This is a genomic window from Fibrobacter sp. UWH4, from assembly GCF_900142475.1.
Classification (GTDB): domain Bacteria; phylum Fibrobacterota; class Fibrobacteria; order Fibrobacterales; family Fibrobacteraceae; genus Fibrobacter.
In genome coordinates, this window is record NZ_FRAY01000003.1 from 461,371 (window position 1) to 517,524 (window position 56,154).

The following is a 56,154-nucleotide window of genomic DNA, read 5'->3' on the forward strand; positions in this document are numbered from 1 at the left end:
GGTGTACAGGCGACCGTAAACAGAACAATCGCCTTCCGTTGCTTCACTTCCGCCACCACACCAGCTGTTCTCCGTTTTGTAGTTCAGGTTCTCGGCCATCCAGGTCTCGCTGTAATCCGTTCCTTCCGGAGCGATAGTCACCATCTTGTAAAGCTGTTCCGTTTTCGCATCGTCATTGAACTTGGCACAGAACTGAGTTTCAGTGTCGTACTTTTCGCCATTGCACAGGTCATACAAATTTTCCTTAAAGCAGAACTTGTCCGCCGGATCAAACGGATCAGCACCGCACATGGCCTTATAGAGTTTTGTGGTCTTGGCATTTTCGCCTTCGCCGCATTGAATCGTAACGACTCCGCCCTCGTCGCTTACGATATCGCAGCTCGTGCCATCTTCACCATCTTTTCCGTTCGTGATGGTTCCCACGGTCTTGCCGCCGCACATCACCTCAATGCCGGAACCGTCCTGGAGCGCGGTCGCCGTGCACGATTCCCCGTTATCACCCTTCAGCGAGGCGAGCCATTCTTCCAGCGTCTTGTCCGTTCCCGAAAGCTCGTAAGCGCTCTTGCCGTTTTCTCCCTTGTCGCCGTTCGTAATTACAACCGGTTCAGCCCCCGGGCAGCTCACTTCAATACCGTTTTCAACAGGCTTTGTCGTGCAGGACTCGCCATCCTTACCATCCTCACCGTCTTTTCCATTCGTTCCGTTAGTTCCATCGGCGCCCTTAGCACCGTCCGTTCCGTTTTTGATAGTGCCGACGACCTTGCCGTCGCACTTTACCTCAATGCCGGAACCGTCCTCGAGTGCCGTCGCCGTGCAGGACGCACCGTCCTTACCGTCATCGCCATCTTTACCGTTTGTTCCGTTAGTACCGTTGGTGCCGTTTTCACCGGCCTTGCCATCGTCTCCCTTGGCGCCCGTGTCGCCCTTTTCTCCCTTGAGCGAACCCCAGCCGTCCGAAGTACAGGCATATACTTGCGAAGAATCGGCTGCATAAACCAAGGAGCCGTAAATGGACTCTTCGCACTCCGGCAGTTCCTTGTATTTTTCGACAATGTCGAGAGAAGCCTTCTCGTCCACGTTGGTCACTTCGGTTACCTCGTCGCCGCATGCCGTAAGCATCGCGACAACAGCGGCTCCAGCCGCAAAAGAATATTTCATAGCGCTCATATCTCACTCCTAAGTAGGACTTTTATGTTCCGTGCGCTAATTTAGTAAAAAACGTATTCAAGTTCACAAACTGGTTGAAGTAGAAATAAACGAAGCCAGTAAAAAAGCACATCGTGGAGACAAATTGTTGACAAGATGAGAATTTCTTTAGGATAAAAAATATTTTTTGAAAAACTCGAAAAAATCTATCCACAACTCGCGAGAATTACCTATCTTTTAGGCCATGGGACACATCTTCTTTATAGCCCCGTCTTCTCCCGGCAGTCTGGACCGGTTGAGCCAATGGACTTTCCGTTGGCTGTTGGAGCACGGAGACCTGGCAGAAGATTCCACGATGTACAGCTGCAATTCCATCGAAGACGCCACAAATCTTCTGGAATCGGCCCTGATTATCGGTCAGTCCCCCGCCTTGATTATTTTGGACCATTCCGACAAGCCGTGCGAGCAGAACCTCAAGTTCAGCAAGCTCCTGCACGACGGAATCCCCGAATCGTGGATCGTGGAACTCGTTCCCGACAACATGCCACTTCCGGAAAGCGACGAAAACTACTACTGGGTCCGCAAACCGGTACGCGAAGAGGAATGGTACTGCACCCTGGAACAGGTGCTGCTCAAGAGCGGATCTCCCCAATGGGCAAATAACTAATTCAGATTTCAGAATTCTGATTTCGGAATTATTAATCAAAAATTCCTAAAAAGATTGTTTTAAAAAAAACAACTCTGAAATCCGAACTCCGAATTCCTAACTTTTCAATATGATTAAAGGCGTAAGTTATTTTGGTGTGCGCTCGCCTAAGCATGTTCTTGCCGATATGCAGGACGTCAAGGCAGCGGGTTTTAACGCAGTGCTCCATACCTGGAGCGAAGAAGACCAACAGTATTACTACGGCACCATGAAGGAAATCGTGGACAAGTCCGCAGACTTGGGTCTGACGGTCTACGTAAACCCGTGGGGTGTGGGCCGCGTATTTGGCGGCGAAGCGTATTCGGAACTCACCGCTCGCAACCACGACTTATGCCAGGTGGCACTCGACGGCAAGCCGAAGGTGGCCGCCTGCCCGAACCACCCTGAATTCCGAGCCTATATGCACAAGTGGATTGAATCCGTTTGCGCCACGAAGGTGAGCACTATCTTCTGGGACGAGCCGCATTTTTATTTTGAGAAAGGCGGGCTACAGAACTGGAGTTGCCGCTGCGAAAAATGCCGCGAGTTGTTCCGCGCTCGTTTCGGCTACGAGATGCCCGCCGAACTTACCAACGACGTGAAAAATTTCCGCGAGGACAGCCTGATTGATTTTCTGAAAGAAATGACCGAAGATGTTCACGCCCGCGGCAAGCGCAACTGCGTGTGCATGCTTCCGCCGTGGTTTCCCGCGGGGCTCGACGACTGGAGCCGCGTTGCAGGCCTTGAAAGCGTAGACGAAGTGGCCAGCGACCCGTACTGGGAACGCGGCGCCACCGAGGAATGGGTCCGCGAAAAATACGCCGAGACCGCCAAGAAGCTCGTGGATGTCGCCACCAAGTACGGCAAGGCCGTGCAGATGTGGATCAAGGCGTACCAGATCGAGGCCGGCCGCGAGAACGACCTCGCCATCGCCGTCGAGGAAAGTCGCGCCGCAGGTATCGACAACATTTTCGCGTGGAGCTACCGCGGCACCGAGACGCTCAGCTGGCTAAAAAGCGACAACCCAGAAGAAGTCGCCCGGGTGTTCAGGAACGCTCTAAACAACTAGGGAGGGGTTCACCCTCCCTAAAATCCTCCCGACACTTAATAAACCGCATTGCCCAAATCTTGTTCCTCGGGGTTGTGCGGTTTATTTGCGTGGGCACACCTTCGGTGTGCTTGGCGGTAATTATTTTATCTGTATCGTCGTGGAGCCTGTGCGGGATTTTGCGATGAACGTGCCGCCGTTTTTCACGAGGACTTTCGCACTGGCGCGGAGTTCCTGCTTTCCAGAGGCCCGCACCGTTCCCAGATAGTTGCCGTTCATGTCGAAAATGCGGTAGTTTTCAGCTCCGGTCGCATGCGATAGCGCGGGCTTTACAAAGGCTGTGCATTCATCAACGCAAACGACTTCATCCTCTCCGAACTGGAAGTAATCCACGTCCATCCAGGAACCGGTTACCGTAAAGCGCAATATGTGTTCGCCCGCAGGGAGGTTCACCGTCGCCCGCACCTTGTTGTAGTCGTCGTAGTTGTCCTCGCCTTCATTTTTCGGGACAGAGATCACGTCGGTGATGTTCTTGCCGTCAAGCGACATCTGGAAGCCCGAAGTCTCGTTTGCGGATGCGACCGACGCGTAAAAGGAATATTCGCCCGTTTCCTTGACGTTCACGGTGTATTCGAGCCATTCGCCTTCCTGGTTGTAGCCCACGATGTAGCCCGTCGCCTTCTTGTAAATGTCAACGCCCGTCCCTTCGCGGTAATTGGTGCCGCCGTGGTCCTCGGAATCGTTTTCGCTGTAGGAATCGTTGCCCGAGCCGACACCCGGAACATCGAAGTCTTCCGCCTCGATTTTGCCCGGAATTTCAAACGGCTTACCCTTGAAGGGCTTTTGCGGTTCGGGAACCACCGGAGCGCGGTTTATTGCCTTGAGCATCTGTTCGGCATAGCGCTTGCCGAATTCCACGTAGGCATCATGGTTGAAATGGTAGCGGTCAACACCGTTGCCGCCGAGATTCTCGGACGACGCGTAGTAAGTATTGTCCATCGTATTCGGGAGTTTCGACACGCGGTCGGAATAGCAGCAACCTTCACGCAGGAGCTCGCCCGCCACGAAGGGAACTGTATCGGAACTCATGTCAAGCGCCTTGAGGATATCGTCGCGGGTCTTCTTCACGATTTTCGGCCAGTCCGGGTAGCCGCCGTCCGTTTCGCCCTGATGGAAGATGAACCCCTTGATGACGCCCACCTGTTGAGCCTTCTTCGCGATATCGATAATCGTCTTGGTGACGTTGCCGTCGCTCGCGTATTCCTTCGCGTAGTTCTTCAGCCAATCCTCCGCCGTAGAGAGGTAGCTTGCGTACTGGTCCTGGTCGAAGAGCTTGATGCTCGCACCGCCCACCGCGACCGGGATAATCCCGATGGTCACGTCAGGCATGCTGTCGGCCATCGTACGCCCGAACCAGTCGGCAATGGAAATCGTGTTGCCGCAGTTGAAGAGCGAAGGTACCGCTGGGTAAACCTCACCGATGGTGTTGCGGCCCTTGCCGCTGCACTTTTGCGTCGCAAAAATCTTGAAACGCGGGTTTTCAGCCTTATCGGCGCTCTGGGCATCGGCAGTGCCGCCCATGTTGGACTGGCCGTACGCGATATAGATGTGGAAATTCGGGTCCGGAGCGGCATTCGCCTGAATTGCTCCAAACGACAACAAACCCGCAGCAATACATGCAGCAGGCACGAAACCAGAGAATTTGTTTAAAAATCTCATGACAACCCTTCTTTTTCAAACATCCATCTTAAAATTATCCTGAAAAAAACACAAAAGGCGCCCCCGGCGCCCTTATTCTATAGACAGATTGTCAATGAAGACAAAACAAAAAGCCCCGTCGCAGGGGCGCATGACAAAGTGAAAATTACCGTGAGCGAAAAACGCCTGGTATTAACCAGGCGTGTTCGCGAGAGAACCGGCTCCAGAGTAAGGATTCTGGAGTGTTTAGCCGGTTCGGTCTTATTACTTCGCGCGTTCGAGGTAAGAACCGTCGCGGGTATCCACGCGGATCTTGGTGTTGTTTTCGATGAACAGCGGAATCATCACCTTGGCGCCGGTTTCGACGGTGCATTCACGCATCACGTTACCGCTGGTGTTGCCCTGGACTGCCGGAGGAGCGTCGATGATCATGAGGTCAACGAAGGTAGGCGGAATCACTTCGATCGGAAGCGTAGCCTGAGTCTTCGGGTCCTTCCACCAAGTGACTTCGACAGTAGCGCCATCGAGGAGCCAAACTTCGCAGCCATTGAGAGCTTCCTTGGAGATTTCTTCAGTTTCCTGAGTTTCGTTGTTCAAGAAATACCAAGTAGAACCGTCATTGTAGAGGTAAGTCATTTCGGTGAAGGTCACGTCGGCTTCTTCAACCGTATCGCCACTCTTCCAGGTGCGTTCGAGGGTGCGGCCGGTCACCAAGTTCTTGATGCGAACGCGGTTAAAGGCCTGGCCCTTACCCGGCTTCACGAACTGGTTTTCGATGATTTCGTACGGCTGACCATCAACCATGATTTTAAGTTTCTTGCGGAATTCGTTGGTGCTTACAGTACCCATATTATCCTCTTGTTGATTTTGATTCTAAATTTAGCAATATAATGGACGCAGCAGTTAAAGTTTTCACACAAATTCCTGACTTTTTGGAGTATTTAGGTACCGATCTGGCGACCACCATCGCCAAGACGACAGCCCTGGCAAACCTCGACCTGAACCCCAAGTTTCCGTTCCTTTGTTCTAGGCATTATGCCGACCTCATAAAAAAGGCTAACGACCCAGCGGCCCTGTTGCGCGAAATTTTACCGACCAAGGACGAACTTAACAAAGTCGAGGGTTTTGTAGACGACCCCGTGGGCGACCTGCCTGCCGGAAAATCCGACTGTGTCATCCAGAAATACGACCAGCGCGCCCTGATTGTCTCGACCGCCACCTGCGGTGCCCGTTGCCGATTCTGTTTCCGCAAGAACTACCCTTTCCAGAACATTCCCGACGTGGCGCGCCAGGTGAGCCACTGGCTCGATACCCACAGCGACGTCTGGGAAGTAATCCTTTCGGGTGGCGACCCGCTGACGCTTGGTCCCGGCGCCTTCCGCGAGCTGATCGAGGCGATTGCCATGCACGCCTCGGTAACGACGCTCAGAATCCATACGCGCCTCCCCGTGATGCGGCCGGACCTGGTAATGCAGCATTTTGAACTGCTGCGTGAATTGCCCGCCAGATTTAGCTGCGTATTGGTGTCACATGTGGACCACGCCGACGAACTCGACGAGGAATCGGCAACTGTTTTTGCTCAGTTGCGTTTTAGCGGCTGGACGCTCTTGAACCAAAGCGTGCTATTGCGAGGAATTAGCGACGATGCAGACAAACTAAACAACCTCTGCCGCAAGCTTTTTGAACAAGGTGTACTCCCCTATTACTTGCACCAGCTGGACCACGCCAACGGTGTCGCACACTTCGAAGTTGGCGATGACGAAGCTCGCAAGCTGATTGCAGAAATCCGCACCAAGTTACCCGGTTACCTTGTACCAAAACTCGTCCGCGAAATCGCCGGCGAAAAAAGCAAAACACCCGTTTGAAAACAGACCCGCCAAAAGTTTCATCTAATTTAAGCAAAAAAATCCCTCGGCGTAAACCGAGGGATTTTTTAGCAAATTGAGATTGCCACGCTTCGCTCGCAATGACAAGGGAGCAGAGAGCGAGCGTTACACTCTATTACCTATTACGTATGTGCGTCGACCCATTCGGCGTTCTTCTTGCAAGCCTCGACGGACTTTTCGAAGGCGGCCTTTTCTTCGTCGCTCATCTTGACTTCGAGAATCTTCTCGACACCGTTTGCACCGACCACGACCGGCACGCCGCAGTAGAGGCCCTTCACGCCGTATTCACCGTTCAGCTTGGCAGCGCAAGAGAACACGCTCTTCTTGTCGAGGAGGTAGGCTTCGGCCATGTGGATGGCGGAGGTTGCCGGGCTGTAGAAGGCAGAGCCGCGGCCGAGGAGGTTCACGATTTCGCCACCGGCACCGGCGGTACGCTTGGCGAGTTCGGCGAACTTTTCCTTGCTCATGAGCTGAGAAACCGGGATACCGCCAACAGACACGCATTCCATGATGGAAACCATGGTGTCGCCGTGGCCGCCCATCACGAGGGCCTTCACGTCTTCGACGGAAACGCCGAGTTCGTCTGCGACGAAGCAAGCGAGACGGGCAGAGTCAAGCACGCCAGCCATACCGATGACCTTGTTGGCCGGGAGACCGGACTGCTTCTGCATGTTGTAGACCATGGCGTCCAGCGGGTTGGTGATCACGATGACGAATGCATCCGGAGCGTTTTCCTTGATGGCTTCGGCAACGGTCTTGATCACGCCGCAGTTCTTGTCCAGGAGGTCGTCACGGCTCATGCCCGGCATACGCGGGAAACCGGCGGTCACGATCACGACGTCTGCGCCCTTGATGGCGGAGTAGTCGGTAGAACCCTGAAGATCCACGGAAGAGTTGATGACAGAGCGGCCTTCCATGATATCGAGAGCCTTGCCCTTCGGCATGCCCTGAGTCTGCGGAATGTCGATGAGAACGACGTCGCCAAGATTCTTCTGAGCGAGCACGAGAGCCATTGTACCACCGATTTGACCAGCACCAACAAGTGCAATCTTCTTTCTAGCCATGATTTAACCTTCCTTTTAAGGTAATTAGATTTTTACGCATCAAATATAGCACTTTTTCGTGTTTCAGACAATGAAAAAACGCCCCAAAAAGCCGAAAAACGGAAAAAATAAGCTACACTACTTCCCTTTTAACAACCAACCGCGGTAGTAAGTCAACGAAGAAAACCTGTATTTGGGTGGCAAAGGCTCTTTTTTCAAGCCCTCTATAAAATCATCAATATACTTTTGAAATTTTTCCACAATAAATATATAGCGCTTCATGATTTCCGTATGTTCTCGTGAATCGATATGCGCAGGCATTCCAATTTCATCATCATTAAAAATAATGACACTTTTACTAAAATCTAGCCCAGACGATGTCCTTTTGGAATTTTCACTTTCAAATTTATATGCATGTGTATGCTGGATATTCGACCTAAATGGAATAGCAAATCTAAAGGAACGGTATTCCACTAGCAACACCAAATAAGGGCGGTTTTCCTTCACAAGAATTTCGGTATTATCTGCATAACGCTCGTAAAACAACGGCGATAGCAGCATAACCTTGGGTATGTTTTCTTTTTTCATGTTTTCCTTTTTTGACAAAAAAAGAAGCCGCTTTTATATGGATATATAAAAACGACTTCATCTAATGAGCTTTCTTTTTTTCTCAGGTGGTCGCTCTACCACCCTGTCATCATTTCGAGCTTTCTTTTTTTCTCAGGTGGATGCTCTGCCACCCTGTCTATTATAAATATACATTATTCTTCGACAAAAAGCAAGCTTTTTCCAAGTTAGCGCTCGAATATATTTAAAATAGCAGGGGAAAGCTTCCGCCTTAAAGCGAACTGTTTTGCCACTAATTTGTCATGCCCGACTTGATCGGGCATCTCCTTTTCCATCTGGAAAAGGTGCGTTTAGCAAACAGCGCTCCAAGTAAAATCAGGTGGCGCTTATGCAGCTACTTTTTGATTTTCTGTTCCCCATATATGTCGGACCAAAAGAGAATGGATTTAGGCATAATTAATACTTCTTTAACAGTGACTTCTAAAAAAAATTCTTTACTTCTTGACTAGGATTGCTTATACGATCTAAATTAAAACCATTTGCTACAAGTAAATTTGAATACTCCGTTGCTTGTGCTACCGAAGTTTGAACCATTGCTTGGCAGCCGCCACCAAAGGCATCTTCGTAAGCAATAACAGGATATGCTGGCAAATATTTATTTGCCAAGGCACAATTAACAAGCCAAAAACCCTTCAAAAAGATTACTTTTCGTTTCGGGTTCTTAAGGGCAGAGTCCTATTGACATATCATAATTATGATATTATATTATCATAATAAAGGAGGCTATCATGCCGAATATCCGTCCAATTTCAGACTTGCGCAACAACTTCACGAGCGTCGCGGAAACCGTACACAAGTACGACGAGCCCATGTATTTGACCAAGAATGGCGTGGGCGACATGGTCGTGATGTCCATCGAATGCTACGAAAAGCAGATGGCCCAGCTGGAACTTTATTCAAAACTTGCCGAAGCCATTTCCGAAGTGGAACGCGGTGCGGAATGCGCCGATGCCGAAAAATTCTTGAAGGATTTAATGAATGGCTAAAAAGTACGAAGTCGTTATCACGCCTTCGGCGCAAAAAGACCTCAACGAAATCAAATCATATTTTACAAACGTTCTCAAGACTTCATCAAATTCAATCTTCGAGAAGTTTCTTGAACAGGTCAGGCTGTTGAAAGCGCATCCGTTCACCTATCCCGTCCACCAAGATCCGCTGCTGAAACTCGTCGGCTACAGGGTCATTCCCATTGACAACTACCTGATGTTTTACATGGTCAGGGGCAATGTCGTTCAAATCCATCGATTCCTTTACGGCAAACGGAACTACCTACAGTTACTAGGCATGGACACGTGATATCTTTGTCCGCCTGCTCAAAACAAGTCCAGCGAACTGTCGAGGTAGATTTCTTCGCGGACTTGGAGCTGGTGTTCCGGCTTGGTCATGTAATAGAGCAGAAATTCCAGGATGACGGCGCTGCCGAGGCTGCGGCCTTCGATTTTAAAGTGGCGGAATCCTTGCGGGGCGTACACGTTCTGAAAGTCACTGATTCCGATGAATCCGGGATTTTTCATGGCATCGGAGAATCGGTAACCCCTTTGGACGTTCGGAGAGGCGCAAACGTGGTCCTCGCAGTTTTCGCCGAGGTTTTTCAGGCTCACGTTCTCGTAGCACTTTTTGCGGTCTTGGCAGCCGAACCAGCAGCATTCATTGCACAGGAACTCGACTTTCGGCTTTTGTGCGGGCGTTAGCGCGTTGAGTTTGGCGAATTGCTTATTGAGTCTGAAATCCGGCACCACGTAACTAAATTCGTCGCGGTTCAGTTCACCCTCGAATTGGGTGAAATCCGCCAACACCTTCGTCGTGGACGACACGAAATAGAATCCCGGATACTTCGCCTTAATGTAATCGAGCAACAAATCCGAATGAATGATGACGCCGCTCGGGGCCGACCCATTTTTCTCGAACAGGGCACACAAGGCGTTGCATTTCTTGTCGGCAAGATGTTCTTCGCGAAGCAAGGAATTGCTGAAGGTCAGGCGCGCCGAAATGCCGTATTCCTTGGTGAGAGCGACAACGGCCTCGGGCTCCGCATCGCCAAAACCGACGCGGCCACCACCCCAAAGGCAATCGCTGGGCGCACCATAAATGGAACCGATTTCGCACCACTCGTAAAAGTATTCCCGATGCTCGCGGAACAGCGGCAAGAATGCCTTATACAAGTCGTAAAATTCGAACAGTCCGGGAAGGTGGTAGTAAACGCTCATTGCATCAAATATACCTATTTCTATTTCGCCCACCTACCCTATTTTAACTATATTGCAATCATCTCCGAGCTCCGAATTCCGAATTCTGAATTATCCTATGCGCACTCTAGTTCTTTCTGATATCCACGGTTCTGCGTTCGCCTGCAAGATGGCGCTTTCTTACCTCGACAAGCTCAAATGCGACCGCATTTTCCTATTGGGCGACCTTCTTTATCACGGGCCGCGGAACCCGCTGCCGGGCGGGCACAATCCGCAAGGAGTTGTCGAACTCTTGAGCCCGCTCAAGGAGAAAATTACCGCGGTGCGCGGCAACTGCGACGCCGAAGTGGACCAGATGGTGCTGGGATTCCCGTGCCTTGCCGACTATGCCGAAATCGAAGAAGGCGGCCTAAAACTCTTCTTGAGCCACGGTCACCTCTACGACCCGTACCTGTTCAGTCACTACAAGGCCGACGTCTATTTTTCGGGCCACACGCACATTTTTACCGCCGAAAAAAACGCCGACGGAGTCTACTGCCTGAACCCGGGCTCCACGAGCCTACCCAAGGGCGGAAACCCGCCGACCTTCGGAATTTACGAGACCTCCGGCGAAGGCTCCACCACTCCCCCGCGATTCAGCGTACACCACCTGGAAACCGGCAAGGAACTTGCGGCTGTCAAGATTGTGCGAGAGTAAATAGAATTATCACTTGCATTACCCCCAACGAAAGACTATATTTAATACCGAATTCAGTCTTACGCGAGGTTTTATGCCGACCTATAAAAATATCAAGCCGATTTCTTACATTAAGGCAAACGCTGCAAAAGTGCTAGACCATGTAAATGACACTCGTGCACCCTACATCGTCACGCAAAACGGTGAAGCTCGCGGCGTAATCCTCGATACCGAGACATTCCAAATGATGCAGGACGGCTTAAAGTTGTTTAAGCTTTTCGCTCAAAGCGAAGCCGAATTTTCAAAAGGAAAAACAATCAATCAAAAAGACCTCTTTGATTCCTTGGAGAAAGAACTAAATGCCCTCTAAGAAAATCATTGTAGAATGGTCCGAATCGGCATCTCTCGACTTGAAGTCCATCATCTTGCATATTGCAACAAGTAGCCCCAAAAACGCAAAAGACTCGCTTGCTAGAATAAAAAAGGAATGCCAAGTCCTTGAAAAGTTTCCAGATTTGGGCAAAATTCCTGCGGAATTAGAATATTTGCAAATCAACGGATTCCGGGAACTCGTTGTAAGCCCCTGGAGAATTTTTTATCGCAAAGAAGAAAACCGCGTCAAAGTCTTGGCTGTTGTCGATTCAAGACGCGATCTAGATGACGCCCTCTGGACACGTATGATGTTCCCGATTGTATAGCCCTATTTCTTCAGTGCCGAGAGGAATTCCTTGAGGCGGGCGTCTTTCGGATTGTCGAAGATTTCTTCGGGGGAGCCATCTTCCTTGACGTAGCCGTCGGCAAAGAACAGCACGCGGTTAGCGACCTCGCGGGCAAAGCTCATTTCGTGCGTCACCACGACCATCGTCATGCCAGATTTGGCCAGGTCCTTCATGATCTTGAGGACTTCGCCGACCATTTCAGGGTCCAGGGCACTGGTGGGTTCGTCGAACAGGATTACCTCGGGCTGCATGGCCATGGCGCGGGCAATCGCCACACGCTGCTGCTGGCCGCCGGAGAGCTGCGCCGGATAATGATCTGCCCTATCCAAGAGACCGATACGGTCCAAGAGTTCCTTCGCTCGTTTTTCCGCCTCGGCCTTAGTCATGAGCCCCAATTTCATCGGAGCGAACATGATGTTCTTGAGGGCAGTCATATTCTTGAACAAGTTAAACTGCTGGAACACCATGCCCACGCGCTTGCGAACGTCAGGCTTCGAAAAGCCCTTCACTAAGATGCTCTTGCCGTCCAACAAAATGTCGCCGCTAGTCGGAGTTTCAAGCAAATTTAGCTGGCGGAGGAATGTAGACTTGCCGCAACCCGAAGGCCCGATAACCGCAATCACGTCGCCGCGATAAATGTCAAGCGAAATTCCCTTGAGAATCTGCTTGTCGCCGTAAGATTTGCAAAGGTCCTTGACCTGGATTAAAGTTTCTGCATTAGCGTTCATTTTTCTTCAACCTCTTTTCAAGCTTTGCAACACAGGCCGAAAGCCCGGCAACAATGACAAAGTAAATGGCAGCCACGGCAAGGAGCGGGAGCATCGCCTCGTAGGTCATGCTACGGATAATGTCTCCGCCGCGCGTCAAGTCCATCAGGCCAATGTAGCCGCAAATGGACGTTTCCTTGATAAGCGTAATAAATTCGTTGGTAAGCGCAGGGAGCGAGTTCTTGAACGCCTGCGGGTAGACGATGCTGTAAAGAATCGTGCGGAACTTGAGTCCGAGACTGCGCCCCGCCTCAATTTGGCCAGGGTCTACGCCCTTGATGCCGCTACGGATAATTTCGGAAACGTACGCCCCCGAATTCACGCCGAATGCGACAATCGCCACGAGAATCTTGTTCACGTTCACCGACGAGAATACGATGTAATAGATGATGAGCAGCTGGATCATCATCGGCGTTCCGCGAATCACGGCGAGGTAGACTTTAGCAAGCGCGTTCAGCACCTTGTAGCGACCGTTGAATTCGTTGCCGGTGCGGATCTGCGCCACGATAAAGCCAATCAGAATGCCGAGCAGCGCAGCAAAGAGCGAAATGATGAGCGTGTTGCGGAGGCCAAGAGCAATAAACTTCCAACGTGAATCCTTCACGAAGTTCTTGCGGAAATGTTCGGCAAAGCTCTCGTCGTTTTCCACCGCCTCGTCGCCGCGGACAATCACGACAATCTTCGAGAGCGTATACGGGGTCGTGAAGTTGATGGACTTCTTGCGTTCTTCGGTCACGGTAAAGCCCGCGAAGCCGACATCCGCCTTGCCCGAAGAAACCGCATTGATTATCGCGTCAAATTCGATGTCCTGGATTTCGACGGTACGGTTCAGGTAGTCGGCAATGTAGTTCACGATTTCGATATCGAGGCCGACAATTTTTGCATTTTCGTAGTATTCGTACGGCGGGAACTGGGCATTGGTCGAAAGCACGAGTTTCGGGCCTTCGGTCACCTTCTTTTGATAATGGTAGTTGCCGGTGCGGTAGATGTAGGTATTAAAGAGAGAATCGTAGACGCCGTCCTGTTTCATGGCAGCGAGCGCCTGGTTCACGGAATCGAGCAAAGCCTCTTTGCCCTTCGCGACAACCCCCGCGTACATTTCTTCGACAAAGACTTCGTCCAGAATGCGAAGCGACGGATTTTCTCGCACGAACGCCTTGGCGGGCTGATCGTCACTCAAGACCGCGTCGATTTTCCCCTGCTTGAGCGCCTGGATGGCATCGGCAAGTTTCGTGTAACGGTCCACGTCGATTTTCGCAGTATCACCGCCGAAATCAGACGCATAAATGTCGGCGGTGTTGCCGATTTGCACGCCCACTTTCTTGTGGCCGAGATCGTTAATGCTGTGGACTTTATTGGGGATTATCGCCTGCTTGCTTTCGCAAGAAACCAGGGCGAGCGCGTAAAACGCGATAAGGATTGGGAGGAGGAATTTTCGCATCATTTTCACCTTGGATTCTAATTTAGAAAAACATCGCCAGTCCGCAACGCCCCGGCCTGCCGTTTACTATCTTTTGCTTATGCATTACACTCCGTACCGCGATTTGCTACTGAAGATTTTCCCGAATTACCTGAAGGTGCGCAAGCTCCCGCTGAACGGCGGCATGAGTTGTCCGAACCTGGACGGCACCAAGAGTTTTTCGGGTTGCAGCTACTGCAATAACAGGAGTTTCAGTCCAGTATTTGACCAGGCGAAGGTTTCGATTCAGGAGCAGCTCGACAAGTTCGTGCCGAGACTCCGCGAAAAATACCCGAACGCAGGTATTTTGGCCTACTTGCAGCCGTACACGAACACGCACGCCCCGCTCGAACACCTAAAGGGAATCATCGACCCGATTATCAAGCATAAAGAAATTGCAGGCCTTGCCATCGGCACGCGCCCGGACTGCCTCGAAGACGACAAGGTCGCTTACCTAGCCGAACTCAATCGCAAAAAGCCGATTATCGTGGAAATCGGCCTGCAAACCGCAAACGACTTGACGCTCGCCGCCATCAACCGCAGGCATACCCTCGCCGAATTCGAAGAAGCCGTCAAGCGCTGCCAGGCAGCGGGACTTACCGTCACCACGCACGTGATCGTGGGGCTGCCCGGCGAGACCATGGAAGATTTCAAGCATACCGCCCAAGTGGTTCGCGACTTGAAACTCGCCGCGGTCAAGATCCACCCGCTGCACATTGTAGCGGGCACCGTGATGGCGCAGGATTACGCCAACGGTGAAATCAAGCTCCTAAATTTTGAAGAGTACTGCGAAGCGGTCGCCGAGATGATCAAGATTATCGGTTTTGAAACCGCTATCGAACGCTTTAGCGGAGAAAGTCCGAGCGATATGCTCATCGCCCCCGACTGGTGCGGCGAAAGGGACAAGATAATTGCGACTGTGGAAGGAATTTTAAGTAGGCTGTAGACAGTTGGAAATAGGACGCCATTATGAAACGAATTGAAGACTATATTATTTCTGTTCCAGATTTTCCGAAGCCGGGGATCCTTTTTCGCGATGTCACGGGAATTCTTGGCGACGCCGACGGTCTAAGGCTCACACTCAATGCGTTCTACAAGATGCTTGAAAACGTCGATTTTGACGTGGTTGTCGGGCTTGAGGCTCGCGGATTTCTCTTCGGAGTCTCCATTGCAGAACATTTTCACAAGCCGTTTGTGCCGGAACGTAAAAAAGGAAAACTCCCCCGCGAAACCGTCAGTGTGGAATATGACCTGGAATACGGGAAAGCTTGCATGGAGATTCACAAGGACTCCATAAAGCCGGGTGCGCGAGTCCTTGTTGTTGATGACCTGCTAGCGACCGGAGGGACAGCCAAAGCAGCCGCGACTCTCATTGAAAAATTAGGGGGAAAAGTGGAATTCTTCGCATTTGTAATTGAGCTTTTGGACTTACACGGGCGCGAAGCACTCAAGGGTTACCGGGTAGAATCGCTCACCAAGTTCCCGGGACACTAGTAAGTTTAGAATTTCCTATTTCGGAACTCGGTTTTTTGAATTCGACCTTAGGCATTTTATATACAAACGAAAACGCTCCGAGATTTCTCCCGGAGCATTTTTCAATTTAAACCTAAGCAGGAATTACACGCGCTTGAAAATGAGCGACGTATTAATTCCGCCGAAAGCGAAGTTATTGGACATGATGTATTCTACGTCCATTTCGCGTCCGGAGCCCGTAATGTAGTCCAGCGGAGCACATTCGGGGTCCACGTTTCTCAAATTGAGGTTCGGGCTGAACCAGCCTCGGTTCATCATATTGATGGCAAGCCAGGCCTCGATTCCACCGCAAGCTCCAAGCGTATGACCGACATAGCTCTTGAGGCTGGAAAGGGGAACCGCACGCTGCTTAAGCGCATTGTATGTAGCCCAGCTTTCGGCAATATCGCCGTGGTGGGTTGCCGTACCGTGACCATTCACGTAACCGACTGCATCGGCTGAAAGTCCCGAATCTTCAATCGCCAATTCGAGAGCCTGCTGCATGGTTTCTTTCTTGGGCTGCGTGATGTGTTCACCGTCAGTATTGGAACCGAAACCGACCAATTCTGCATAGATTTTTGCACCACGGGCCTTGGCATGTTCATATTCTTCGAGAACCAGGGCTCCCGCACCTTCGCCAATCACCAGACCGTCGCGGTCCTTGTCGTAGGCAGCAGGAGAAAGTTCCGGATGGTCATTCTTGGTGCTTGTCGCAAACAAAGTATCGAACACAGCGGATTCAGTCGGATCCAGTTCATCGGCACCGCCTGCAATCATCACATCCTGCTTGCCGTACTTGATGAGTTCGTAGGCCTGACCGATAGCGAGGCTTCCGCTGGAGCACGCCGTATTCGTCGTGACCAGGCGACCCGTAAGGCCAAGAACCACGCTGATATTCACGGCACAGGTCTGCGGCATGGCGCGGATGTATGTCGTCGCGGTAATCTTGGAACAGTCGTAGGTCTTGAGCATCGAGAAGAACTCGAGCAACGGGTCGATACTACCCATCGAGGAGCCGAAAGCGACACCCATGCGACCGGACTTCATCAAAGCGGTCTCGTTCGTTAAACCGGCCACTTCAATAGCCTTGTCCGCAGAAGCCAAGCCCATCACGGCCACGCGACCCGCACCACGAATCTTTTTACGCGGATACGGCGGCAGAGGCTCCAGAATAGGGGCGGCAAGACGGGTATTCATCTGCTTATAGATATCCCAGGCGTCCATACGAACGACTCGGTTCTTAAGGCCCTTCAGACTTTCAATAGCAGTTTCAGCATCAAAACCAAGCGAAGATATACAGGATCCACCCGTAACAACAACACGACGCATTAAGCAAGTCCCCCATTAACAGAAATCACCTGACGGGTGATGTAGGCAGCCCCTTCCGAAAGCAGGAACACGACCGTGGCAGCCACTTCTTCGGGCTTACCCACGCGCTTCATCGGAATGGCGGGCAAAATCATATCGAGCGGAGCATCCTTGATCATCTCGGTTTCGATGACGCCCGGAGCAACGCTGTTTACCGTAATTCCACGGCTTGCAAGTTCGGTCGCCAAAGCCTTGGTCGCACCGATAAGGCCAGCCTTGGAAGCACTGTAGTTCACCTGGCCACGGTTGCCGATAACGCCAGAAACAGACGAAATCGTCACGATGCGGCCACGACGCTTGCGGCACATGGGCATCACAATCGGGTGAAGCACATTGTAAAAGCCGTTCAAGTTCGTATCGATAACCTTGTCCCAGTATTCGTCGGTCATGGCCGGGAAAGCAGTATCGGCACAGACGCCTGCATTGGTTACGACACCAAAATAGACACCGTTTTCTTCGATATCCTTCTCGAGCACAGCCTTGCACTGTTCACGGTCACGGATATTGAACTGGAGCAGACGAATAGAACCACCCTGTTCACGAATTTCGTTTGCGAGCTGTTCGACCGGAGCCGCATTCCTATTGTAATGCGCCACCACTTCGTAACCCGCCAATGCGACAGCCTTTGCAATGGCAGCACCAATGCCACCGCTTGCACCTGTAATCAAAACACACTTCTTATTTTCCATACGCGCCCAAATATAGTAAAAGAATCCTAGTTCATCTTCAAAATTGACATTGGGTCGTCCACTTCGACCGTACAGAGTGACGCCGATACAGCCAAATTATCGCCCACGAAAACCTTGCCTTCGAAGGTCACGGCCATATCGACACGCATCGTCTGGTGGACCCGGATGCGCACCACATCGCCGGCCTTGAAAACGGGAACCGCCATCTTGCAGTTGGATACGCTCATGATAAAGCCTTCCTTGGGCTTTTGACCGAGCGAACGCCCATAAATTCCAGACAAAGCAGAAATGCTCTGGGCCATGTACTCAAACGCCACATACGAAGGGACTCCCTGCAGGTCCTCTTTAAAGAACATACAGTCCTTGTGGATATCCACTTCGGTTTCAATCGTAATCTCGTCCAGGTCATGGGAATTGACACGGTCGAGCAAAAGCATTTTGTCTTTGTGCGGAACCAGTTCGGAAACCAATTCTCTTGTCGGAAATTCAGGCGTACCCATTATTCTATTCCTTCGCTATAACTAGAGAAACATTGCAACCGCCAAAGGCAAAGGAGTTGCTGATACAATACTCGAGAGGTGCCGAGGCCTGTTCGCCCGGTTTGACCAAGTGTACCTTCGGGAGTTTCGGGTCTTCGCAACCGTCGAACAGATGCGCCGGGAGAACTCCCCCGTTCTGGAGCGCAAGGCAGCAGAAAGAGGCTTCGAGAGCGCCTGCCGCTCCGAGCGTATGCCCCGTAAGCGCCTTCGTGGAACTAGCCGGAGTTGTTTCGCCAAACAGGCGATTCACGGCGATCGATTCCATCGAGTCGTTCAGACGCGTTCCCGTTCCATGCAAATTAACATAGCCGATAGAAGAAGCATCCAGTTCCGCATCGGACAGCGCCGCCTTCATCGCGAGATAGGCGCCTTCGCCATCGGCGCGAGGTGCCGTAATATGGTCGGCATCGGCACTTTCACCAAAGCCCACCACCGAAAGACCGTTACAGGAATCAGTGGCAAGATCCGGCAGATTTTCGCGGGTTACCAGGAAGAACGCGGCCGCGTCACCGAGAGTAAGTCCCGTACGATTCGCGCTGAACGGATTCGTCGGCTTGTCGGACATGGCCTCGAGGGAAGCGAAGCCCAGGATGACGGACTGGGAAGCGATATCGACACCGCCCACGATAGCCGCATCGCAGTTACCGGCATAGATGTTATTGCGTGCAGAAACAAAGGCACTCGCACTGGAGGCACACGCCGTCGAATGCACCGAGAGCATCCCCGTAATGCCGTAACGCTTGGCGATATACTGCGCCGGGAAATCAGCGGCCTGGTAATCCAGCACATAACCTTCGGGGAACGCCCCCGTTTCCTTGAAGCTCCTGAGCGCATTCATCGAAGCTTCGGAACCGTTGTCGCAGGAACCGATAAAAATTCCGATGCGGTCTGCACCGAACTTTTCGACCGCCTTGCGGATAGAAGCATCCATCTGGGAAAGCGCAGCCTGCGAAAGTCTGTTCACGCGGTTGTCGAACTTGGAGTCCTCTACAGGAGCCAAAGACGACGGATCGATGGTCGCCGCGGGGCGCATGACACCCGCTACATCGTAGGTGGTGAATTCGCCGCGAACTCCATTCTTTAACTTATCAAAAACGCTGTCCTTGCTGCCACCCAAAATACAGTGGAACGCAAAGTCGTTAATAAACAAAGGCCTACTCAATTTGCCTCCCCTAACGTAATATGGTAACTGTAACCGCGCAAATCATTGACAAGCCTGATTTCGGCGCCGGTCTTTTTCGCCGTTAAAATCGTCTTTTCATTTTCAGAAAGCGTACGGACAAAATCGGTGTTGTCGGCACCGGAACGGGTCTCAGAAAATACAAACCCGGCCTGCTCAAAATTCTTCTGCAACGGTTCAAACGGATAAAAACAAATCTGGAAATCCGCGAGCAGATACTCCGCCTTCATCTTTTCGACATCCATCAGGGAACTTTCCACTTTCACGGAATCGCGGAAGTAGCTGATTTCGCCGATAGTCGTCCCGAATCCAGAAAATAGCACCACCGAAAGAACGGAATCATTTGCACGCACCCAAGAATCCGCCTCGAAGGAATCTGTCGAACCGTCCGGCTTATGGAATTCCCCCACGATATGTTGCGGCATATCGAGCTTTTCGGTCATCGAGGCTGTCGGCAGGAGCGATACGGAGCGCTCATCGGAATAATAGACGGGTGCAGTCCCCGGAACCTGGCGCGCATTGTGGCAGGCGACTAAAAGGAGCAACAAAAATGCGAGTATAGATTGTTTTGTCATTACATTCCTCGCAATGACATAAAAGGTTCAATCATATACAATCCACTCAAAATCGACATTTTTGCGCCACAAATTTAGAAATTTTTACCTTCTGCTGAATGGCGACAGGGCGAAGCAGCACAAAATACCGAGCAACACCGAGAAGCCGAACGTCGCAACCGGAACAAAGCTGCTAAAAGAAAGGCTTCCGAAAGAAATCAGCGTCGTCATGGCCGAAAGCATCACGGCAAGGGCCGTCGTCAGGTTACGCGCCCCCCCTTCCTTGAAGAAAAGAGCATAGTCGATGCCGATACCGAGAGTCAAAATGACACCCACAATCGCAAAGAAGTTGAACGGAATGCCACAATAACCGAACACGGCCGCAATAAAAAAGCAGGAAATGACTGGGGCGCGAATGACCTTGAGCGCCTGGACAAAACCGTAAACCAGGACCAGCACGACAAAAACGACAAGGTAGGCCAGGGCCACGAGCAACAGGGCGACCCGCGAAAGGTCCGTCAAGGTCGCATTCACGTTATCCATCTTGTTCACCGCGTAAACAAAGGGCATACCTTCGGCAAATTGAGATACGGCAAAATCCGCGGCCACGTGGAGCGGGAAAACGGCGCTGAAAAATTTACCGTTGACCTCGCCTATCCAGAGCATCGAAAGGATACTCCTGAACGAAGCCGGAATTTCCGATTGCGGAGTCAGGTAATGGGGCGAAGCATCCGGCACTCGCACCGAATCAGAGGAAAGGTTCAAGTCTCGGAGAAGTTCGCCGAAAACGGGAGACGCATAAAGCCGACGGATACCTTCGAAGGTTTCTTCCTGTACCTTTAAAGATGGAATGTAGGCCGAAGTCGCCAGGTAACCGCCCAGCACCGGTTTCACCGAACTGGAAACTGAATCATGGGTCAAATCGAGGACAGAATCGAGTCGACGGACGAGCGATTCTTCGTTCTGCAAAAGTTCCTGCTCCGAGGAGCCTTCCACGATAAAGTAGTTCGCCGAAATTCCCAAGTTGTTCAGTCGCGCATTCAACGCCTCGGAACGCTTGAGATTTTCGCTCATCGCATACAGGGCGCGCATATCCGTATGGATATTCTGCTTCAGTACCCCCGGAACAAGGGCCAGGAGCAAGACGATTCCCGCAACGACAACCGTACGAGGAGCGAAGCGATCGTAGATATCCAAGATAAAAGCCGGAATTCTTGTCGGAGCCATAGATTTGGCACGAGCGTCCCCCTGCGGAATGGGCAGATTCGGGAACAGCAACAAGATGGTCGCAAAGGAACTCGCCAGACCGACAATCGAAAAGACGGCCATCTGGCGAAGGAGCGGAAAATCGGCAAAGGTAAGCGCAATGTAGCTGAGTTCGGTCGTCATGAAACCGAGCAGGAGCCCCTTGAAAATGTGGCGGCGGATATCGAGACCTTTTTTTGAGGTTCCGTGTTTCCAGTCGGTAAAGAAGTGGATTGCGTAATCGATACTCACGCCAATCACGCTCGTCCCGAACACAAAGGTAAACACATGAATGCTCCCGAACAGGGCCCACGTTCCTAAAAGCGCTGCACAGATAGCAACGCCGATTGCCACGAGCGTACACACGATCGGAACCGGCGTGCGGAAAGCCCATAAGAGGAGCAGAAGAATCAAGACAATCGACACGCCCGAAATCCACGCCACTTCGGACTGCGCGTTCCTGGAGCTTTCGTAGCTGTGGAAAGGCACGCCGGACTTTTCGATGCGGAGCCCCACATGAACAAGGCAAAGCGAATCCAGCACACGGTCTAGGCGAGCGAGCACATGGCCGTCGGAGGCCATCGTCGAAACCGTCGGCGAAAGCGCAGCGCTCCACATCACATACGATACCGAAGAATCTTCGGCGGCGAGCACACCGTCGCGCAGGGTGAAGCGCCCCCCCATCAGCTGCGAATGGAGTGTAAAGTAGTCGAAAGATTCTGCTCCGAGCAGAAAGGGGTCATCTTCCAGGTGACTCAAGTCGGCAATCGTGAAAGCCCCGTAGACCTTCTGCCGCGCCATATCGGCAATCGCCGAGAAGGCCGAGGAATCGCCCGCCTTAAGTCCCGCCTTAAGTAAATCGCGGACGGGTTTCCCCTGCAGCACGTTGCGGTACTCGAAGAAAAAGTCGCTCATCCGCTGCATCGCGGAATCGTCGACGTACAGGCGCGTTTCGGCGAAGGCACTATCGGAGGCAAAAGAGGCTTCCAGTGCCTCCGCCGCCGATTTCGCCACCGCGAAATCGCGATGCCCAACGAGCACCGTGAAGTTGCGCATCGAACGCGCACTCAGCGCCTTTTCAGCCTCGCTGACATTCTTGAATTCGCTTGAATCCGGAAGCACCGAATATAAATCCGATTCCACCTTCCAAGGCTGTAAAAGGCCAAGCGAAATAAGGGCGACATGGATGGCCGCCCAGATAATCACCGAGACAAGTTTCTTCGACGCCGGTCTCACTTTTTCACTTTCTTAAATTTAAGGGCCAGGTCCTTAAAGGCTCCCTCAACAGAATCAAGGTCCTTGAAATGCGCCTGGGCAGAAAAATCATAGACGACCTGGTTGCCTTCGCCATCGACAATCGTCACCTTTTCCAGCTCGGTTCGGCCCGAAAGGACAATCGACGCAATGACTCGGGCGACGGCCTTTTCCTTGGGAACAAGCCCCACGGAGAACGAATCCCCTGCCACGAAGAAGATATCGAAATTGCGAGCGAGTTCGTCGAACTTACCCGAGAAAACCGACTGGATGGTTCCCGAGAATTCGGCGAATACCGGATTGTCCTTCGCGCTCATCGTCTTCTTGGCATCGCGGGCGACATCCCACTGGACAATGGAATTATCCCCCACCCACAAGAACGACGGGAACGGCTTCCTTGTATCCCAGACAATTCCCGCTTCGCGGTCAATCGCAAAAGACCCCGTCGAAACAAATTCGCGGTTCATCTTCTTGATCGTACGCGTCTGCTTGAAATCACCCATGGTCAACGGAGATGCCGTCAGCACCGAAAGCGACTGCTGCAAGGCGGGTTTAGAGGCCTCGGTCAAAGGCTTCTTGAAGACATCCGAAGCAGAACCCGCCGCAAGGGCGGATCCCCAAAGAGTCGGAAGGGCAACAGCCATGACCGCGAAACCTCTAATCAACGACCGCAACATCATCCGTTTTCCTCGGCGGCGAGAGCCTCGCGCACGCGTTCGATAAAGCACGGCGGACACACCATGAGCGAATCACGCTTGTTCATGTCCACCGCCATCTGCATACTTTCGGCCTTGCACAGAAGCGTGCCACTTTCGGCGTCAAAGAACTTGTACGAAAGCTTCAGGCAAACCTCGTATTCCTCGAGAGTCACCTCGGCACGGATGCGCTGCATGAAAATCATCGGGCGCAAGTAGCGGATGTGCATGTCCACCACGGGCCAAGCAAAACCAATCGCCTCCATGGCGAAGTAGTCGTACTTGATCTTGGCAAGGAGAGCGCAACGGGCCACTTCCATGAATTTCACGTAGTTGCCGTGCCACGCCACCTTCATCGAGTCCACGTCGTAAAACTCGACCTTGAACTCGACAGTTTCTTTCAGTTTCTTCTGAGCCATAGAATCCCCGAATTAAACGGCGTAGTGCTTTTCACGGATCAGTTCGAGCGTCATGCGGAGGTCCGGTTCCAGCTGACGGTCGCAAGCAAGCGGAGCGAACTTCTCGAACACCTGGTCGTAGGTCTTGCGGACTCCTTCGATGCGCTTGTCGGTGATTTCACCGCGTTCGAGGCGAATGTGGAGAGCCTGGGACGCGGCGAGCAACACGGCGGCAGCCACCTGTTCGGTGAGTTCAATCACGCGGATACAGTCGCGGGAAGCAATTGTACCCATACTCACCTTGTCCTGGTTGTGGCATTCAGTGGAACGGCTGAACACGCTCATGGGCATCGTATTGTGGAGAGCTTCGGCCGTCCAAGCAGAGACGCCGATCTGCACCGCCTTGAAACCGTGGTTGAGAGCAAATTCATGACTACCCGTGAGGTTAGGCGGCAGATTGCGGTTGAACTTGATGTCCACAACAGTGGCCAACTGACGGTCCAGAAGATCGGCAAAGTTAGCGACAATGTTCTTGAGGGTATCCATGGCGAGACAGATATGACCACCGTAGAAATGACCACCGTGGAAGATATTCTTTGTTTCGGGGTCCACAATCGGGTTGTCGTTTGCGCTGTTCATTTCGATTTCAATGAGCTGGCGGAGCAACGGTTCAGAATCGTAGAACACGCCCACGATATGCGGAGCGCAACGCAGAGAATACGGGTCCTGGATCTTTTCAGGGACCACGTTCTTTTCGACTTCGAGGTTCATCGCATCGCGCATCTTCTTTGCGGCAGTCACGAGACCCGGGTGCGGCTTCACGGCGAACAGGCGTTCGTAAAAATGGTAGGCATTGCCCTTCATGGCGATCGTATTCATCGCCGTGATGCGGCAAGACAAATCGGCCAGGTATTCGGCACGGCTAAAGGCCATGCACGCGACGGCATTCATCACGGCAGTACCGTTCATGATGGCGATCGCTTCCTTCGGGCGGAAACGGTGCGGAGTGATACCGAGTTCGGCCATCACGTCCTTGGAAGAACGGCGTTCGCCCTTGTAGAGCACGTCACGTTCACCGATCACTGCTCCGGCCAGGTAAGAGAGCGGAGTCAAGTCGCCACTCGCACCCACGGAACCTTCCTGCGGAATAAGCGGCAGGATATCATTCTGCAAGAACGTCATGATAATCTTCAAAAGTGCGTAGCTCACACCCGAGAAACCTTGAGCCAAGGTATTCAGACGCACCGTCATGATAGCACGGGTCGTTTCTTCATCAAAATAGTTGCCCATGCCGCAACCGTGGAAACGCGACAAGTTGATAGGCAGTTCATAGTAACGATCGGGCGGCACCACCTGCGTGCAGGAATCGCCGTAACCCGTGGTCACGCCGTAAATGCCGCCATGTTTAGCGAGAGCTTCGTCCAGGAATTCCGCACCGGCGTCGATTTTCTTCTGGAATTCCGCAGAGGAATCCAGCTCGACATTCACTTGGCGCTTGGCAATAGCCACGACCTGTTCGATGGTTAATTTTTCTGATCCAATGACGACAGTCTTCATGTTCTACATCCTTTATTTTGAGTTTTTCCAAAAATTGTAAAAATTATACCACTGGTACGGATGCCTGAGGCACAATTTCTGTAAAATTTGCGTGTATTCCTGCACAAGCATCCGAAGTCTTTCGGGGCGCTCCTTGCGGCTACAGTCAAAAGTGGTTTTCGCCTTCACCACATGCATCTCGTAAGGCGAACGAATATCAAAGTCATGCTTGCGGATGGCAAACGTAAAGTAAATCGGGGCACCCAGAATACTCGAAAGCGTAAAGGCCCCTTCCGGAAAATTCGCCCTCTCGCCCAGGAAATCCATCTCGACATTCCGGTCCGTGGAATTCGCCGAGGTCCGGTCCCCCGCAATCACCACCAGGTTACCCTTCGCAATCTGTTCCTTCATCCACACGGCAGAATCGACTCCAATCTTGTTTGCGTCCAGCACCGAATTCATCAGGTCCGGATTCAATTCAAAAAGGAGCGCATTGAACTTGGACGTTCCCGAGAAGTCGACCACCGGGAAAACCTTGAATTCCTTATGCGAATGGATTTCACCGTAGCCCGTCAGCGAGCGCAGCATTTCCATGTTACCGAGGTGCGAGCAAATCAGGAATGCACCCTCGCCGCGGTCAATCTGTTCCACCAGCTTGTCGAGGTCGTCGCCCTGGGTTTCCACCTGGTTCAGCTTGATCGCTCCACGCCAGCCGAGCAGTTTCTCGATCATCGAAAGTGCAAACGAAAGCACGTGCTTGTAGGTGCCCATGAAGGGCATCCGCTTGCCCTGCACCGCCGACAGGCGTTTCAGGTAGGCCGCTGAACGTTCCCGGACGGGGCGCGCCCCCATCCAGAAAAAGAAGCACACGACCGCCGTACACAGTTCAACGACACGAAGCGGCAAGTGGCAAGTTATCCACAGCATAAAACGGAAGTGCCACAGGCTTCCGCCCACTTCCTTTACTTCGTACCACTGTTGTAATTGTGCGTTCTCGGAGCTCATTTTCTCTTCTTAAAAAGGCGGCGACCAAGAATTATCGGCGAACGAATCAGCATGCCGAGGCAGAGCTTGGTATGCGTCCAGGAAATTTCGACGTTATCGCCAAAGGCGCGGAAATTGGACACGCCGTCTTCAGGGTACTTCACCTTGATCGGATAGAAATACATCTTGAGACCAGCCCAAGACAGGCGCACCAGGATTTCGATATCGAAGCCCATGCGGTACGTGCGAATTTTCTTAGCCACCGGCCAAACCTTCGCTACGGGATACACGCGGAACCCGCACATGGAATCGGGAATAGACTTGGAAAGAGTCTCGACCGCAACCCAGAAATTCGTAATCTTACGGCCCTGTTCACGCGCCTTGGGCACGGAGCCGTCGTACTGCGGCATTCCCGCCACCAAATCGAACGGGTGCTTTTTGGCGGCTTTCAAAAAGAACGGAATTGCGTCCGCGTCGTGCTGACCGTCGGCATCCATTTGCAGAGCATGCGTAAAGCCCATCTCGTAGGCCTTTTCGAGGCCGCTGATGACCGCGGCACCCTTGCCACCATTCTTTTCGCGCGTCACGAGAGTCGTATTCGGGACTTCGTTTGCGACCTGCACCAAAATTTCGTGACCTTCGGGAGTATTGCCATCGTCAACCAAAATCACGGAAAGTCCCTGGGCGGCCAGCGTTTCCGCCACCTTGCGGCTCGTCGCCTCGTGACGATACACCGGCACGATAGCGCAGAACTTCATATCTTCAGGTTTCATCTTGGGCTCACGCATTGGCAGCCTCCGTCATAACGAGGGTTCCACTCGAAAGGGCTCGGCCTTCTTCGAGCGTATAGGAGAAAGCGACCTTTCCTGCATCGGCCTTGTAGCTCATTTCAAGAATCGCGGGAACGTTCGGCAAAATCGGATAGCTGAACTTGGTGCGTTGGATTCGCGACACGGTCTGCGACGTCCCGAGCAGCGCATGAGCAAGCGTCACCACCATATCCACCTGCGCAACCGCAGGAAGCAGCTTGAACGCCGGGAAATGTCCGCTATAGAAATCGCTGGTTTCGGGGAACACGAGCTTGAGCGTCACCGTCCCCGGCTCACGCTTCATCTTCAGAATCTTAAAATTCGGGCTTTCGGGAATACCGAACAATGCCTGGATATCGCGCATCTTGATCTTACCTTGTGTATCCTGCGGAAGTTCCTCGAGGTAGCGCCACTTCTTGGGCGACACCGTATTCTCGATGAACTGCATCAGGTGCTTCTTGAAGAAATTGTTGATTTCGAGTTTCGGCAGGTTCTTGAACTTTTCACGGCCTTCGGCATTCAGCACAATCGCCGCGGCAAGGTACTGGCGGCTCCCCACCATCGGGACCACGCGCACATCCTGCACCAGGCCCGTCTGCTTCAGGCGATTTTCCACTTCAGGGAGAGAAATTCGCTTTTCCTCGATTTTCACGATGGAATCGGCGCGGCCCTTCAACAGGAAACGCCCGTCGTCGTAGATTTCCACGAGGTCGCCCGTCGTAAAACCTTCGGGTTCCAGAATGTAGCTCGACTTCACGTTCAGGCAGTCGTTTTCGCCGATGCTCATCTTGCAGACTTCAAACGGTTTCCAAATGGGGCCGTTCTTGGACTGCCTGTAGGCTATGCCACCGGTCTCGGTACTGCCATAGATTTCTGTGGTCCAGTAGCCCGTGATGCCTTCGCACTTGCGGGCCACCTCTTCGGGAAGCGGGCCGCCCGAAGAATAAATAATCGGTGTATACTTGAACTCAATCGGCTTTTCGGCATCGGCGGCGAGGCGCTTCAGGTAAGCCGGGCTCGACGCGATTACCGCCTTTTCACCGGCCAGGCTAACGAGTTCGCTCGGATAGTCGATGCGGTGTCTACGGAACGGAAGCCCCGTCGCCGTCGGCAGTAGCACCGTAAACAAGAGGCCGTAAATGTGGTGGTGGTTCACCGTGCTGTAGACCTTGCGGCCCACCCAGTCATCGCCGAAAACCTTCACCAGTTCATACAGTTCATTTTCAAATTGTGAAAAACGCTTGGGCACGGATTTCGGCTCGCCCGTCGTTCCCGAGGTAAACATCACCATCTCGGCAGCATTCTTGTCAAAACTGTTCCACAAGGTCTCGACTTCGGGTCCGTTCAAAATGTCCTGGATCTGCACCGCACCGGCAGAAGCATCGCCAAAGGGAGTGTCGGTGATAAAACCGTATCCGGGTTTCTTGATTTCCTTGATAAAGACTTCCTGGCGGTTCGCCGTCACCATCGCCTTGCGGCCGCTCTGCAACATCGAAAGGAGCGCTACGATAAAGAAGTAGGAGTCCTCGCAATGGAGAATCCACGGACGGTTTTCGCTCGATTCCAGGAACCGGCGGACCTTGGAGACATCGGAAACGAATTCCGACCAAGTCCTTTCGGAGGCCCCGTCGAAACAGACGATGGCCCCGTCGGGGCGGCTATCCCGCTGCAAATCGCAAACGGGAATGTAGGATTGCATCTTCTTTTGCATCATTTTACGGACCATGAATTCAACGGCAAACAAAATGCCGATTAAAATATAGGAGATTAAACCGTTGTAGAGGGACCAAATCCGGTCGCTACCCACCAATGCGGTGCCCAAGGCGATTGTCGCGTTCACCACGAAGAAAACGCACCACACGAGTGTCACGCGGTCGCAGTAGCGTTCCACGAAGCGGCAAGACGGAGAGGTTCGAATGCTCTTGTCGCCCAGGCACGCGAGCCTGAACACGAAACTGGGCTTTTTCCAGAGCGTAAACGAGAAAAACGCCAAAAGGCTCAAGCTCACCAGTACAGGGTAGAACTTGAGGAACAATACGTTGTCTGCAAAAAAGGCAATCGCCCCGCATACAAACATGAGGGCGACCAGCGCAAAGTTTTTGACGATATTCGCACGATCCTGGGAGCCATCCGACCCCTTGGAACGACCCTTCGTGACATTGAAAAAATGCACAAAAGCAAGGCCGATGAGCATCAAGCTCAAACGGCGGGGAGAAAGCCCCCAAAATTCAAGGCCACAAAAAACGAGAGCCGGGTAAAGGACCGAAAAGGCGGCAAAGAGGACCTTCCCCGCCACGGATTTCATTACTTCTTATCCGCGTTCTGGATCAAGTTATAAATGGCGTCGACAACGTCCTGAACGGTGCGGACCGTCTTGAAGACTTCGGGATCGATATTGGTCGGCAAGAGAGACTTAAGCTTCACGATCAGGTCGACGGCGTCAATGCTGTCCAGTTCGAGATCTTCGTAGAGACGAGCTTCAGGGGTCACCTTGGCTTCGTCCATTTCGAAATCTTCGATAAGGGCGGCTTTCAACTTATCAAAAATCGCTTGTTTATCCATTTCATCCTCCCTTATTTAGGCATGTTCGCCGAAATATATGCAGCGAGCGTATCTACAGAATAGAAATGCTTCTTCGTTTCTTCGTTCACCACCGAGAAAGTCACGCCGAAGTTTTCCTTGACGGCGATACCGAGTTCCAGAGCATCGATAGAGTCAAGCCCGAGTCCATTTTCGCTTTCGCCAAAAAGAGGAGCGTCGTCTACGATATCGGCTGCGGTCACGTCTTCAAGTTCCAACACCGTTACAATCATTTCTTTGATACGAGATTTTAATTCGTTCATATTTAACCCTTAATTTGGGCGCAAAAATAGATTAAAAAATCCGTTTCGTCAACCACATAAATTTATATTATTTGCTAAATTTGAGCGCAAAACAAACTAAATAACAAAAGAGTTCTATGTTCGACTACTATTATCAAGACCAAATTTCGGCTACGGACGCCAAGTTCGAAGCCCAGAAAATCGCATTTGCCCCCCTCAGCTTCCACGCCGCAAAGGCCCTCCGAGACATGGGGATTCTCGAAGCCATCTGCAGCGCCCGCAAGAAGGGAATCACCGTTTCGGAACTTTCGCAAAAGCTCGGCATTTCTCTCTACGGCGTCGGAGTCCTGATTGAAATGGGACTCGGCATGGGGGCCATCAAGCTTCATAAGGATTCCAAAGAGGATGATCTCAAGCTTACGCTCGGCAAAATCGGATTTTTCCTGATGAGCGACGAAATGACGAAAGTCAACATGGACTTTTCCGAAGACATCTGCTACCTGGGGGCCGAGGACATGCAGGAAGCTATCCGCGACGGCAAGCCCGCGGGTCTCAAGCACCTCGGCAACTGGAAGACCGTGTACCAGGGTCTCTCTCAGCTGACCGACCAGCAGAAGAAGAGCTGGTTCGGCTTTGACCATTTCTATTCCGACCTGGCCTTCCCCGAAGCGCTCCCCATCGTCTTTTCCAACCCCTGCGCACGCCTCTTTGATATCGGCGGCAACACCGCCAAGTGGGCCATCGCCTGCTGCAAGTTCAACCCGGACGTGAAGGTTTCCATCATCGACCTCCCGGGCCAGACCGCCGTCGCCGAAAAGAACGCAAAGGCAGCCGGTTTCGAGAACCGCATCGACACCATCCCCTGCAACGTGCTCGACGAGACCACCGAATTCCCGAAGGGCGCAAACGCCGTCTGGATGAGCCAGTTCCTCGACTGCTTCTCGCTCGAAGAAATCACGAAGATTCTCACGAAGATCCATTCCGCCGCAGCCCCCGACACCGACATCTACGTACTCGAACCGCTGTGGGACAAGCAGCGCTTTGAAGCCGCCGCCTACTCGCTCCAGGCCACGTCGCTCTACTTCACCTGCATCGCAAACGGCAACTCCAAGATGTACCGCTTCGAAGAACTGAAGCACGCCATCGAAATCGCCGGCTTCGAACTGAAGGAAGCGCACCATACCGTTGGCCCGAACAGCTACTCGCTGCTCCGTTTCAGGATCAAGTAGTCGTAAGGTGGGCATGGGAACAATGATTTATATTGAACGTGCCGAGTACTTTATCCCGAGCGAAGAACAACCGCTCCCCGACGTGAAGTTCGTGCCGATGCTTACGCGCAGACGCTTGAGCCAGCTGTCGAAGATGGTTGTCTACGTGAATGCCGCCATCAGCAAGGACCAATCCCCTTGCAAGGTGACCTTCGCCTCGCAGTACGGTGAAATTTCGCAGCAGCTTAAAATTTCACAGGCTCTGCTCGATACCGGGAACGTCTCGCCTGCGCACTTCAGCCTCTCCGTCTTCAACGCGTCGATCGCGAACGCAACGATTCTCGAAAAGAATACCGCCGGTTATTCGGCCGTATTCTCCGGGAAGGCTGCTTTCCGCGAAGGCCTCAAGGACTGCGTCGCCGCCCTTAAGGCGGGTTCCGAAACGGAACGCGTCTTTATATTCGCTGACGAAAAGATTCCCGAGACCTACGCTCCCGTGGCGGGAACGCCGTACCCGAACGCCGTATGCGCCCTGGCACTCCGCCTGACTACCGACGCAAGTAAGGGTGGCCGCGAACTCGACGAGACTCCACTCGAAGGTAATTTCGAGACAGCGGCCGAAGAGGCCATCGCCTTCATTAAGCAGAGGTTAGGCTAATGCTTCGCCGCATCAAGTACATCCGACGGCTGCTTTCGAAGCTATCCTCGTTTGCGGTCTTCGGAATCAGCAGCCTGATCCTCGGGACATCGCTATTCCCCCTGTTCCACGTGCTCGCGGGTTTTTCGGAAAAACGCTTCAACATGATTTCGCGCCGATTCGTAAACCTGTTCTTCAGGTTTTTCGTCAAGTATATCGAAGTCACCGGGGCCATGCGCCTCAGCGTCGAGAACCGCGAACTGCTGAAAGGAATCAAGGGAAAGGTCGTCATCGCGAACCACCCCTCGCTCCTGGACGTGGTGATCCTCTTCTCGCTCATCCCGAACTCGAACTGCATCGTCAAGGGAGCCCTTGTCCAGAACGCCTGCATTTCGGCTATCATCCGGAACCTCTACATTCCGAACAGCATTCCCTTCGAAGAACAGCTGGAACGCGCCAAGAAGTCGATGATCGAAGACGGCAACAACCTCATCATCTTCCCCGAAGGCACTCGCTCCAAGCCGGGCGAACCCTGGCAATTCAAGAAAGGGGCCGCGCGCTTCGCCCTTTTTGCCGAAGCGGACGTCATACCGATTTATTTTGGCGGTAACGAAAAAATCGGACTCCGCAAGCACGACAAGATGCTGCAGTTCCACCCGACCGAACGCTACATGTACAATCTCAAGGTCTTGCCGAGCATCCCGGTTGCCCCCTACAAGGATATGCCGATGTCAAAGAGCGCCATCCTGCTCACCGACAAGATGAAAGAAGTTTTAGAGAAAGAACATCAAAACGAAAAGGTAACACAATGAAAAAAATTTCCCTGATTCTCGCCCTGGGCAGCATCGCCGCCGTTCTCACCGCTTGCGGTGGCAACTACAGCCGCGCTCAAACATTGGAACAGCAGAACTCGCCGTTCAACTGCGTCGGCCTGCATGTCAAGAATGCTCAGTGGCATTTTATCGATGACTTCGGCCAGCGCGTCGATGCCATGGGTTCCTGCCATGCCGGCATGAAGCACGGGACCTTTGATTTCGTCGTCAACGGCCAGCTTGTCGCCAAGACCAAGTTCATCAAGGACAGCGAACGCAAGACCACTTGCTTTGTCATGGGCAAGACAAGGACGAACCTGATCAACTGTATGCAGCTGAACGCCGCTCAAGCCCAGAACAATCCGCAAATGCAGCAAGCCCCCATGCAACAGGCTCCTGTGCAGCAGGCTCCCATGATTCAGAACGACCAAAACTTCTAGGTTGTCATTCCCTAAAATCTAACGAGGCAAAACATGGCAAAGACTAGCGCAAAGAAATCGGAAAATTCAGCCAAGAAGGGCACCCAGACCAACATGTGGACCGGCCGTTTTGCTAGCGGCATGGCACAGAGCATGGTGGACCTGAGCTTCAGCCTGCAATTCGACGCCGAACTCATCGAAGAAGACATCGAAGGCAGCATCGGCCACGGCAAGGGCCTGGTAGAATCCGGCGTGCTCAGCAAGGCGGAATACAAGAAGATTTGCGACGGACTCGCCAGCATCCTCAAGGATTACAAGGCCGGCAAGAACCTGTGGAAGGAATCTGACGAAGACATCCACATGGCCGTGGAACGGGTACTCACCGAACGCATCGGCGCCCTCGGCAAGAAGATTCACACGGGCCGCAGCCGTAACGACCAGGTTTGCACGGACTTCAAGCTTTACATGCGTCACCGCGCCGCCGAAATCCGCGCCCTCGAAGTTTCTTTGATGGAAACAGTTCTCGACCTCGCGAAGAAATACTTCGGCAAGATGATGCCGGGCTACACGCACCTGCAGCAGGCACAGCCCATCTACTTTAGCCATTACCTGATGAGCATGTTCTTCGCCGTGAGCCGCGACGTGAAACGCCTCGACAATTTCCTGGAACTGCACAGCGAACTTCCGCTGGGTAGCGGTGCCATGGCAGGCTCTGCCTTCCCGTACCACCGCGCCCTCGTCGCGAAGGAACTGGGATTTAACGGAGTCTCCCCGAACAGCATCGACGCCGTGAGCCATCGCGATATGATGCTCGAATTCGAAGCCGACCTCGCGATTATCGCGAACACCATGAGCCGCTACGCCGAAGACTTTGTGAACTGGAGTACCAGCGAATTCGGCTACCTCACCTTGCACGACGCCTTCTCTAGCGGATCCTCGATGATGCCGCAGAAGAAGAACCCGGATTCCATGGAACTCATCCGCGGAAAGTCCGGCCGTATGCTCGGTAACTTCAGCGCCCTCTACACGCTAGTGAAGGGTGCCCCGCTGAGCTACAGCCGCGACCTGCAAGAAGACAAGGAACCGGTATTCGACTCCGTCCATAACGTGAAGGTGATTCTCCGTGTGATGAAGGAAGCCTTGGAAAGCGCACGCTTCAACTTCGACAAGATGCATGCGAAGATGCTGCCGGCGCTGCTGGCTACCGACCTCGCAGACTTGCTGGTCGAATCCGGCGTGCCGTTCCGCGATGCCCACCACGTGGTCGGTAGCCTGGTCGGCGAAGCCGCCCGCCAAAGCCTCGAATTCACGGACCTCTCTGATGAGGCCTGGGCAAGCGCCGGCGTCCCGAACGTCAAGCAAATGAAGAAGACGCTCACCTTCGAATACAGCGTTTCCCGCCGCAACATCGAAGGCGGAACGGGCCCCAAGTCCGTGAAGCAGCAGTTCGGCAAGGCCGAAGCTATCTTGAAGAAGTTCAAGAAGTAATTCGCCCCACGTCATCCCTGACTGAGCTCGCGCACCTCACGTCATCCTCGACTGAGCTCGCGCACCTCACGTCATCCTCGACTGAGCTCGCGCACCTCACGTCATCCTCGACTGAGCCCGCGCATCTTATGTCATCCTCGAGTGAGCTCGCGCACCTCACGTCATCCTCGACTGAGCTCCGCGAAGGAGGGGATCTATAAAAGGCGAACCTGAAAGGGTCCGCCTCTTTTTATTTATGACTCCCGGCCGCCTCTATGAGGCTCCAAGATGACATTCAATTATTCTTTTTCCTTGATGCACCTAACCGAGAACGCACTCTTCGATTCCTTCGGCTCAACACTGATAGCATCGTCATAATAGCGCAACAGAAGAACCGACTGATTATCGCTCCACATATACGAACTCAAGGTCAAGTCAAAGAAATCTCCCGCATCGCGGCCACCAGCCGGCAAGGCGTTGAAGCCCCACAGGTTCATGCCAGCCTCGCCCTTATCGGACCAGCCTTCGCGGGTACGGAGCATCTTACCTAAACTGACGAAATCCGCAAGGCCCTCAAATTCCACCGCTGTCGGAAGACGCCAGCCTTCGGGACAAACAGTCTTTGCGGCATCAAAGGAATACAGACGGCCGTACTTGTCACAATTCTTTTCATCGTCGTTGTAACACCAGCTGCCATCCGTCTTGTAGGCCATATTTTCGGCCATCCAGGTCTGCGCATCGATATTGATGGTCTTGTAAGTATGGCCCTCGTATTCCAGCTCGCCATAATCAAACGGGATCTTATCGAGGTAAGAAGAATCTAGGTCACCCGATATTTTCGCATCGGAATAATTGACCGACAAAACGCAGCGGAGCGACATCCCGTGATCCTTATAATACTCTCCCCTTTCGAGATAATCTCTGTCGTAACGGAGAGTCCAGCCGTAGCTCGTCGCATCGTCAATCTGCGTACTCGACCAGAAGTAGGCGTACTTCCCCGAACTCATAAAGCTGCCGTCTTCGCTATTTTTACGGCCCGCCGGAAGAGCGTAAAAGCCGAAACGATTGAGCGCCTTGGCCGCAGAATCAGCGCGTTCCCAGCCATCTACCGCCTTCATGCCTGTACCGACCAGCTCGGCACCGCTGATTGACTCAAAATACGACTTTAGTTTATTCCAATCATCCACCGAAGGTACACGCCAGTTTTCGGGGCAAATTCCCTGGAAATCGTTCTGATGGTAACTATAATTCGAAGATGCTTCCGAAGAGGCGTACTTCGACTCAAGATTCAACACGGCCGTCCAACTATACAGCGGACCATACTTTTCGCAGCTGTCCTTAGAATTCTCGTAGCACCAGATATTGCCCTTCAGATTCTTCGTCTTGGAACTATCGGCGTAGCGCAAGTTTTCCGCCATCCAAAGCTGATTGCCGACCTTGACCACAGAATACTCATTTCCGTCGCGCTTGTCCTTGAACTTCCCGTCGGTCAATTTAATCGAGACCGGATCAATCCCGAACAGGTCAGCGGATTCAGGATCATGCTCCGTACAAGCCACAAGACCCGCCACACACGCTAACAACATTAGACTTTTTTTCATATTTCCTCCTAGAAACTTTTAGAGAACCATAAGGCAATACGTCACAAAACAAGACGCACAACTTTAATATACATAAAAATTTATATAAAGGAACAAAAAAAGAACCCACGAAGAGAATCTTTTATAATTTTTTCAACTTCACAACCTATTTATTTCATGATGCAGCGTACATAAAGTTCTGCACCTTTCCTAAGAAGTTCCAAAGACGCGCCTTTCGAATTCGCATCATAGCATAATGCGTTTTGGAAATTTGCATCTTCATTTGATTGCAAAAAGAAGCATGTTTTTTTCGTGGAATACGTTAGATTTTCACTAGGAAACTGGCTTTCGAGAATTCCTCCATCCTCATAGAACGAGAATTCATAAGCGTTATTATTTTTCAACGAATCCTGAGAATTTAAGAACAATGGAACATCATAATAGATGTTTTCACTAGGAACTTCACCACATACACCCTTTGTGTACGTTGTTTTTACAGAGGCTCCCACGGAATGCAACAAAATTTCGACGTCCGCTTTTGTGGGCAAACGAAAATTTCCAGAACAAGCATCCATAGCCTTTTCGTAAGACATCAACGAGCCGAACAAATTGCAGTTTTTTTCTTCGTCGTTTAAGCAATGCCCCCCGCCCCTAACATTTTCGGAGAACCATGTCTGCGAACCGATTCGAACAGCGCCATAACGAACATCCCCTATACGGGCCCCGCATCGACGGATTGTAGAAGGTTCAACTGTAGCCGGCAAAGTATCATAATCAAAGCCGACAGAATAATCTCCGGACACATTTATATACTTTCCATTTTCATCACGCTCTAGCCACGTTGCCGATTCGCCGAAACAGCAAATAGTGTCCTTTATTGCAAAATTCTCATAGAAACAGACCGTGTCTTTTGATTCTTCCTGAAAGAGGAACGGATCAACAATCTCTGCATTATGCAAAGATTGTTCACATTCAGGAAGTTCATCGTCGTCCAGAAGCGTGTCCTTGTTAGACGAATTCGAAGAGTCCGCTTCTACCATATTTTTACTGGAAGAATCTTCATTTGCATTCGATGAATCATCGCATGCAAAAAAAATCAGCAGCGCCCCCAACGCAAGGATTTTGTTTATTTTAGTCATTATCGCACCTCATAGCAAAGCCAAGAATAACATCATCACTCTGAGAATTAACGAATCTTCTTATTTCAAATTTCAAATTAGCATTACTTTGCGTATAAAAATCAACAACTTCATAGGGATTTATAGTTGTATCCTTAGAAAGTCGACCTAATATGTCTCGAGTTGTTTTGTTTCGTACAAAGCGTTTAACATTCTCTAAGCGCAAAGAATCTTGGTTTAAAAATGCCAAGACATCATCGTCAACTTGAGTTTCCGGCTGATATTGAGGCAAATATCTTGTTTTTTCGCTAAAAGCAGTCAACGAAAACAATAGAACGATTAATTGTATTTTCCTCATACACAGGAATATAAATAATTTTCAAAAAAAGCAACCATCTCTAAAAGCATTAATTCTATTGTCTAAGCTTTTTTGATAAAAAAAGAACCCATAGTGATGTGGTTTTCGGTTCATACAAAAATTCCCGGCCAAGCCGGGATTTTTTTTTCTTTATAACAAATCCTGACCGGTGGGATTTCCTTTGGGAGCATGAGCGTTCACATTCAACCAGTTTCCCCAACCAGATTCTTTGTGGAAAGTTGTCAGTTCGTAAGAGTCTCGCTTTTTTGCTTTAGTAAAACTCATTCCGCTGTTGTAGGTTGCGCTATCTACCAGAACTACGGATAGCGAGAAATGGTCCAGTGGAGCATCCTTCGCAAAATGTGCTTCCATACGTGCAAGCGTCATGGAATCAAACGCGTTATCCAAATCTGCCGAAATTTTTACCAGGGAGTCATCCTTGGTTTCTTCTGCAAGTTTTCGCGCATAGTCCCTTATGTCGTACAGATAATATATGTTCGCCACCCTGTAGCACTTGTCTGCGGCTAAGTCTATGGAGGGCCTCACTTTTTCATCTGCGTAAAGAGCAACAAGGCGGCTAGACAACCTTTTCACGATTGGCGTCAAGTTCGCCAGCTTTTCTGCTTTCAGGAACTGGAAATCCCCATTCTGTTCCTCGGGGAGATATTCCGTTTTCCAGGCCACCTGCACATCCCTATTTTCAAAGGCTCCCTTGACAATTTCTTCAAATTTACCATCTTCGTCATGGGTCAATATATCCACAATTTCGGTCATTAGCTCCCCCCGCGAAGTCATAAGGGAATGTTCCGACACCATCACGTAATCTGCATAGGGGTAAATTTCCTGCATGGATTCAAGGTTTCCCATAAGGCAGTTATGGAAAAGAATTGCCTTAAAATGAGGAATCTTTGATTTCTTGATTCCTGTGGCGAATTCTTCCATGGTCATGGACTCATTATAACCATACTCACCATAAGTAACCCATTCATCCTCCATCACGGACATCACCGCCTGTTTCGCCAGGCTTCCGCGCTCGGATTTTGGGTAGTCGCTCTCAAAACTGAATCCCTCCCCATGGGCTTCCAGGAAAAAGAGGTATTCCTGAGCAGGCAAGCTGTCGTGTGCGTAGTTAATCACTGAAGCCAAGTAATCCGGATCATAGAACTTGATGGAGTCCTTTACAATGGCTACAGAATCTTTCATGGAAGACAAGTCGGTATTCCTCGTGAGTTCAAAGAACAGCAACTGTCCGGGGTATGCCATGGTTCCATCAAAGTCTTTGCCATCCAAGCCATATTTATAGACGACCAGGACACGGACATCTTTTTCGTCTCCGATGACATCCCTGACATCTTTCATCGTCGCCTCGATACTCCTTTCCATGTCCCCGCCATTCTGGCCATAGATAATGACCGTATAACGGGCGACGCCTTCGGAACTAGCTGAACTGGAAGAATCATCGGAACAGGCCACAAGGGCAAACAGCACAAGGAACAAGGCCATGCGCAAGAACGGCGAAATAAACCTTACCATATCACAGAGAATTCCTATTTAGTTTCGACTTTTTGAAAGGGGGCTAGTTCTTCGCAGGTCTTGCCCTTGTCTTCATCCGAGTAATAATTTACGACAATCGTATCAAAGCCGTTATCGTCATCGCAGGTTTGCACAGGTTCTTTTTCCACGGAGGCGCACCCGTCGATAAATTCTAAGTCCTTGTCATCACTTGCAAACTGCACCACGCTTGATTTCAATGTAGCGGCGAGTTTATACTCTACGCACACCTCCATTTTTTTGTTATAGAAAGACATTACCTTGGTGCTATCCACGACAATATCTTCCTCAATGTCAAAATCTTCATCCTCTTCTTCATCGTCTGCAAGCAATTCTTCGCAGCTTTGCTTGGCCACAGTCTTATCATAAACGAAAATGGACGAACCATCATCGGATTCGCAGGTATTCTTAGCGTTTTGAGCATCGCAACCCGTTTCTTGCCAGGAGGCTTTCAAGGTGAGCCCCCCCTCAGTCAAGTCAGCGCACTCTTCTGCAACGGAATCCTTTGCCGATTCCGGGGCCTGCATGCATAGATACGGAATCAATTCGTCTTCCATGACAACCGACATAAGGCAAGATACCTGGGGTTCATCAGAGGACGAGGAATCGTCGGAACAAGCAACCATAACAGAAGTGGCTACGGCAAGACACCCAAAGACTAGTTTTTTCATTGGACTTCCTTTTTTAAAGGTGGAACGCTTTTTCAATAAATAACAATAATGCGGGAACGTGTCAAGACATATGGACTCAATACGCCACCCCAGATAATCAAGAATATAAAAAGAACCCGTTTCCGGGCCCTTTTACCTACTTCTAGGAAGGATTCCAAAGGAAACCATGAGGTTCCCTTTGCATCTCAACTAGCAGCCGAGCTTTGCGGACAGGTAAGCTTCGAGTTCGTCGATCTTCACCAGTTCCTGCTTCATGGAGTCGCGTTCGCGGACAGTCACGTAGCCCAGCTTTGCCGGATCAGATTCACCCTCGCCCACCGTGTCGAAGTCGACGGTCACGCAGAACGGCGTGCCGAGTTCGTCCTGACGGCGGTAGCGCTTACCGATGGACTGGGTTTCGTCGTATTCCACATTCCAACGATTGAGGAGCTTCTGGTAGAGTTCTTCAGCCTTAGCCTTCACCTGGCCCTTCTTCACCAGCGGGAGCACGGCAACCTTCACCGGAGCAATCTTCGGGTCGAAATGGAGCACGGTACGTTCGTCGTTTTCGAGCTTTTCGACTTCGTAAGCGTCGCAGAGAAGCACGAGGAGCAGACGTTCCACACCGAGGGACGGTTCCACCACGTACGGAATATAGCGCTTGTTCTGGACCGGGTCAATGTATTCCTGCTTGACCTTGGATTCGTTCTGGTGCTGCGTCAAGTCGTAGTTCGTGCGGCTTGCGATACCCCAGAGTTCGCCCCAACCGAACGGGAATTCGTATTCCACGTCGGTGGTGCCGTTACTGTAGTGGGAAAGTTCTTCCTTGGCATGTTCGCGGAGGCGGAGCTTTTCCTTGTTCACACCGAGGTCGTTCACGAGCCAGTCGAAGCAGTACTTGCGCCAGAAGTTGTACCATTCCAGTTCGGTGCCCGGTTCGCAGAAGAATTCCAGTTCCATCTGTTCGAATTCGCGGGTACGGAAGATGAAGTTACCCGGAGTGATTTCGTTACGGAAGCTCTTACCGATCTGGCCCACACCGAACGGGATGCGCGGGCGGACGTTATCTACAATGTTCTTGAAGTCAACGAAGATACCCTGAGCCGTTTCCGGACGCAGGTACACCTTGTTGCCTTCGCCTTCGATCACGCCGATTTCGGTCTGGAACATCAGGTTGAATGCGCGGGGCTTGGTCCAATCGGTCTTGCCGCAGGTCGGGCATTCAATCTTGTTGTCCATCATCATCTGGTGGACTTCGTCAAAGTTCTTGCCGGCGCAGCAACCTTCGCCGAGCTTATCTTCCAAAAGCTGGTCGGCACGGAAACGTTCGTGGCAAGCGAGGCAGTCCACCAGCGGGTCAGAGAAGTTGCCCACGTGGCCAGAGGCCTTCCAAACGCGGGGGTTCAAGAGAATAGAGCTGTCGAGACCGAGCACGTCCTGACGACTGGTCACGAACTTCTTCCACCAGAGATTCTTGATGTTGCGCTTCAGTTCCACGCCATACGGACCGTAGTCCCAAGTGTTGGCGAGGCCATCGTAAATTTCGGAGCCGGGGAAAATGAAACCGCGGCGCTTGCAGAGGGAGATGATGTCCTTGAGGGCATCCTGAACTTTCTTTGCCATTATATAATCCTTTATCGGCTAAATCAAGCCGGACTAGGAACCTACCTGGATGATAGGCCCTGACGGCGGCAAAGATAGTAAAATGTGACCGACGGAATCTTTTTTTTCTAAATTTTCACTATGCAATTCGACGAACTTATAAAAGAAATCAAATTCGAAGTAGAAGTAGACGGTGTCAAGCTTGCCCCGGCAATCGTACAGGATGCCGACAAGGGCGACGTACTCATGATGGCCTGGATGAACGAAGAAGCGCTCCGCCGCACCCACGAATGTGGCGAGATGGTATTCTGGAGCCGTAGCCGCAAGGAATACTGGCACAAGGGCGACACCAGCGGAAATGTGATGACCGTCGTGGAATGGGCCGCCGACTGCGACAGCGACGCATTGCTCTTCAAGGTGCGCATGCAGGGTCCGCAGGTCGCTTGCCATACGGGTGCCCGCAGCTGCTTCTTTAAGACGTGCGAAGGTTAACCTTACCCTGTCACCCTGGAAGGACCCTGGAGTGCAACGACAGGGGACTGATAGGGTCCATAGATTCTATCACTCCCTACGGTCGCTCCAGAATGACACATAAACTCATCACTCTGCTAGTACTCTTCCTTGCAGGCATTTCCTTTGCCCAAGACCGTCACCAGATGGGCAGCAACTATTACGCCTACCCCACTCCGACAGCCAAATATACCAAGGCTCCCGCCGGCTACAAGCCATTCTACATTAGCCACTACGGCAGACACGGCAGTCGCTTTCACCAGCCCGCCGACCATTACCACGCCCTGTATAACACACTCGCCAAGGCGGATTCCTTAAGCAAGCTCACGGACCTCGGCAAGAGTCTGCTTGAACGCGCCAAGTACCTGGACGAATACGCCGCCCCACGTGCAGGCGACTTGACCCAGCTCGGCGTGGCACAGCACCAGGGAATTGCGAAACGCATGGTGAAGAACTTCCCTGAAGTGTTCAAGAACGACGCCTATGTAGAAGCCTACGCCAGTACCAGCGCGCGTTGCGTCGTGAGCATGGCCGCATTCCTCGAAGAACTGCATGCACAAAAGCCCAAGGTCGAGATTCACCAGGAATCGGGCAAGTACCTGATGAGTTTCATCAGCCCGCTCGACTTCGGGAAAATCATCGGCGAATCGAACACACCCGCATGGCAAAAAGAAAACGAAAAGCTTTACAGCCATGTGGACCCGACCCGCATGATGCGCGCGATTTTCAATGATTCCAACTACATCCAGAAGAATATAGACGCAGGCGACCTTTTCAGCAAGATTTATGAAATCGGCAACAGCCTACAAGGGAGCCCCGAAATCGAATTCAACTTTGACGATTTGTGGACCGAAGAAGACCTCGCCGCCCGCTGGCATGCGCAAAACGCCTGGTGGTACAGCGTTCTCGGCAACAATCCATTCGCCAAGAAGCAGGGGCTCGACAACGCCCGCCCGCTTTTGAAAAATGTTCTTGACGAAGCAGACAAAGTAATCGCCGCAGACACAGCCAAAGCAGATAAAACAGCCAAGGCCGCTAAGCCCGCGAAAAAGACCACCGCGACACTCCGCTTCGGCCACGATACGGTGATTTTCCCGTTTGCAGCGCTTTTACAGCTAGAAAACGGCACGCAGAACACCGGCATCGAAACCGCCGACATGGAAAACCTGCACAAGGTCTGGCGCGACTACGAAATCAGCCCGATGGCCGCCAACGTGCAGCTCGTATTCTACAAGTCCAGCAAGAAGGGCGCCCCGATTTTAGTGAAAGTGATGCTCAACGAAATCGAGCAAAAGCTGCCCGTGACTTGCAACCCGCAAGGCCCTTCGGCTAGCTCAGGGACCTTGCAGAACTGCCCCGCCGCCCCGTATTACCGCTGGGAAGACGTCAAGGAATTTTACGGCAAGATTGCAACGGGCAAATAACCTGCGACTGCCTGTATAAAAGGGAAATCCCCCGTGTCGGCGAGGGATTTCTTGTGTTTAAGGGTTCTCGAGTACTTGGTCTTGTCGCGGACGATTCTTGTCCGTAACGTGGCTCCGTTCTGGGAGCCGTCTATGCGTAGCGTTCGCATTCTTGCGCTTTCCGTTGCGGCATCGGCAACCTTGCCCGCCGCTTTCGCTCTGTTTTTAGCCATAGAAGCCTCCTTACAAACAAATATAATTTTTTAGATTTATGTTGGAAAGGCTTTATACGAGGTGAACATTATGAAAAAACTATTTGCATTTGCAATGACTAGTGCTATGCTTATCGCCTGCGGCGATGACAATTCTTCGTCGGCAACAGAAGACATTTCATCGTCTTCTGAAGAAACGATTCTCAGCTCTTCTGCAGAGAAAAACGAGTCGTCTTCATCGCAATCTCAAAATACAAAGGACTCATTTTCTAACAATCAAGAAGAAAACTATTCATCTAGCGAAGCAATTGCTTCTAGTTCTAGCATCAATTCTTCGGAATCTCAAGAATCTTCTTCATCAAAAGAGAATACAACAACTCCCTCGGTTAGCATAGACTTTGGCGAAGGCTACACCTACGCCATGGTATATCGGTATGACGAAACCACAGGATTCTTTTACCAGGGTTTAGAATCCTGCAACTACCACTCTGGCACCAAGACTTTCGCATGGGAAGAAAACGCATTGGCTCTCGACACAAACAAGATTACCATTGTCGGAGATTCCATGTGGACAGGACCTGTCAAAAAAATGGTATCTGACGATCCTAATGAACAGATGTTTTACGACGCCTACAAGAACGTTGAAACATTGTCCTTGAGTACCGAACATAACGGCATTTATGGAAAATGGAAAGCAACAGGCTGTCAGAGAATTATCGGAGAAACTGAAATCAAATGCACCGCCTCTATCGGCGGCCTGGAAGGTATTGCAAGAACTATCACCATCACCCAGGATTCCGTATACAACACGACCGTAGTCGATTTAAGCAGCACCACTGGCAAAGAAGATAAATGGAATTTGGGCAATATTTTGGAATATAATCTCGGATTCGACATCGGTGATTTGATTGTCGATTCACTCGTAAAAGCCCAGGTAATAAAGGTCATTTCGGCATCAGAAATTTCTATCGGCAGCCAAACCTTCACTAGAGATGGTTCTGCCAAGTTTGACAAGACCGGCATGAATTACTACGAAACATTTTCCAGCAACGGCAAAACCTGCACAAAACACGAACAATTAGGCGCCATTTCAAAGGAACAGTGCCTAGAAGGGAACGCCGACTTTCTGCTTAGCGCCCGCGGCGACAAGGAAGACTCATCCTACTACTACAAAGAAGGTCCTGTAGAAGGATTCAGCCTAGATAACCGCGAAGAATATTACGAATGTACAAAGAGCCTTGTAACAGAAGAGACTAAAAACATTCTCGAGCCTTTCGCCAGACATTATACGGACTAGAATGATTACCGACGAACTTGCAAGCATCAAAAAACGAATCCTTGATTATGGTTTCAAGCGCCTGCTGCTTGCAGTTTCGGGCGGTCTGGATTCTATTTGCCTCGCGCATTATTTCATTGCAAACCGCGAAGCGCTTGGCATCGAATGGTTGGGAATCGCACATGTGCATCACGGGCTGCGGGTCGGAACAGCCGACCGCGACGCCGCATTTGTGGAAGCTTTCGCGCGCAAGTATAACGTTCCATTTTTCTTGAAGAAATTGGATGGCGAATCGCTGAAAAATGCAGAAGGCTCGCTGGAAGAAAACGCACGAGACGCCAGGTACAAAGCGCTGGTCGAGATTGCTCTGGATCCTATCGCCTCTGCGAGGCTCCAGGATGACACACTCCACACAGCACACTCCACACAGCACACCCCACACCTCAAAGGGAGCGAAGCGACCGACCCCATACCCCATACCACAAAGCAACCGAAGGTTGCGGCCCCACACCTCAAAGCAGCCGAAGGCTGCGACCTCACACCTCATCCCTCACTTGTCATTGTCACGGCGCATCATGCAGGCGACCAGGCAGAAACCATGTACATGCGCCTCCGCCGCGGCACAACCCTCGCCGGCCTACGCGGGATTCAAGAAGTTCGCGTTCTAGACGAAGCCTCCCATACCCCAAAGCAACCGAAGGTTGCGACCCCATACCTCAAAGGGAGCGAAGCGACCGACCCCACACCCCATACCCCATCTCTCTATCGGCCCTTCCTTTCCGTCACCCGCGAAGACCTCCTCGCTTACGCCCGCGAGAATAATCTTGAGTGGTGCGAAGACGAGAGCAATTCCGATACCAAATTCGCAAGGAACTTTATCCGGCACGAAGCGCTCCCCCATTTAGAACGGAACTGTCCGGGGGCTACACGGCAACTTTGCCGGATTGCAGAACTTGCCGATAAGGCGTATGCGAAAGTGATGGAAAAATGCAACACGATGTTTCAAGAGACCCTTCCCCTGAAACAAGTTCAGGGTCAGGGTGACACGGCTCCATTCTCACACCTCAAAGGGAGCGAAGCGACCGACCTCACACCTCATACCATCATCGCTTTGAACAAGAAGGCTCTCCGCAAAATTTTTCTCTCCCACGCAGACGCAGACCTTTCCGAAATGTTCCGTTTGTGGCTTTCGGAACTGGGATTCCGCTTTCCAATAGGTTTCTTTTACAGCCAAACGGAGCCCGCCCATGTTAAAATTCCCGTACGCTCCGCTTACCGCAAGCGTTCTATCGTCAAAAAGGCCTCAACCGTCTTGGTTTGCGAATTTGAAGATGTTCAGACAGCGTCAAAATTTGTATCTTGCGGAATGAAAGAATAAAAGGATTTTATGAGTCAAGAAAAAAAATCGCCCCCTTACCGTAGCAAGAACTTTATCATTTTACTGGTGATGATTCTCCTGTTGTTCGTCATGTTCCCGCTTGCCGGGAAAGACGGAGAATCGGACATTACGCGCACCGAATTTTTGGCCATGATGGGCGACTCCACCAAGGTCATTACCGAACTCACTCTGCAAAAGACCCCCGACGGCGTGATTATCGAGGGCCAGCGCGAGATGAGCCCCGAAGAGATTGCCGAAGCGAAAAAGAACCGCAGCGCCCTCGCCCGCTTTACCAAGTCTAGCGATGACAACGGCAAGACCAAGCGTTTCAAAAGCCACATGCTCGAAGTGAGCAACGACCAGATTACCGCCTGGGAAATGTACAAGGGCGTCAAGGTCAAGGTCATCCACGAATCCAGCACCTGGCTCGACACGATTATCGCGTTCCTCCCCGCGATTCTCTTGATTGTATTCTTCTACTTCATGATGAACCGCCAGATGGGTGGCGGCGGCAAGAGCCCCTTCAGCTTTGGCAAGAGCCAGGCCCGCCAGCTCAACGGCAAGCAGAAGACCACCTTTAACGACGTGGCCGGTTGCGACGAAGCCAAGCAGGATTTGCAGGAACTCGTGGAATTCCTGAAGGACCCGAAAAAGTTCGATGCCCTCGGCGGACGCATTCCGAAGGGTGCGTTACTCGTCGGTCCTCCGGGTACCGGTAAGACACTCCTCGCCCGCGCGGTGGCAGGCGAAGCTGGAGTGCCGTTCTTCAGTATGTCCGGTTCCGACTTTGTAGAAATGTTCGTGGGCGTGGGTGCTAGCCGCGTGCGCGACCTCTTTGAAACCGGCAAGAAGAATGCCCCGTGCATTCTGTTTATTGACGAAATCGACGCCGTGGGTCGCCAGCGTGGAGCAGGTCTCGGTGGCGGTCACGATGAACGCGAACAGACCTTGAACCAGTTGTTGGTGGAAATGGACGGCTTTACCGCCAACGAAGGCGTCATCTTAATTGCGGCAACTAACCGCCCCGACGTGCTCGACAAGGCACTGCTCCGCCCGGGCCGCTTTGACCGCCAGATTGTGGTGGGACTCCCCGACCTCAAGGGCCGCGAAGAAATCTTGAAGGTGCACCTGAAAAAGCGCAAGGTGCCGCTGGCCGACGACGTAGACGTGAAAGCCGTAGCCAAGGGAACCCCCGGACTTGCAGGTGCAGACCTCGAAAACCTGGTGAACGAAGCAGCCCTTTTGGCCGCGCGCTTCAACAACAAGAAAGTCACGATGCTCGACTTTGAAGAAGCCCGCGACAAGCTCAGCATGGGTGCCGAGCGCCGCACACTCCTGATGACCGACGAGGAAAAGCGTCACACCGCCTACCACGAAGCAGGCCACGCTTTGATGACGCTTTTGTGCAAGCATTCTGACCCGCTCCACAAGATTACGATTATCCCGCGCGGGCGCGCCCTCGGCGTGACCATGAGTCTGCCCGAACGCGACCAGGTGAGCTACAGCCGCGAATACGCCGAAGAACGCATCATGATCATGATGTCTGGCCGCCTCGCCGAACTCATCTTCTTCAACCACCAGAGCACGGGAGCCAGCAACGACATCCAGCGCGCTACCGAACTTGCCCGCAAGATGGTGACGGAATGGGGTTTCGACGACGAAATCGGGCCAGTCTGCTACAGCCGCACCGACGGCGAAGTGTTCCTCGGTCGCGAAATCAGCAAGCCGAAGGAAATGTCCGAAATGATGGCCGAAAAGATCGACAACGCGGTGAACAACCTCATCAAGCGTCTGGACCAGGCCGCCAAGAAACTCATCGAAGAGAACAAGGACAAACTCATTGACCTCGCCGAAGCGCTGTTTGAATTCGAAGTGCTCGACCGCGAAGAAATTGACCGCGTGATGGCCGGCGAAAAACTGACCGGCACCAAGAAGAGCCGCCAGTACAAGGCGCTCGAAGAAATGGAAGAAAAGAAGAAGCGCGAAAATACGCCGCCGCCTGACCCGGGCAAACAGCCACCGGTAGCACCGGTCACTGATGCACCCGTAGCCGAAATCAAGCCCGCGCCCGCCGCCGGAACGACTCCGGCAAACAATGACGCCCATACCGAAACGCTGAAATCATCTGAAGACGCAAAACAGGAAAATTCGTAATGTTCAAAGAAGTTCTGGATCATAGCCGCTCTCTCCCGTGGAAAATCGGCAACAAGGTTCTGCCTTGCAAGACCCCGCTGATCATGGGTATCGTGAATGTGACTCCGGACAGTTTCTTTGACGGTGGCAAGCACAACAAGCCTGACGCCGCTTACGAACACGCCCTGATGCTCCTGGAGCAAGGCGCCGAAATCTTAGACATCGGTGGCGAAAGCAGCCGTCCAGGAAGCGCACCAGTCAGCCTGCAAGAGGAACTGGACCGCGTGTGCCCCGTGGTGGAACGCCTTGCCAAACTCGCCAAAAGCGGCTACAGCAGCGGCGGAAAGCCCCGCGAATTCTACATCTCGGTCGATACGGTCAAGGCGAAAGTCGCCGCAGAGACCATGAAACTCGGCGCACACATCATCAACGACATCAGCGCCTGCGCCATGGACCCGAACATGCTCCAGACCGTCGCTGACACCAAGGCCGCCGTGGTACTCAACCACATCCGCGGGAACTTCGGCACCATGCAGCAGGACTTCAAACCATACACGAACGTGGTGCAGGAAGTCCGCGAAGAACTCTTGTCGCAGGTGAAAAAGCTTTTGGACCTCGGCGTCGAGCGCGAAAAAATTTGCATTGACCCGGGCATTGGATTCGGGAAAACCGCGCAGGACAACATCGACTTGATGAAATCCACCGAAGAATTCCTGAAAGACGGCTACCCCGTTCTCATCGGGACCTCGCGCAAGTCCTATATTGGTAAAATGCCCGGCCTCGAAAATAGCGACCGTCTGATTCCGACCGTTACAGCGGGAATCGTTGCCGTACTCGGTGGCGCCAGTTGCATTCGCGTGCATGACGTGAAAGAGGCCAAGGAATCTCTGCTTTATTTGGAGGCTCTGAGAACATGATTCTGTTTAAGCTATTCGGGATTATCGATGTGCGTCCGGCAGATATTCTGGACGTGCTCCTGATTTCGATTATCATTTACTACATCTTCTTGCTGTTCCGCGGAACCCGCGCCGCCCAGATGATTTTCGGTGGATTACTCTTGATTCTCGCCTGGATTATTGCGCAGTGGTGGGAACTCCATACCGTCGTGTGGCTTATCAGCAACCTTGCAACCCTCGGTATTATCGCTCTCGTGATTCTTTTCCAGCCCGAAATTCGAAGCGCCCTTACCCGTATCGGTCAGGCCGCCAGTAAGCTCGATTTCCACAACCTGTTTTTCCATTCGAGCGGCCTCGACGAAATCACCAAGACAATCGCTAGCGCCTGCCAGGACTTGGCAAAAACGCACACGGGTGCCCTGATTGTACTTGAAAAGCGCGTGGGCCTGCGTAACTACGCCGACACCGGTGAAATCTTGGATGCCCGAATCAGTTCTAGACTTTTGCGCGCCCTCTTCTTCCCGAATTCCGCTTTGCACGATGGTGCAGTCATCATGAACACCAAGCGCATTATTGCCGCCGGCTGTATCTTGCCCATGCCCACCGGTAACGCCGAAAAAGAAGCGGGCTACGGTATGCGTCACCGCGCCGCCAAGGCTCTCGCCGCCGAATGCGACGCCCTCGTGATCGTGGTGTCCGAAGAAACGGGCTACATCTCTATCGCCTACCGAAACACGCTGCGCCGAAACATCAGCGTCGCCGAACTCAAGCAAGAAATTATCCGCCACTGGGGCGAACTCTTTAACGACGTGCGTGAGTCGGCTAAGGCCGAAATTGCAGAAGAAGGTGCGAGGAACTGAGGTTTGAGGTCGCTTCGCTTTGAGGAATGAGGAATCTAAGGAAAATTTTATGACTGAAAAAAACAACGAAGAGCAGTTGAAGAATAAACGCAAGAAAAAGAATATTGCGATTCTCGTGTTGATGTTCCTCTTGCTGGTGACCCTTTTTATTGTGCAGTGTCACCTGGACCAGATCAAGCAAGACGCCCTGGCCAAAGAACAAGAAACCGCCCTTGAAATGCAGCGGCGCCACACGCTGGATAGCCTCCGCGCCCTGGAACAGGCCCGCGCCGACAGTATCCGTATGGCTGACTCACTGGCAAGACTCAGCGCTGACAGTTTGCGCCTCGCCGATAGCCTGCGTGTAGCAGACTCGCTTGCCGCCCTCAAGAACAACGTGAACCGCGACAGCATCCGTCACGTGCGCGACAGCCTGAATCACATCAAGGACAGTCTCGCCGCCATCGAAAAGGCTCGCCAGGATAGCCTGCAGCGCATCGCCGATTCCTTGGCCGTCATCGAAAAAGCCAAAGCCGACTCTCTCGAAAAGAAGCGCATTCAAGACAGCATCCGTGCTGCCGACCAGGTGCCGCCCGTTGCCGAAATTGCACCGCCCGCAGGCCGTTACTATGCCCCCATCAAGCTCAAGGTCAAGTGCGAAGAAATCAAGTGCAAGACATTCCTCTCCATTGGCGATACGCTCCACGCCCAAGAAGCGGGCAAAGCCATTGAATACAACAAGACCGGAAGCGTATTCTTCTACGCCGTGGACTCCGTGGGGAACCGCTCCGCCTGGGAAGAAGCCAAGTACGACATGGCCAGCGACAACGTTTGCGGCAAGAACGCCTACCCCGTTCCGCTCGGAGGCAAGACCGTTTGCGTAGACGCCTACGAATACCCGAACAAGGCCGACGAACTCCCCCGCGACATGGTGAGCCAGGAACAGGCCGCAAGCCTGTGCCAGCAAGAGGGCAAGCACCTCTGCAGCCTCGCCGAATGGCAGGCCGCCTGCAAGAGCAAGGACAACACGCGTTACAGCTATGGAGACAGCTACAAGCAGAGCAAGTGCAACACCAACACCAAGGCCGCCAAGCGCAGTGGCCGTAAGGAGCAATGCCGCAGCTGGTACGGCATGTACGACATGAACGGGAACCTTTGGGAATGGACTTCGACTACGAGCAAGGATCACCCGAACATGTACCTAGTCGCTGGCGGTGCCTGGAACACCAACAACGAAAGCAAGTGCACCGACAACAAGTTCAGTTTCTACCCGCAGAACCAATACCCGAACGTCGGTTTCCGCTGCTGTAAATAATTCCAATAGAAATTTTGTGACATCACCTTGTCGCCTAGAGAGGCGACATTCTTTCTGCTGCGTCATTGATCGCCGCAAAGCAATGAACCGTTTTTAGCTGAGTCATCCTGGAGCCTCAGAGAGGCGGCGGGATCCAGAAGAAGCATTTTTCGATGGATTCCCTCCCTCGCTACGCTCAGTCGAGGATGACGCAGGGTGCACGCTCAGCCGCGTCAGAAGCCGAAAAGTAAAGAACCTCTTTCAACAGAGTCATCCTGGAGCCTCGGATAGGCGACGGGATCCAGAAGAAGCATTTTTCGATGGATCCCCTCCCTCGCTACGCTCAGTCGAGGATGACGCAGGGTGCGAACTCAGTCGAGGATGACGTGGGGTGCGCGCTCAGCCGCGTCAGGAGCCTAAAAGTAAAGAACCTCTTTCAGCAGAGTCATCCTGGAGCCTCGGAGAGGCGACGGGATCCAGAAGAAGCATTCTTCGATGGATCCCCTCCCTCGCTACGCTCAGTCGAGGATGACGCAGGGTGCGCGCTCAGTCGAGGATAACGCGGGGAGTGCACTCAGTCGAGGATGACGAGAAACGGCATACGCACAGCGGAGCACTTAAGGTCTACACGACCTTGAATGCCTGCGTGCGAGGAACGCCCTTGCCGCTTTTCACCTTAGCCTTACCGGGCAAAATCATGAGCACCTTTTCCATACGGGTGCCGTCCATCTTGAGCACGCGGAAGGTGTAACCCTTGATAGTGACTTCTGCACCCGGTGACGGAATAATGCCGAGCGTCGCCTGAATCAGGCCCGAAAGCGTTTCCACGTGGGAATTTTCGGGAGCTTCGAGTTCCACGCCGAGCTTGTATTCCAAATCGGAAAGCGTAATGACCGGATCGAGAATGAAGCGCCCGTCCTTGAGGCGCTGCACATCTTCATCTTCGTCCATGTCATCTTCGTCCTTGATTTCGCCCACGATTTCTTCGAGAATGTCTTCGAGCGTGACAAGGCCAGCTGTTCCGCCATATTCATCGACCACGATGGCGAGCTGGTTACCCGTCTTGCGCAGTTCGGTGAGCATGTCGTCAATCTTCTTGTGGTACGGCACGAATACCGGCGGCATCACAAGTTTTATGATATCAAACGGTTCGTCGCGATGTTCCGTGTACCATTCCAAAAAGTCGCGGTTCGAAAGGATTCCGACGATGTTATCGACAGTTTCCCTGTACACCGGCAAGCGGGAATGGCGTTCGGTATTCAGCACCTTCACCAGTTCTTCGAGCGGCGTTCCCACTTCGACCGCGCACATATCCACGCGCGGAGTCATAATTTCGCGCACCGGAGTTTCCACGAAGTCGAAGATGTTCAGAATCATCTGGCGCTCTTCCTGTTCCAGGCCTTCACCATCGGGATCCGCCTCGTCCGAGAGGTCGGCCTGCGCCTGCACGGCGTCGCGGCGTTCTTCAGGCAAGAAGCTGAGCTTGGAATCGTAACCCAGCCCCTTCAAAATCTTGACGAACAGCACATGGCAAATCTTTGCGGGCAAAGCAAACGGGAGTCGAATAAACTTGAACAGCGGAATCAGCACAATCGCAAAGGTATCCGGCTTCAAATTGCCAAGCAAGTTCGCCAAAAAAACCGTAATCGTGTAGATTGCAAAGCAGGCAACCACCAGGTAAGCGGCAAAAGCCAAGAACCAGTAGTCCTGCACCCAGTTCCAGGGGATCATCTGGAACAGATAAAATCCGAGGACGCCCGCCCCCACATTGCAAAGGATGCGGCCAATCGAAATCGTCTCGTTAAAGCCCGGCAGTTCCACCAACGAGGCGACCACCTCTTCGCGACCTTCACGGTCACGGGCATCGCGCTTGGCATATATTCCGCTAAAGGCGGACTTGATCAGCGAAAACGAGAACGAGGTCAGGACAAAAACGACAAGGAATGCAATGGCCCAACTTTCGGGATTTTCCATTAGGCACCTTCCTTGTACGGGTCAAGTCCCAGGAATTCGCATTCGCGCTTGCGCATTACCTTACGGTCGGCGGCCTTGATATGGTCGTAACCAGACAGGTGCAAGAGCCCGTGTACAATCACGCGCTTCATTTCGGCGTAAAACGTGTTGCCGTATTCGGGAGCCTGACGGCGCACCTGCTCACGGGCGATATAGATTTCGCCGAGCATCGCCTCGTCTTCGGGGATCTCGACACCGAGTTCGTTCTTCCATTCGAACGAGAGAACGTCCGTCACCTTGTCGAGTCCGCGGTAATCGCGGTTCATGGTGCGCACGAATTCGTCGGTGCAGAGCACGATATTCACGTCTTTTTCCTTGCCTTCTTCGGCAAGGAGCTTGCGAGCCATCTTTTCAAACTTGTCCTTGTACGGAAAAGCCTCGATGTCCCCCTCGCAAAGGAACTCGATATTATACTTCTTCTTTCGACTAGCAGGGTCCGGCATTAAATGTTATACCACTTCTTGAGGACGTTTATGATAGCTTCGGCCTGGGCTTTGCCCGTGATCTTGAACTTACCCTGGGCCTTGAACATTCCGTTCATCTTGCGGTAGCGGCGCAGCGACACCTTGGGTTCACCCATGTCGCCCGTCTTGGCGTCCTTTTCCTGGTAAAGGAACATCACGGTCGGCCAGGCTCCCTTCGAAAGGATTTCCTTGTCAAGTTCCTTGATGACTTCTTCACCGGTATCTTCATCGCTAAAGGCAACGGTCAGTTCTTCGACTTCCATATGCGGTCCTATTGTTATATGGTTCAAAAAACTTCTTTCAAATTTCTTTGAAAAAAGTCTCTTTTTTATTACTTGAACTAATTTGTCCAATTCAAGCTTGTAAAAAAAATACATATATTTGTCCTAGTTTGCATTCGTAAAAAGAGGCAATATGTCATTTTCGAGGTATTTTAAGCTAGTCGCCATTGCCACAGCCCTGATGATAGGCTATTCTCCGGCTGCAAAGAAAGTTTCTTCCGGTAAAATCCGCAACGCTAGCGGCCCAGAGGCTCTGCACGAACCCAAGGGGAAAGGCGGCTATATTCCTGCCGAAACTGGTTCCAGGGCCACCAAGAAGGACCGTTTCAAGACGGGCGACGAATCCCTGATTATCATCGGACTCCCCGACGGAAGCTCCCTCACCATCAACGAACGCACCGAAGCAGAAATGGCAGAACTGCTGAGCGAAGACGGCATCAACCACAACCAGGTCAACATCCTGAACGGAAAAGTCAACTTCGACGTGCAAAAACAGGCCAAGGGCAGCGAATTCAAGTTCAAGACCGGAACCGCCACCGCAGCTATCCGCGGTACGGCGGGAACCATCGGCTTTACCAGCCTGATGAAACCGATCGCCTCGTTGCGCAACGGTAGCCTGGACATCCACGATTCCAGCCTCAACACCAAGTACAATGTCAAGGGAGGCCAGACGGCGTTCAGCATCGGCAAGGAAACCGTCGTTCTTGACCTGAAATCCTCCGGCGAAGCCAAATTCCTCAACGAAATTGACAAGTATATTAGCGATCCGGCCCTCGAAAACAGCAAAGATTTGGTCATCAAGCTCGTCCAGAATGCAGACTCTTCCTACCAAGTTCGCAAGGAACAGTTAAAGCAACAAGCGAACTGCGAGATTACACCCCTACCGGATACCGTCTACTCCGCCGAACAGAAAGTCAAGGTAAAATGCGCCAAGGGAATCATGGTCGGCTTCCAGGACACTCCAGTCATGTCGAACGGAGAGATTGTAGAACTGAATGTTGAATGGGAAGCGAGCCTCTTCGGAGCAAAGAAAATATCCCTACTGTGCTACATCGACAGCACCAATTCCTTCCCCTGTGGCGACCTGACCACCTACTATATCGGCGACATGAATTCCGACCAAGGAAACGAACATAAACCGCTGACCATCACAACCAGTTCCCCCGCAAAAGTCTGCGACCCCGCCTCGGTCACCATTGAAGGCTCCTTCGATTCCAGAGGAACGAACGCCGACCTCCGCGTGAAACACGGCAATTTTACTTCTGAAAACCTGATCCCCTTCAGCGTAAACGGGAATTTCTCGTACAACATCCAAATCAGCGACGAAAAGGGCAACTGGATCTATGACCAGGTCGATGTCGAATACACCTCTACCGAATTCGGGAGCGAAACGGCCTCACTCGCTCTGAACATCGATAAAACATGCAACAGCGTCAACAGGATTCCTCCCAAGATCGAACTCCTGAATTACGATTCACTGTCATGCAACATCCGCTATAAGTTCAGCAACTTGGACGACGACATCAACCTTTTCACGGTGACCACGGATAACATCTCGGGTATCGAAAGCGTCATTACCCAAACGAACCCCGCATCCAGCACATTGCAAAAGGGCCGTCACGCCTATGTTTTCAAGATAACCGACCAAGCCGGAAATTCGAGCAAAATATCCAGGACACTAGGCTGCTACAAAAAGATTCCCGGAGCCTACGTCAAGATTCCAGGCAAAGAAATAGAAAAACTCCGCGTTCCGCCTCCGCCCAAGAGCTTCAGCAACAAGTTCCACAAGGAATTACGATTCACCGTTATGGGCCTTCCCGGCAGCGACCCTGCATACATCAAGAGTGTCAAGGTGACACAAAACAAGAAAGAAATCGAATCCTGGAACGAAAATCAGATCAACAGCATCATGTTCAGTGTGCCGATAGAGCTCACCCGTGGCGAAGATTCCGAGTTCGATATTACGGTTAAACTAAAGAGCAGCCAAAAAGACCTTGTCGCTAAAAAGATTTACCAGGTGCGCTAATGAAACTCCCAATTCTTATTTCAGCTTTTTCCCTTGGTCTTGTTTACGCACAGGAACAGACGGCCAGTACCGTTGCACCGGCAGAACCGCAGGCAAGCATCCAGCAAGCCGCCGATTCAACCCTAAAAGCAGATTCGGCCAAGGTTATCCAGCAGGCGGAAATTCTTCCTCCGGAACCGCAAATGGAAAGCGGGACAGAACTCAAGGGAACCCTCCACGGATTCCTCAAGGCAGACAAATCCCCCTACCTCGTTACCGAAGATATTTTCGTAGAACAGAACACGGCACTGGTTATCGAACCGGGTGTCGAAATTCTGTTTGAACCTGGCACGGGGCTCTACGCAAGGGGTCAGTTCGTCGTCGCTGGTACGCGCTACAACGAAGTCGAATTCCGTTCAGCACTGAAAAATTCGAAGAGCGGCGACTGGAAGGGTATCTTCATTTCTGGCGAAATGCCGTCCGAAATCCGAAACGCCGTCATCAGCGAGGCGGAGACCGGCAT

The 56,154-nt window shown here is 52.0% G+C and carries 58 protein-coding genes (2 of these 58 cut by a window edge); 25 read left to right on the forward strand and 33 right to left on the reverse strand.

Annotated features, from left to right (window positions below; translation table 11 throughout):
• Positions 1-1,167 carry the 5' portion of an FISUMP domain-containing protein gene (locus tag BUA93_RS07275; RefSeq protein WP_072978490.1) on the reverse strand. It extends 459 nt beyond the left edge of the window, so 1,167 of the gene's 1,626 nt are visible here — the first part of the coding sequence; the start codon lies at positions 1,165-1,167; its stop codon lies off the left edge, out of view.
• 223 nt (positions 1,168-1,390) lie between these two features.
• On the opposite strand from BUA93_RS07275, the gene BUA93_RS07280 reads away from it, so the two are divergent.
• A complete protein-coding gene (locus tag BUA93_RS07280) occupies positions 1,391-1,813 on the forward strand; it encodes a hypothetical protein (protein ID WP_072978491.1) in 423 nt (140 codons plus the stop codon).
• 109 nt (positions 1,814-1,922) lie between these two features.
• Positions 1,923-2,900 (forward strand): hypothetical protein, encoded by a 978-nt coding sequence (locus tag BUA93_RS07285; protein WP_072978492.1) that lies wholly within the window; start codon positions 1,923-1,925, stop codon positions 2,898-2,900.
• A 120-nt stretch (positions 2,901-3,020) separates the two neighbouring features.
• On the opposite strand, the gene BUA93_RS07290 is transcribed toward BUA93_RS07285, so the two are convergent.
• Positions 3,021-4,598, reverse strand: a complete 1,578-nt coding sequence (locus BUA93_RS07290) for a carbohydrate-binding protein (protein ID WP_072978493.1) — start codon at positions 4,596-4,598, stop codon at positions 3,021-3,023.
• Positions 4,599-4,841: 243 nt separating this feature from the next.
• On the reverse strand, positions 4,842-5,426 hold the full coding sequence (gene efp / locus BUA93_RS07295) for an elongation factor P (protein WP_072978494.1): 585 nt from the start codon (positions 5,424-5,426) through the stop codon (positions 4,842-4,844).
• 41 nt (positions 5,427-5,467) lie between these two features.
• Between efp and BUA93_RS07300 the strand changes: the two genes are divergently transcribed.
• Entirely contained in the window at positions 5,468-6,442 is a 975-nt protein-coding gene (locus BUA93_RS07300) for a KamA family radical SAM protein (protein WP_072978495.1), read from the forward strand.
• A gap of 143 nt (positions 6,443-6,585) precedes the next feature.
• On the opposite strand, the gene mdh is transcribed toward BUA93_RS07300, so the two are convergent.
• The 3 genes from mdh to BUA93_RS15915 form a co-directional block, all read right to left on the reverse strand.
• Positions 6,586-7,527, reverse strand: coding sequence for a malate dehydrogenase (gene mdh, locus BUA93_RS07305; protein ID WP_072978496.1), 942 nt, complete (start codon positions 7,525-7,527; stop codon positions 6,586-6,588).
• Positions 7,528-7,644: 117 nt separating this feature from the next.
• The gene (gene tenpIN, locus BUA93_RS07310) at positions 7,645-8,094 is read right to left on the reverse strand and encodes a type III toxin-antitoxin system TenpIN family toxin (protein WP_072978497.1); all 450 of its coding nucleotides are present in this window, start codon (positions 8,092-8,094) and stop codon (positions 7,645-7,647) included.
• A 459-nt stretch (positions 8,095-8,553) separates the two neighbouring features.
• Entirely contained in the window at positions 8,554-8,769 is a 216-nt protein-coding gene (locus BUA93_RS15915) for a hypothetical protein (RefSeq protein ID WP_139257862.1), read from the reverse strand.
• A 92-nt stretch (positions 8,770-8,861) separates the two neighbouring features.
• Between BUA93_RS15915 and BUA93_RS07315 the strand changes: the two genes are divergently transcribed.
• Complete coding sequence (locus BUA93_RS07315) at positions 8,862-9,119, forward strand: type II toxin-antitoxin system Phd/YefM family antitoxin (protein ID WP_014545032.1); 258 nt, start codon at positions 8,862-8,864, stop codon at positions 9,117-9,119.
• On the forward strand, positions 9,112-9,429 hold the full coding sequence (locus BUA93_RS07320) for a type II toxin-antitoxin system RelE/ParE family toxin (protein WP_072978498.1): 318 nt from the start codon (positions 9,112-9,114) through the stop codon (positions 9,427-9,429). The genes BUA93_RS07315 and BUA93_RS07320 overlap by 8 nt, the downstream gene beginning before the upstream one ends.
• A gap of 17 nt (positions 9,430-9,446) precedes the next feature.
• Here the strand turns inward: BUA93_RS07320 and BUA93_RS07325 are convergent, their stop codons facing one another.
• Positions 9,447-10,340, reverse strand: coding sequence for a hypothetical protein (locus BUA93_RS07325; RefSeq protein ID WP_072978499.1), 894 nt, complete (start codon positions 10,338-10,340; stop codon positions 9,447-9,449).
• A 97-nt stretch (positions 10,341-10,437) separates the two neighbouring features.
• Here BUA93_RS07325 and yfcE point away from each other — a divergent pair, with 97 nt between their 5' ends.
• From yfcE to BUA93_RS07340, 3 genes are all read left to right on the forward strand, one after another.
• The gene (yfcE, locus tag BUA93_RS07330; RefSeq protein WP_072978500.1) at positions 10,438-11,016 is read left to right on the forward strand and encodes a phosphodiesterase; all 579 of its coding nucleotides are present in this window, start codon (positions 10,438-10,440) and stop codon (positions 11,014-11,016) included.
• A gap of 73 nt (positions 11,017-11,089) precedes the next feature.
• Positions 11,090-11,365: a type II toxin-antitoxin system Phd/YefM family antitoxin gene (locus BUA93_RS07335; RefSeq protein WP_072978501.1), complete on the forward strand. Its 276-nt coding sequence runs from the start codon at positions 11,090-11,092 to the stop codon at positions 11,363-11,365.
• Positions 11,355-11,693: a type II toxin-antitoxin system RelE/ParE family toxin gene (locus tag BUA93_RS07340; protein ID WP_072978502.1), complete on the forward strand. Its 339-nt coding sequence runs from the start codon at positions 11,355-11,357 to the stop codon at positions 11,691-11,693. The genes BUA93_RS07335 and BUA93_RS07340 overlap by 11 nt, the downstream gene beginning before the upstream one ends.
• A 2-nt stretch (positions 11,694-11,695) precedes the next feature.
• On the opposite strand, the gene BUA93_RS07345 is transcribed toward BUA93_RS07340, so the two are convergent.
• Positions 11,696-12,442: an amino acid ABC transporter ATP-binding protein gene (locus tag BUA93_RS07345; RefSeq protein WP_072978503.1), complete on the reverse strand. Its 747-nt coding sequence runs from the start codon at positions 12,440-12,442 to the stop codon at positions 11,696-11,698.
• Complete coding sequence (locus BUA93_RS07350) at positions 12,432-13,925, reverse strand: ABC transporter substrate-binding protein/permease (RefSeq protein ID WP_072978504.1); 1,494 nt, start codon at positions 13,923-13,925, stop codon at positions 12,432-12,434. Before BUA93_RS07350 ends, BUA93_RS07345 begins: the two co-directional genes overlap by 11 nt.
• Before the next feature lie 76 nt (positions 13,926-14,001).
• On the opposite strand from BUA93_RS07350, the gene BUA93_RS07355 reads away from it, so the two are divergent.
• Positions 14,002-14,886 (forward strand): tRNA modification radical SAM protein MnmL/YtqA, encoded by an 885-nt coding sequence (locus BUA93_RS07355; RefSeq protein WP_254793898.1) that lies wholly within the window; start codon positions 14,002-14,004, stop codon positions 14,884-14,886.
• A gap of 23 nt (positions 14,887-14,909) precedes the next feature.
• Positions 14,910-15,434, forward strand: coding sequence for an adenine phosphoribosyltransferase (locus BUA93_RS07360; RefSeq protein ID WP_072978506.1), 525 nt, complete (start codon positions 14,910-14,912; stop codon positions 15,432-15,434).
• Positions 15,435-15,557: 123 nt separating this feature from the next.
• Here BUA93_RS07360 and BUA93_RS07365 read toward each other — a convergent pair whose 3' ends face one another.
• The 14 genes from BUA93_RS07365 to BUA93_RS07430 form a co-directional block, all read right to left on the reverse strand.
• Positions 15,558-16,781 carry a beta-ketoacyl-ACP synthase gene (locus BUA93_RS07365; RefSeq protein ID WP_072978507.1) on the reverse strand — a complete coding sequence of 408 codons (1,224 nt, stop codon included), beginning with the start codon at positions 16,779-16,781 and terminating at the stop codon, positions 15,558-15,560.
• Entirely contained in the window at positions 16,781-17,509 is a 729-nt protein-coding gene (gene fabG / locus BUA93_RS07370; protein WP_072978508.1) for a 3-oxoacyl-ACP reductase FabG, read from the reverse strand. The genes BUA93_RS07365 and fabG overlap by 1 nt, the downstream gene beginning before the upstream one ends.
• 26 nt (positions 17,510-17,535) lie before the next feature.
• Entirely contained in the window at positions 17,536-18,009 is a 474-nt protein-coding gene (locus tag BUA93_RS07375; protein ID WP_072978509.1) for a hotdog family protein, read from the reverse strand.
• Between the two features lie 4 nt (positions 18,010-18,013).
• Positions 18,014-19,210 (reverse strand): beta-ketoacyl synthase N-terminal-like domain-containing protein, encoded by a 1,197-nt coding sequence (locus tag BUA93_RS07380; RefSeq protein WP_072978510.1) that lies wholly within the window; start codon positions 19,208-19,210, stop codon positions 18,014-18,016.
• Entirely contained in the window at positions 19,207-19,776 is a 570-nt protein-coding gene (locus BUA93_RS07385; RefSeq protein WP_072978511.1) for a DUF3261 domain-containing protein, read from the reverse strand. The genes BUA93_RS07380 and BUA93_RS07385 overlap by 4 nt, the downstream gene beginning before the upstream one ends.
• 111 nt (positions 19,777-19,887) lie before the next feature.
• The gene (locus BUA93_RS07390) at positions 19,888-22,263 is read right to left on the reverse strand and encodes an MMPL family transporter (RefSeq protein ID WP_072978512.1); all 2,376 of its coding nucleotides are present in this window, start codon (positions 22,261-22,263) and stop codon (positions 19,888-19,890) included.
• Positions 22,260-22,925: an outer membrane lipoprotein carrier protein LolA gene (locus BUA93_RS07395; RefSeq protein WP_175547388.1), complete on the reverse strand. Its 666-nt coding sequence runs from the start codon at positions 22,923-22,925 to the stop codon at positions 22,260-22,262. Before BUA93_RS07395 ends, BUA93_RS07390 begins: the two co-directional genes overlap by 4 nt.
• 32 nt (positions 22,926-22,957) lie before the next feature.
• Positions 22,958-23,395 (reverse strand): acyl-CoA thioesterase, encoded by a 438-nt coding sequence (locus BUA93_RS07400; RefSeq protein WP_072978514.1) that lies wholly within the window; start codon positions 23,393-23,395, stop codon positions 22,958-22,960.
• Between the two features lie 12 nt (positions 23,396-23,407).
• Positions 23,408-24,931 carry an HAL/PAL/TAL family ammonia-lyase gene (hutH, locus tag BUA93_RS07405; RefSeq protein ID WP_072978515.1) on the reverse strand — a complete coding sequence of 508 codons (1,524 nt, stop codon included), beginning with the start codon at positions 24,929-24,931 and terminating at the stop codon, positions 23,408-23,410.
• A gap of 12 nt (positions 24,932-24,943) precedes the next feature.
• Positions 24,944-25,915: an LpxL/LpxP family acyltransferase gene (locus BUA93_RS07410; protein ID WP_072978516.1), complete on the reverse strand. Its 972-nt coding sequence runs from the start codon at positions 25,913-25,915 to the stop codon at positions 24,944-24,946.
• Positions 25,912-26,682, reverse strand: a complete 771-nt coding sequence (locus BUA93_RS07415; protein ID WP_217650993.1) for a glycosyltransferase family 2 protein — start codon at positions 26,680-26,682, stop codon at positions 25,912-25,914. The genes BUA93_RS07410 and BUA93_RS07415 overlap by 4 nt, the downstream gene beginning before the upstream one ends.
• Positions 26,675-29,008: an ApeI family dehydratase gene (locus BUA93_RS07420; RefSeq protein WP_072978517.1), complete on the reverse strand. Its 2,334-nt coding sequence runs from the start codon at positions 29,006-29,008 to the stop codon at positions 26,675-26,677. Before BUA93_RS07420 ends, BUA93_RS07415 begins: the two co-directional genes overlap by 8 nt.
• Positions 29,008-29,265 carry an acyl carrier protein gene (locus tag BUA93_RS07425; RefSeq protein ID WP_072978518.1) on the reverse strand — a complete coding sequence of 86 codons (258 nt, stop codon included), beginning with the start codon at positions 29,263-29,265 and terminating at the stop codon, positions 29,008-29,010. The genes BUA93_RS07420 and BUA93_RS07425 overlap by 1 nt, the downstream gene beginning before the upstream one ends.
• Positions 29,266-29,276: 11 nt before the next feature.
• Entirely contained in the window at positions 29,277-29,546 is a 270-nt protein-coding gene (locus BUA93_RS07430) for a phosphopantetheine-binding protein (RefSeq protein ID WP_072978519.1), read from the reverse strand.
• A gap of 116 nt (positions 29,547-29,662) precedes the next feature.
• Between BUA93_RS07430 and BUA93_RS07435 the strand changes: the two genes are divergently transcribed.
• Genes BUA93_RS07435 through argH form a run of 5 tightly spaced genes read left to right on the forward strand, consistent with a single transcriptional unit; the run spans position 29,663 to position 34,089 of the window.
• Positions 29,663-30,754 (forward strand): methyltransferase, encoded by a 1,092-nt coding sequence (locus tag BUA93_RS07435; RefSeq protein ID WP_072978520.1) that lies wholly within the window; start codon positions 29,663-29,665, stop codon positions 30,752-30,754.
• A gap of 13 nt (positions 30,755-30,767) precedes the next feature.
• On the forward strand, positions 30,768-31,391 hold the full coding sequence (locus tag BUA93_RS07440) for a beta-ketoacyl synthase chain length factor (protein WP_254793899.1): 624 nt from the start codon (positions 30,768-30,770) through the stop codon (positions 31,389-31,391).
• A complete protein-coding gene (locus BUA93_RS07445; RefSeq protein WP_072978522.1) occupies positions 31,391-32,182 on the forward strand; it encodes a lysophospholipid acyltransferase family protein in 792 nt (263 codons plus the stop codon). Before BUA93_RS07440 ends, BUA93_RS07445 begins: the two co-directional genes overlap by 1 nt.
• The gene (locus tag BUA93_RS07450; protein WP_072978523.1) at positions 32,179-32,622 is read left to right on the forward strand and encodes a hypothetical protein; all 444 of its coding nucleotides are present in this window, start codon (positions 32,179-32,181) and stop codon (positions 32,620-32,622) included. The genes BUA93_RS07445 and BUA93_RS07450 overlap by 4 nt, the downstream gene beginning before the upstream one ends.
• A 33-nt stretch (positions 32,623-32,655) precedes the next feature.
• Positions 32,656-34,089, forward strand: a complete 1,434-nt coding sequence (gene argH, locus BUA93_RS07455) for an argininosuccinate lyase (protein WP_072978524.1) — start codon at positions 32,656-32,658, stop codon at positions 34,087-34,089.
• A 278-nt stretch (positions 34,090-34,367) separates the two neighbouring features.
• Here the strand turns inward: argH and BUA93_RS07460 are convergent, their stop codons facing one another.
• The 6 genes from BUA93_RS07460 to BUA93_RS07485 all read right to left on the reverse strand — a co-directional run bounded on the left by BUA93_RS07460 (position 34,368) and on the right by BUA93_RS07485 (position 40,948).
• Positions 34,368-35,669 carry an FISUMP domain-containing protein gene (locus BUA93_RS07460; protein ID WP_083597220.1) on the reverse strand — a complete coding sequence of 434 codons (1,302 nt, stop codon included), beginning with the start codon at positions 35,667-35,669 and terminating at the stop codon, positions 34,368-34,370.
• A gap of 149 nt (positions 35,670-35,818) precedes the next feature.
• Positions 35,819-36,787 (reverse strand): FISUMP domain-containing protein, encoded by a 969-nt coding sequence (locus BUA93_RS07465; RefSeq protein ID WP_072978526.1) that lies wholly within the window; start codon positions 36,785-36,787, stop codon positions 35,819-35,821.
• Positions 36,780-37,124 (reverse strand): hypothetical protein, encoded by a 345-nt coding sequence (locus BUA93_RS07470; RefSeq protein WP_072978527.1) that lies wholly within the window; start codon positions 37,122-37,124, stop codon positions 36,780-36,782. The genes BUA93_RS07465 and BUA93_RS07470 overlap by 8 nt, the downstream gene beginning before the upstream one ends.
• A 150-nt stretch (positions 37,125-37,274) precedes the next feature.
• Entirely contained in the window at positions 37,275-38,657 is a 1,383-nt protein-coding gene (locus BUA93_RS07475; RefSeq protein ID WP_072978528.1) for a clostripain-related cysteine peptidase, read from the reverse strand.
• 14 nt (positions 38,658-38,671) lie between these two features.
• Entirely contained in the window at positions 38,672-39,346 is a 675-nt protein-coding gene (locus BUA93_RS07480) for a hypothetical protein (protein WP_139257864.1), read from the reverse strand.
• 189 nt (positions 39,347-39,535) lie between these two features.
• Positions 39,536-40,948 carry a glycine--tRNA ligase gene (locus BUA93_RS07485; protein WP_072978530.1) on the reverse strand — a complete coding sequence of 471 codons (1,413 nt, stop codon included), beginning with the start codon at positions 40,946-40,948 and terminating at the stop codon, positions 39,536-39,538.
• A 120-nt stretch (positions 40,949-41,068) separates the two neighbouring features.
• On the opposite strand from BUA93_RS07485, the gene hisI reads away from it, so the two are divergent.
• Positions 41,069-41,419 (forward strand): phosphoribosyl-AMP cyclohydrolase, encoded by a 351-nt coding sequence (hisI, locus tag BUA93_RS07490; protein ID WP_072978531.1) that lies wholly within the window; start codon positions 41,069-41,071, stop codon positions 41,417-41,419.
• 92 nt (positions 41,420-41,511) lie between these two features.
• Positions 41,512-42,861, forward strand: a complete 1,350-nt coding sequence (locus BUA93_RS07495; RefSeq protein ID WP_083597222.1) for a histidine-type phosphatase — start codon at positions 41,512-41,514, stop codon at positions 42,859-42,861.
• Here the strand turns inward: BUA93_RS07495 and BUA93_RS07500 are convergent.
• Positions 42,834-43,073 (reverse strand): hypothetical protein, encoded by a 240-nt coding sequence (locus tag BUA93_RS07500; RefSeq protein ID WP_072978533.1) that lies wholly within the window; start codon positions 43,071-43,073, stop codon positions 42,834-42,836. The genes BUA93_RS07495 and BUA93_RS07500 overlap by 28 nt on opposite strands.
• Before the next feature lie 94 nt (positions 43,074-43,167).
• On the opposite strand from BUA93_RS07500, the gene BUA93_RS07505 reads away from it, so the two are divergent.
• Genes BUA93_RS07505 through BUA93_RS07530 form a run of 6 tightly spaced genes read left to right on the forward strand, consistent with a single transcriptional unit; the run spans position 43,168 to position 50,889 of the window.
• Positions 43,168-44,349: a hypothetical protein gene (locus BUA93_RS07505; RefSeq protein WP_139257865.1), complete on the forward strand. Its 1,182-nt coding sequence runs from the start codon at positions 43,168-43,170 to the stop codon at positions 44,347-44,349.
• Position 44,350: 1 nt separating this feature from the next.
• Complete coding sequence (locus tag BUA93_RS16540; protein WP_072978535.1) at positions 44,351-45,706, forward strand: tRNA lysidine(34) synthetase; 1,356 nt, start codon at positions 44,351-44,353, stop codon at positions 45,704-45,706.
• A 9-nt stretch (positions 45,707-45,715) separates the two neighbouring features.
• Positions 45,716-47,860 carry an ATP-dependent zinc metalloprotease FtsH gene (gene ftsH, locus BUA93_RS07515; protein ID WP_072978536.1) on the forward strand — a complete coding sequence of 715 codons (2,145 nt, stop codon included), beginning with the start codon at positions 45,716-45,718 and terminating at the stop codon, positions 47,858-47,860.
• The gene (gene folP, locus BUA93_RS07520) at positions 47,860-48,756 is read left to right on the forward strand and encodes a dihydropteroate synthase (protein ID WP_072978537.1); all 897 of its coding nucleotides are present in this window, start codon (positions 47,860-47,862) and stop codon (positions 48,754-48,756) included. Before ftsH ends, folP begins: the two co-directional genes overlap by 1 nt.
• Complete coding sequence (gene cdaA, locus BUA93_RS07525; protein WP_072978538.1) at positions 48,753-49,595, forward strand: diadenylate cyclase CdaA; 843 nt, start codon at positions 48,753-48,755, stop codon at positions 49,593-49,595. The genes folP and cdaA overlap by 4 nt, the downstream gene beginning before the upstream one ends.
• 49 nt (positions 49,596-49,644) lie before the next feature.
• Complete coding sequence (locus BUA93_RS07530; protein ID WP_072978539.1) at positions 49,645-50,889, forward strand: SUMF1/EgtB/PvdO family nonheme iron enzyme; 1,245 nt, start codon at positions 49,645-49,647, stop codon at positions 50,887-50,889.
• 603 nt (positions 50,890-51,492) lie between these two features.
• Here BUA93_RS07530 and BUA93_RS07535 read toward each other — a convergent pair.
• From BUA93_RS07535 to BUA93_RS07545, 3 genes are read right to left on the reverse strand one after another with little or no spacing between them, the layout of a single operon-like run.
• Positions 51,493-52,842, reverse strand: a complete 1,350-nt coding sequence (locus BUA93_RS07535) for a hemolysin family protein (protein WP_072978540.1) — start codon at positions 52,840-52,842, stop codon at positions 51,493-51,495.
• Complete coding sequence (gene ybeY / locus BUA93_RS07540; RefSeq protein WP_083564456.1) at positions 52,842-53,324, reverse strand: rRNA maturation RNase YbeY; 483 nt, start codon at positions 53,322-53,324, stop codon at positions 52,842-52,844. Before ybeY ends, BUA93_RS07535 begins: the two co-directional genes overlap by 1 nt.
• On the reverse strand, positions 53,324-53,608 hold the full coding sequence (locus tag BUA93_RS07545) for a hypothetical protein (RefSeq protein WP_072978541.1): 285 nt from the start codon (positions 53,606-53,608) through the stop codon (positions 53,324-53,326). The genes ybeY and BUA93_RS07545 overlap by 1 nt, the downstream gene beginning before the upstream one ends.
• 151 nt (positions 53,609-53,759) lie before the next feature.
• On the opposite strand from BUA93_RS07545, the gene BUA93_RS07550 reads away from it, so the two are divergent.
• Both BUA93_RS07550 and BUA93_RS07555 read left to right on the forward strand, forming a co-directional pair.
• Complete coding sequence (locus tag BUA93_RS07550; protein WP_072978542.1) at positions 53,760-55,652, forward strand: FecR domain-containing protein; 1,893 nt, start codon at positions 53,760-53,762, stop codon at positions 55,650-55,652.
• A protein-coding gene (locus BUA93_RS07555) for a right-handed parallel beta-helix repeat-containing protein (RefSeq protein ID WP_072978543.1) crosses the window boundary here: on the forward strand, positions 55,652-56,154 show its start. 2,767 nt of this gene lie beyond the right edge of the window; only the first 503 of its 3,270 coding nucleotides appear in the window; it begins with the start codon at positions 55,652-55,654; its stop codon lies beyond the right edge, outside the window. Before BUA93_RS07550 ends, BUA93_RS07555 begins: the two co-directional genes overlap by 1 nt.

Coding starts and splice junctions, on each gene's coding strand:
- BUA93_RS07280 (WP_072978491.1), top strand. CDS start 1,391: ATGGGACACATCTTCTTTATAGCCCCGTCTTCTCCCGGCAGTCTGGAC.
- BUA93_RS07285 (WP_072978492.1), top strand. CDS start 1,923: ATGATTAAAGGCGTAAGTTATTTTGGTGTGCGCTCGCCTAAGCATGTT.
- BUA93_RS07290 (WP_072978493.1), bottom strand. CDS start 4,598: ATGAGATTTTTAAACAAATTCTCTGGTTTCGTGCCTGCTGCATGTATT.
- efp (WP_072978494.1), bottom strand. CDS start 5,426: ATGGGTACTGTAAGCACCAACGAATTCCGCAAGAAACTTAAAATCATG.
- BUA93_RS07300 (WP_072978495.1), top strand. CDS start 5,468: ATGGACGCAGCAGTTAAAGTTTTCACACAAATTCCTGACTTTTTGGAG.
- mdh (WP_072978496.1), bottom strand. CDS start 7,527: ATGGCTAGAAAGAAGATTGCACTTGTTGGTGCTGGTCAAATCGGTGGT.
- tenpIN (WP_072978497.1), bottom strand. CDS start 8,094: ATGAAAAAAGAAAACATACCCAAGGTTATGCTGCTATCGCCGTTGTTT.
- BUA93_RS07315 (WP_014545032.1), top strand. CDS start 8,862: ATGCCGAATATCCGTCCAATTTCAGACTTGCGCAACAACTTCACGAGC.
- BUA93_RS07320 (WP_072978498.1), top strand. CDS start 9,112: ATGGCTAAAAAGTACGAAGTCGTTATCACGCCTTCGGCGCAAAAAGAC.
- BUA93_RS07325 (WP_072978499.1), bottom strand. CDS start 10,340: ATGAGCGTTTACTACCACCTTCCCGGACTGTTCGAATTTTACGACTTG.
- yfcE (WP_072978500.1), top strand. CDS start 10,438: ATGCGCACTCTAGTTCTTTCTGATATCCACGGTTCTGCGTTCGCCTGC.
- BUA93_RS07335 (WP_072978501.1), top strand. CDS start 11,090: ATGCCGACCTATAAAAATATCAAGCCGATTTCTTACATTAAGGCAAAC.
- BUA93_RS07340 (WP_072978502.1), top strand. CDS start 11,355: ATGCCCTCTAAGAAAATCATTGTAGAATGGTCCGAATCGGCATCTCTC.
- BUA93_RS07345 (WP_072978503.1), bottom strand. CDS start 12,442: ATGAACGCTAATGCAGAAACTTTAATCCAGGTCAAGGACCTTTGCAAA.
- BUA93_RS07350 (WP_072978504.1), bottom strand. CDS start 13,925: ATGATGCGAAAATTCCTCCTCCCAATCCTTATCGCGTTTTACGCGCTC.
- BUA93_RS07355 (WP_254793898.1), top strand. CDS start 14,002: ATGCATTACACTCCGTACCGCGATTTGCTACTGAAGATTTTCCCGAAT.
- BUA93_RS07360 (WP_072978506.1), top strand. CDS start 14,910: ATGAAACGAATTGAAGACTATATTATTTCTGTTCCAGATTTTCCGAAG.
- BUA93_RS07365 (WP_072978507.1), bottom strand. CDS start 16,781: ATGCGTCGTGTTGTTGTTACGGGTGGATCCTGTATATCTTCGCTTGGT.
- fabG (WP_072978508.1), bottom strand. CDS start 17,509: ATGGAAAATAAGAAGTGTGTTTTGATTACAGGTGCAAGCGGTGGCATT.
- BUA93_RS07375 (WP_072978509.1), bottom strand. CDS start 18,009: ATGGGTACGCCTGAATTTCCGACAAGAGAATTGGTTTCCGAACTGGTT.
- BUA93_RS07395 (WP_175547388.1), bottom strand. CDS start 22,925: ATGGCTGTTGCCCTTCCGACTCTTTGGGGATCCGCCCTTGCGGCGGGT.
- BUA93_RS07400 (WP_072978514.1), bottom strand. CDS start 23,395: ATGGCTCAGAAGAAACTGAAAGAAACTGTCGAGTTCAAGGTCGAGTTT.
- hutH (WP_072978515.1), bottom strand. CDS start 24,931: ATGAAGACTGTCGTCATTGGATCAGAAAAATTAACCATCGAACAGGTC.
- BUA93_RS07410 (WP_072978516.1), bottom strand. CDS start 25,915: ATGAGCTCCGAGAACGCACAATTACAACAGTGGTACGAAGTAAAGGAA.
- BUA93_RS07415 (WP_217650993.1), bottom strand. CDS start 26,682: ATGCGTGAGCCCAAGATGAAACCTGAAGATATGAAGTTCTGCGCTATC.
- BUA93_RS07420 (WP_072978517.1), bottom strand. CDS start 29,008: ATGAAATCCGTGGCGGGGAAGGTCCTCTTTGCCGCCTTTTCGGTCCTT.
- BUA93_RS07425 (WP_072978518.1), bottom strand. CDS start 29,265: ATGGATAAACAAGCGATTTTTGATAAGTTGAAAGCCGCCCTTATCGAA.
- BUA93_RS07430 (WP_072978519.1), bottom strand. CDS start 29,546: ATGAACGAATTAAAATCTCGTATCAAAGAAATGATTGTAACGGTGTTG.
- BUA93_RS07435 (WP_072978520.1), top strand. CDS start 29,663: ATGTTCGACTACTATTATCAAGACCAAATTTCGGCTACGGACGCCAAG.
- BUA93_RS07440 (WP_254793899.1), top strand. CDS start 30,768: ATGGGAACAATGATTTATATTGAACGTGCCGAGTACTTTATCCCGAGC.
- BUA93_RS07445 (WP_072978522.1), top strand. CDS start 31,391: ATGCTTCGCCGCATCAAGTACATCCGACGGCTGCTTTCGAAGCTATCC.
- BUA93_RS07450 (WP_072978523.1), top strand. CDS start 32,179: ATGAAAAAAATTTCCCTGATTCTCGCCCTGGGCAGCATCGCCGCCGTT.
- argH (WP_072978524.1), top strand. CDS start 32,656: ATGGCAAAGACTAGCGCAAAGAAATCGGAAAATTCAGCCAAGAAGGGC.
- BUA93_RS07460 (WP_083597220.1), bottom strand. CDS start 35,669: ATGAAAAAAAGTCTAATGTTGTTAGCGTGTGTGGCGGGTCTTGTGGCT.
- BUA93_RS07465 (WP_072978526.1), bottom strand. CDS start 36,787: ATGACTAAAATAAACAAAATCCTTGCGTTGGGGGCGCTGCTGATTTTT.
- BUA93_RS07470 (WP_072978527.1), bottom strand. CDS start 37,124: ATGAGGAAAATACAATTAATCGTTCTATTGTTTTCGTTGACTGCTTTT.
- BUA93_RS07475 (WP_072978528.1), bottom strand. CDS start 38,657: ATGGTAAGGTTTATTTCGCCGTTCTTGCGCATGGCCTTGTTCCTTGTG.
- BUA93_RS07480 (WP_139257864.1), bottom strand. CDS start 39,346: ATGAAAAAACTAGTCTTTGGGTGTCTTGCCGTAGCCACTTCTGTTATG.
- BUA93_RS07485 (WP_072978530.1), bottom strand. CDS start 40,948: ATGGCAAAGAAAGTTCAGGATGCCCTCAAGGACATCATCTCCCTCTGC.
- hisI (WP_072978531.1), top strand. CDS start 41,069: ATGCAATTCGACGAACTTATAAAAGAAATCAAATTCGAAGTAGAAGTA.
- BUA93_RS07495 (WP_083597222.1), top strand. CDS start 41,512: ATGACACATAAACTCATCACTCTGCTAGTACTCTTCCTTGCAGGCATT.
- BUA93_RS07500 (WP_072978533.1), bottom strand. CDS start 43,073: ATGGCTAAAAACAGAGCGAAAGCGGCGGGCAAGGTTGCCGATGCCGCA.
- BUA93_RS07505 (WP_139257865.1), top strand. CDS start 43,168: ATGACTAGTGCTATGCTTATCGCCTGCGGCGATGACAATTCTTCGTCG.
- BUA93_RS16540 (WP_072978535.1), top strand. CDS start 44,351: ATGATTACCGACGAACTTGCAAGCATCAAAAAACGAATCCTTGATTAT.
- ftsH (WP_072978536.1), top strand. CDS start 45,716: ATGAGTCAAGAAAAAAAATCGCCCCCTTACCGTAGCAAGAACTTTATC.
- folP (WP_072978537.1), top strand. CDS start 47,860: ATGTTCAAAGAAGTTCTGGATCATAGCCGCTCTCTCCCGTGGAAAATC.
- cdaA (WP_072978538.1), top strand. CDS start 48,753: ATGATTCTGTTTAAGCTATTCGGGATTATCGATGTGCGTCCGGCAGAT.
- BUA93_RS07530 (WP_072978539.1), top strand. CDS start 49,645: ATGACTGAAAAAAACAACGAAGAGCAGTTGAAGAATAAACGCAAGAAA.
- BUA93_RS07535 (WP_072978540.1), bottom strand. CDS start 52,842: ATGGAAAATCCCGAAAGTTGGGCCATTGCATTCCTTGTCGTTTTTGTC.
- ybeY (WP_083564456.1), bottom strand. CDS start 53,324: ATGCCGGACCCTGCTAGTCGAAAGAAGAAGTATAATATCGAGTTCCTT.
- BUA93_RS07545 (WP_072978541.1), bottom strand. CDS start 53,608: ATGGAAGTCGAAGAACTGACCGTTGCCTTTAGCGATGAAGATACCGGT.
- BUA93_RS07550 (WP_072978542.1), top strand. CDS start 53,760: ATGTCATTTTCGAGGTATTTTAAGCTAGTCGCCATTGCCACAGCCCTG.